The 56,000-nt window shown below is 64.3% G+C and carries 56 protein-coding genes (2 of these 56 only partly in view); 22 read left to right on the plus strand and 34 right to left on the minus strand.

Translation table 11 applies throughout. The features are described from left to right. The 9 genes from F1609_RS17045 to leuS all read right to left on the minus strand — a co-directional run. Positions 1-1,441 carry the 5' portion of a putative bifunctional diguanylate cyclase/phosphodiesterase gene (locus tag F1609_RS17045; protein ID WP_167077601.1) on the minus strand. Its footprint begins 794 nt before the window's first position, so 1,441 of the gene's 2,235 nt are visible here — the first part of the coding sequence; it begins with the start codon at positions 1,439-1,441; its stop codon lies off the left edge, out of view. 331 nt (positions 1,442-1,772) lie between these two features. After that, entirely contained in the window at positions 1,773-3,053 is a 1,281-nt protein-coding gene (locus tag F1609_RS17050; RefSeq protein ID WP_167077602.1) for a multidrug effflux MFS transporter, read from the minus strand. A gap of 2 nt (positions 3,054-3,055) precedes the next feature. Beyond that, positions 3,056-4,258 carry a THUMP domain-containing class I SAM-dependent RNA methyltransferase gene (locus F1609_RS17055; RefSeq protein ID WP_441294932.1) on the minus strand — a complete coding sequence of 401 codons (1,203 nt, stop codon included), beginning with the start codon at positions 4,256-4,258 and terminating at the stop codon, positions 3,056-3,058. Between the two features lie 159 nt (positions 4,259-4,417). Continuing rightward, positions 4,418-5,017, minus strand: a complete 600-nt coding sequence (locus F1609_RS17060; protein ID WP_167077603.1) for a 2-hydroxychromene-2-carboxylate isomerase — start codon at positions 5,015-5,017, stop codon at positions 4,418-4,420. A gap of 10 nt (positions 5,018-5,027) precedes the next feature. Further along, the gene (locus F1609_RS17065; protein ID WP_167077604.1) at positions 5,028-5,438 is read right to left on the minus strand and encodes a CopD family protein; all 411 of its coding nucleotides are present in this window, start codon (positions 5,436-5,438) and stop codon (positions 5,028-5,030) included. Between the two features lie 19 nt (positions 5,439-5,457). After that, positions 5,458-6,723, minus strand: coding sequence for a glutamate-5-semialdehyde dehydrogenase (locus F1609_RS17070; protein WP_167077605.1), 1,266 nt, complete (start codon positions 6,721-6,723; stop codon positions 5,458-5,460). 62 nt (positions 6,724-6,785) lie between these two features. Beyond that, the gene (gene holA, locus F1609_RS17075; protein WP_167077606.1) at positions 6,786-7,802 is read right to left on the minus strand and encodes a DNA polymerase III subunit delta; all 1,017 of its coding nucleotides are present in this window, start codon (positions 7,800-7,802) and stop codon (positions 6,786-6,788) included. Positions 7,803-7,809: 7 nt separating this feature from the next. Next, positions 7,810-8,328 (minus strand): LPS-assembly lipoprotein LptE, encoded by a 519-nt coding sequence (locus tag F1609_RS17080; RefSeq protein ID WP_167077607.1) that lies wholly within the window; start codon positions 8,326-8,328, stop codon positions 7,810-7,812. A 3-nt stretch (positions 8,329-8,331) separates the two neighbouring features. Beyond that, positions 8,332-10,974, minus strand: a complete 2,643-nt coding sequence (leuS, locus tag F1609_RS17085; RefSeq protein ID WP_167077608.1) for a leucine--tRNA ligase — start codon at positions 10,972-10,974, stop codon at positions 8,332-8,334. Positions 10,975-11,202: 228 nt separating this feature from the next. Between leuS and F1609_RS17090 the strand changes: the two genes are divergently transcribed. Next, a complete protein-coding gene (locus tag F1609_RS17090; protein WP_167077609.1) occupies positions 11,203-11,670 on the plus strand; it encodes a CCDC90 family protein in 468 nt (155 codons plus the stop codon). A gap of 64 nt (positions 11,671-11,734) precedes the next feature. Beyond that, positions 11,735-12,499: a DUF6597 domain-containing transcriptional factor gene (locus F1609_RS17095; RefSeq protein ID WP_167077610.1), complete on the plus strand. Its 765-nt coding sequence runs from the start codon at positions 11,735-11,737 to the stop codon at positions 12,497-12,499. Between the two features lie 53 nt (positions 12,500-12,552). On the opposite strand, the gene F1609_RS17100 is transcribed toward F1609_RS17095, so the two are convergent. Beyond that, positions 12,553-12,882: a hypothetical protein gene (locus F1609_RS17100; protein WP_167077611.1), complete on the minus strand. Its 330-nt coding sequence runs from the start codon at positions 12,880-12,882 to the stop codon at positions 12,553-12,555. 137 nt (positions 12,883-13,019) lie between these two features. On the opposite strand from F1609_RS17100, the gene F1609_RS17105 reads away from it, so the two are divergent. Beyond that, positions 13,020-13,382 carry a VOC family protein gene (locus F1609_RS17105; protein ID WP_167077612.1) on the plus strand — a complete coding sequence of 121 codons (363 nt, stop codon included), beginning with the start codon at positions 13,020-13,022 and terminating at the stop codon, positions 13,380-13,382. Positions 13,383-13,443: 61 nt separating this feature from the next. Here the strand turns inward: F1609_RS17105 and F1609_RS17110 are convergent, their stop codons facing one another. The 5 genes from F1609_RS17110 to F1609_RS17130 are packed head-to-tail and all read right to left on the minus strand — an operon-like array spanning position 13,444 to position 16,280. Continuing rightward, complete coding sequence (locus F1609_RS17110; protein ID WP_167077613.1) at positions 13,444-13,770, minus strand: barstar family protein; 327 nt, start codon at positions 13,768-13,770, stop codon at positions 13,444-13,446. Between the two features lie 16 nt (positions 13,771-13,786). Continuing rightward, positions 13,787-14,209 carry an ExbD/TolR family protein gene (locus F1609_RS17115; RefSeq protein ID WP_167077614.1) on the minus strand — a complete coding sequence of 141 codons (423 nt, stop codon included), beginning with the start codon at positions 14,207-14,209 and terminating at the stop codon, positions 13,787-13,789. An 11-nt stretch (positions 14,210-14,220) separates the two neighbouring features. Then, positions 14,221-14,877 (minus strand): MotA/TolQ/ExbB proton channel family protein, encoded by a 657-nt coding sequence (locus F1609_RS17120; protein ID WP_167077615.1) that lies wholly within the window; start codon positions 14,875-14,877, stop codon positions 14,221-14,223. 8 nt (positions 14,878-14,885) lie between these two features. Then, positions 14,886-15,683: a 4-hydroxy-tetrahydrodipicolinate reductase gene (gene dapB, locus F1609_RS17125; protein ID WP_167077616.1), complete on the minus strand. Its 798-nt coding sequence runs from the start codon at positions 15,681-15,683 to the stop codon at positions 14,886-14,888. A 36-nt stretch (positions 15,684-15,719) separates the two neighbouring features. Beyond that, positions 15,720-16,280 (minus strand): outer membrane protein assembly factor BamE, encoded by a 561-nt coding sequence (locus F1609_RS17130; RefSeq protein ID WP_167077617.1) that lies wholly within the window; start codon positions 16,278-16,280, stop codon positions 15,720-15,722. A gap of 90 nt (positions 16,281-16,370) precedes the next feature. Here F1609_RS17130 and fur point away from each other — a divergent pair, with 90 nt between their 5' ends. Continuing rightward, the gene (gene fur, locus F1609_RS17135) at positions 16,371-16,799 is read left to right on the plus strand and encodes a ferric iron uptake transcriptional regulator (RefSeq protein WP_126073843.1); all 429 of its coding nucleotides are present in this window, start codon (positions 16,371-16,373) and stop codon (positions 16,797-16,799) included. A 50-nt stretch (positions 16,800-16,849) separates the two neighbouring features. Here fur and hrcA read toward each other — a convergent pair whose 3' ends face one another. Together hrcA and F1609_RS17145 are read right to left on the minus strand one after the other, a co-directional pair. Then, positions 16,850-17,866 (minus strand): heat-inducible transcriptional repressor HrcA, encoded by a 1,017-nt coding sequence (hrcA, locus tag F1609_RS17140; RefSeq protein WP_167077618.1) that lies wholly within the window; start codon positions 17,864-17,866, stop codon positions 16,850-16,852. A gap of 129 nt (positions 17,867-17,995) precedes the next feature. Then, positions 17,996-18,712, minus strand: coding sequence for an HAD family hydrolase (locus tag F1609_RS17145; protein WP_167077619.1), 717 nt, complete (start codon positions 18,710-18,712; stop codon positions 17,996-17,998). 209 nt (positions 18,713-18,921) lie between these two features. Between F1609_RS17145 and F1609_RS17150 the strand changes: the two genes are divergently transcribed. Next, complete coding sequence (locus F1609_RS17150; protein WP_167077620.1) at positions 18,922-19,533, plus strand: hypothetical protein; 612 nt, start codon at positions 18,922-18,924, stop codon at positions 19,531-19,533. A 49-nt stretch (positions 19,534-19,582) separates the two neighbouring features. After that, on the plus strand, positions 19,583-20,197 hold the full coding sequence (locus F1609_RS17155) for a hypothetical protein (RefSeq protein WP_167077621.1): 615 nt from the start codon (positions 19,583-19,585) through the stop codon (positions 20,195-20,197). 181 nt (positions 20,198-20,378) lie between these two features. Here the strand turns inward: F1609_RS17155 and F1609_RS17160 are convergent, their stop codons facing one another. Beyond that, positions 20,379-21,494 (minus strand): serine hydrolase domain-containing protein, encoded by a 1,116-nt coding sequence (locus F1609_RS17160; protein ID WP_167077622.1) that lies wholly within the window; start codon positions 21,492-21,494, stop codon positions 20,379-20,381. Positions 21,495-21,714: 220 nt separating this feature from the next. On the opposite strand from F1609_RS17160, the gene F1609_RS17165 reads away from it, so the two are divergent. Further along, positions 21,715-23,973, plus strand: coding sequence for a PhoX family protein (locus tag F1609_RS17165; protein WP_167077623.1), 2,259 nt, complete (start codon positions 21,715-21,717; stop codon positions 23,971-23,973). A 220-nt stretch (positions 23,974-24,193) separates the two neighbouring features. Here the strand turns inward: F1609_RS17165 and F1609_RS17170 are convergent, their stop codons facing one another. The 5 genes from F1609_RS17170 to F1609_RS17190 all read right to left on the minus strand — a co-directional run bounded on the left by F1609_RS17170 (position 24,194) and on the right by F1609_RS17190 (position 30,092). Further along, the gene (locus F1609_RS17170) at positions 24,194-24,523 is read right to left on the minus strand and encodes a DUF5710 domain-containing protein (protein ID WP_167077624.1); all 330 of its coding nucleotides are present in this window, start codon (positions 24,521-24,523) and stop codon (positions 24,194-24,196) included. A 13-nt stretch (positions 24,524-24,536) separates the two neighbouring features. Continuing rightward, positions 24,537-25,322, minus strand: coding sequence for a 16S rRNA (adenine(1518)-N(6)/adenine(1519)-N(6))-dimethyltransferase RsmA (gene rsmA / locus F1609_RS17175; protein WP_167077625.1), 786 nt, complete (start codon positions 25,320-25,322; stop codon positions 24,537-24,539). 34 nt (positions 25,323-25,356) lie between these two features. Beyond that, entirely contained in the window at positions 25,357-26,418 is a 1,062-nt protein-coding gene (pdxA, locus tag F1609_RS17180; protein WP_167077626.1) for a 4-hydroxythreonine-4-phosphate dehydrogenase PdxA, read from the minus strand. 4 nt (positions 26,419-26,422) lie between these two features. Further along, positions 26,423-27,790, minus strand: a complete 1,368-nt coding sequence (locus tag F1609_RS17185) for a peptidylprolyl isomerase (protein ID WP_167077627.1) — start codon at positions 27,788-27,790, stop codon at positions 26,423-26,425. Positions 27,791-27,857: 67 nt separating this feature from the next. Beyond that, a complete protein-coding gene (locus tag F1609_RS17190) occupies positions 27,858-30,092 on the minus strand; it encodes an LPS-assembly protein LptD (protein ID WP_167077628.1) in 2,235 nt (744 codons plus the stop codon). Positions 30,093-30,189: 97 nt separating this feature from the next. On the opposite strand from F1609_RS17190, the gene F1609_RS17195 reads away from it, so the two are divergent. From F1609_RS17195 to F1609_RS17210, 4 genes are read left to right on the plus strand one after another with little or no spacing between them, the layout of a single operon-like run. Then, positions 30,190-31,245 carry an aminoglycoside phosphotransferase family protein gene (locus tag F1609_RS17195; RefSeq protein ID WP_167077629.1) on the plus strand — a complete coding sequence of 352 codons (1,056 nt, stop codon included), beginning with the start codon at positions 30,190-30,192 and terminating at the stop codon, positions 31,243-31,245. A 13-nt stretch (positions 31,246-31,258) separates the two neighbouring features. Further along, positions 31,259-31,981: an N-acetylmuramate alpha-1-phosphate uridylyltransferase MurU gene (gene murU / locus F1609_RS17200; protein WP_167077630.1), complete on the plus strand. Its 723-nt coding sequence runs from the start codon at positions 31,259-31,261 to the stop codon at positions 31,979-31,981. After that, complete coding sequence (gene pepP, locus F1609_RS17205) at positions 31,978-33,312, plus strand: Xaa-Pro aminopeptidase (RefSeq protein ID WP_167077631.1); 1,335 nt, start codon at positions 31,978-31,980, stop codon at positions 33,310-33,312. The genes murU and pepP overlap by 4 nt, the downstream gene beginning before the upstream one ends. Next, positions 33,312-34,472, plus strand: a complete 1,161-nt coding sequence (locus tag F1609_RS17210) for an FAD-dependent monooxygenase (RefSeq protein WP_167077632.1) — start codon at positions 33,312-33,314, stop codon at positions 34,470-34,472. Before pepP ends, F1609_RS17210 begins: the two co-directional genes overlap by 1 nt. Positions 34,473-34,530: 58 nt before the next feature. Here the strand turns inward: F1609_RS17210 and F1609_RS35065 are convergent, their stop codons facing one another. After that, complete coding sequence (locus F1609_RS35065; RefSeq protein WP_167077633.1) at positions 34,531-36,204, minus strand: methyl-accepting chemotaxis protein; 1,674 nt, start codon at positions 36,202-36,204, stop codon at positions 34,531-34,533. Positions 36,205-36,489: 285 nt separating this feature from the next. On the opposite strand from F1609_RS35065, the gene F1609_RS17220 reads away from it, so the two are divergent. From F1609_RS17220 to F1609_RS17230, 3 genes are all read left to right on the plus strand, one after another. Further along, complete coding sequence (locus tag F1609_RS17220; RefSeq protein ID WP_167077634.1) at positions 36,490-37,407, plus strand: sensor domain-containing diguanylate cyclase; 918 nt, start codon at positions 36,490-36,492, stop codon at positions 37,405-37,407. 219 nt (positions 37,408-37,626) lie between these two features. After that, the gene (locus tag F1609_RS17225; RefSeq protein ID WP_167077635.1) at positions 37,627-38,181 is read left to right on the plus strand and encodes a hypothetical protein; all 555 of its coding nucleotides are present in this window, start codon (positions 37,627-37,629) and stop codon (positions 38,179-38,181) included. 340 nt (positions 38,182-38,521) lie between these two features. Next, positions 38,522-38,977, plus strand: a complete 456-nt coding sequence (locus F1609_RS17230; RefSeq protein WP_167077636.1) for an Hsp20 family protein — start codon at positions 38,522-38,524, stop codon at positions 38,975-38,977. An 88-nt stretch (positions 38,978-39,065) separates the two neighbouring features. On the opposite strand, the gene F1609_RS17235 is transcribed toward F1609_RS17230, so the two are convergent. The 3 genes from F1609_RS17235 to F1609_RS17245 all read right to left on the minus strand — a co-directional run bounded on the left by F1609_RS17235 (position 39,066) and on the right by F1609_RS17245 (position 42,051). Continuing rightward, entirely contained in the window at positions 39,066-40,526 is a 1,461-nt protein-coding gene (locus F1609_RS17235; RefSeq protein WP_167077637.1) for an NAD(P)(+) transhydrogenase (Re/Si-specific) subunit beta, read from the minus strand. Beyond that, positions 40,523-40,858, minus strand: a complete 336-nt coding sequence (locus F1609_RS17240; RefSeq protein ID WP_167077638.1) for an NAD(P) transhydrogenase subunit alpha part 2 — start codon at positions 40,856-40,858, stop codon at positions 40,523-40,525. The genes F1609_RS17235 and F1609_RS17240 overlap by 4 nt, the downstream gene beginning before the upstream one ends. Positions 40,859-40,938: 80 nt before the next feature. Beyond that, positions 40,939-42,051, minus strand: coding sequence for a Re/Si-specific NAD(P)(+) transhydrogenase subunit alpha (locus tag F1609_RS17245; RefSeq protein WP_167077639.1), 1,113 nt, complete (start codon positions 42,049-42,051; stop codon positions 40,939-40,941). Between the two features lie 245 nt (positions 42,052-42,296). Between F1609_RS17245 and F1609_RS17250 the strand changes: the two genes are divergently transcribed. From F1609_RS17250 to F1609_RS17260, 3 genes are read left to right on the plus strand one after another with little or no spacing between them, the layout of a single operon-like run. After that, entirely contained in the window at positions 42,297-42,782 is a 486-nt protein-coding gene (locus F1609_RS17250) for an NUDIX hydrolase (RefSeq protein ID WP_167077640.1), read from the plus strand. A 28-nt stretch (positions 42,783-42,810) separates the two neighbouring features. After that, on the plus strand, positions 42,811-43,926 hold the full coding sequence (mnmA, locus tag F1609_RS17255) for a tRNA 2-thiouridine(34) synthase MnmA (RefSeq protein WP_167077641.1): 1,116 nt from the start codon (positions 42,811-42,813) through the stop codon (positions 43,924-43,926). Between the two features lie 32 nt (positions 43,927-43,958). Continuing rightward, on the plus strand, positions 43,959-44,387 hold the full coding sequence (locus tag F1609_RS17260; protein WP_167077642.1) for an SMI1/KNR4 family protein: 429 nt from the start codon (positions 43,959-43,961) through the stop codon (positions 44,385-44,387). Between the two features lie 58 nt (positions 44,388-44,445). Here the strand turns inward: F1609_RS17260 and F1609_RS17265 are convergent, their stop codons facing one another. From F1609_RS17265 to F1609_RS17275, 3 genes are read right to left on the minus strand one after another with little or no spacing between them, the layout of a single operon-like run. After that, on the minus strand, positions 44,446-44,838 hold the full coding sequence (locus tag F1609_RS17265; RefSeq protein WP_167077643.1) for an ANTAR domain-containing response regulator: 393 nt from the start codon (positions 44,836-44,838) through the stop codon (positions 44,446-44,448). A gap of 19 nt (positions 44,839-44,857) precedes the next feature. Then, on the minus strand, positions 44,858-45,634 hold the full coding sequence (locus F1609_RS17270; protein ID WP_167077699.1) for a 5'-3' exonuclease: 777 nt from the start codon (positions 45,632-45,634) through the stop codon (positions 44,858-44,860). Between the two features lie 4 nt (positions 45,635-45,638). Then, complete coding sequence (locus F1609_RS17275) at positions 45,639-46,310, minus strand: glutathione S-transferase family protein (protein ID WP_167077644.1); 672 nt, start codon at positions 46,308-46,310, stop codon at positions 45,639-45,641. A gap of 71 nt (positions 46,311-46,381) precedes the next feature. Between F1609_RS17275 and F1609_RS17280 the strand changes: the two genes are divergently transcribed. The 3 genes from F1609_RS17280 to F1609_RS17290 all read left to right on the plus strand — a co-directional run bounded on the left by F1609_RS17280 (position 46,382) and on the right by F1609_RS17290 (position 52,037). Next, positions 46,382-48,007, plus strand: a complete 1,626-nt coding sequence (locus F1609_RS17280) for an FMN-binding glutamate synthase family protein (protein ID WP_167077645.1) — start codon at positions 46,382-46,384, stop codon at positions 48,005-48,007. Between the two features lie 186 nt (positions 48,008-48,193). Then, on the plus strand, positions 48,194-50,131 hold the full coding sequence (locus tag F1609_RS17285; RefSeq protein WP_187363046.1) for a CocE/NonD family hydrolase: 1,938 nt from the start codon (positions 48,194-48,196) through the stop codon (positions 50,129-50,131). A gap of 79 nt (positions 50,132-50,210) precedes the next feature. Next, positions 50,211-52,037: an alpha/beta hydrolase gene (locus F1609_RS17290; protein WP_167077646.1), complete on the plus strand. Its 1,827-nt coding sequence runs from the start codon at positions 50,211-50,213 to the stop codon at positions 52,035-52,037. A 54-nt stretch (positions 52,038-52,091) separates the two neighbouring features. Here the strand turns inward: F1609_RS17290 and F1609_RS35550 are convergent, their stop codons facing one another. From F1609_RS35550 to F1609_RS17310, 4 genes are all read right to left on the minus strand, one after another. Next, positions 52,092-52,487: a hypothetical protein gene (locus F1609_RS35550; RefSeq protein ID WP_167077647.1), complete on the minus strand. Its 396-nt coding sequence runs from the start codon at positions 52,485-52,487 to the stop codon at positions 52,092-52,094. Between the two features lie 116 nt (positions 52,488-52,603). Beyond that, a complete protein-coding gene (locus F1609_RS35555; protein WP_502572661.1) occupies positions 52,604-52,894 on the minus strand; it encodes a hypothetical protein in 291 nt (96 codons plus the stop codon). Beyond that, positions 52,845-54,749, minus strand: coding sequence for a ferrous iron transporter B (feoB, locus tag F1609_RS17305; RefSeq protein WP_167077649.1), 1,905 nt, complete (start codon positions 54,747-54,749; stop codon positions 52,845-52,847). The genes F1609_RS35555 and feoB overlap by 50 nt, the downstream gene beginning before the upstream one ends. Positions 54,750-54,788: 39 nt before the next feature. Further along, positions 54,789-55,055 (minus strand): FeoA family protein, encoded by a 267-nt coding sequence (locus F1609_RS17310; protein ID WP_166877525.1) that lies wholly within the window; start codon positions 55,053-55,055, stop codon positions 54,789-54,791. 226 nt (positions 55,056-55,281) lie between these two features. On the opposite strand from F1609_RS17310, the gene F1609_RS17315 reads away from it, so the two are divergent. Next, complete coding sequence (locus F1609_RS17315; RefSeq protein ID WP_167077650.1) at positions 55,282-55,497, plus strand: (2Fe-2S)-binding protein; 216 nt, start codon at positions 55,282-55,284, stop codon at positions 55,495-55,497. An 8-nt stretch (positions 55,498-55,505) separates the two neighbouring features. Then, on the plus strand, positions 55,506-56,000 hold the 5' portion of the coding sequence (locus tag F1609_RS17320) for an energy transducer TonB (RefSeq protein ID WP_229421925.1). Its footprint extends 207 nt past the window's final position; the window shows 495 of its 702 coding nt (coding positions 1-495); the start codon lies at positions 55,506-55,508; its stop codon lies beyond the right edge, outside the window.

Consider the following 56,000-nt stretch of genomic DNA (forward strand, 5'->3'; position numbering starts at 1 on the left):
GGCTCTGTTCGAGCGCGATCTTCTGGTGCGACACGTCGAGCATCGAGTTGTGATAAAAACTCTGGCCGTTCTTGCCCAGCGCCTTGACCTGGTACATGGCGATGTCAGCGTGGCGCAGCAGCTCGTCGATCGACTCGCCGTCGCCCGGATAAATCGCAATGCCGATGCTGGCCGAAATATGCACCTGGTGCCCATCGAGGTCGAACGGCAGGTGCAGGCAGGCCAGGAATTTCTCGGCGATGGCTTTCGCTTCGGCGCGCCCGGCCAGTTCCGGCAGCACGATGGTGAATTCGTCGCCGCCCTGGCGCGCCAGGGTGTCGCCATCGCGCAGGCATTGCTTCAGGCGCAGCGCGACCTGCTGCAGCAGTTCGTCGCCCTTGACGTGGCCGAGCGTGTCGTTGACCAGCTTGAAGCGATCGAGGTCGATGAACATCACCGCCAGCTCGGTCAGCTTGCGCTTGGCCTGGATGATGGCCAGCCCGAGGCGGTCCTTGAACAGCATGCGGTTCGGCAGGTCGGTCAGGATGTCGTGGTAGGCCTGGTAGGAAATGACTTCTTCGGCGCGCTTGCGGTCGGTGATATCGCGCGCCACGCCGTAGGTGCCGTAGAACTCGAGCTTCTTGACGTCGTTGTCCGGCACATGCATGCCCATCGAATTGAGCGAGATGGTCATCAGGGTGGTGGTGAACTGGCGGTCCTGGCCGGCGCGCGCATGGCATTTGAGGCGCAGTTCGACATTGCGCGAGGCCCGTTCGTCGACGCGGCGCTCGTTGAAGGCGTAGCGCGCGCGCTCCAGGTCTTCGTCGTGCACCAGCATCGTGTAGTGCTGGCCGATCAGGTCTTCGCGCGCGAAGCCGAGCAACTGGAAGGCGCGGTCGTTGACGAAGGTGAAGCGGCCCTCGTGATTGAGGGTGTAGATGATGTCGGGCGAACTGTCGACCAGGTAGCGGTACAGCTTTTCGGAGTTTTCCAGCTGCGAGGCGATGCGCTCGTTGTCCAGGGCCAGGCTGCGCTGCTGCAGCGCGTTGCCGACCGTCTTGAGCATCTCTTCGCGGCTGTAGGGCTTGCGCAGGTAATCGTAGGCGCCGCGCTTCAAGGCGCCGATGGCGGCCTCGATGCCGACATCGCCGCTCATCACGATCACGTCGGCGTCGATCGCGCGCGCGTTGATGAAGTCCATGATCTCATGGCCGCTCATGTCGGGCAGGCGCAGGTCGAGCAGGACCAGGTCGAAGCGCCCGGCCGCCAGCTGCGCCAGCGCCTCGGCGCCGCTTTTGGCGGTGACCAGGTCGAAGCCGCGGTCGCGCAGCAGTTCGTGCAGGGCCGACAGCAGGCGCGGCTCGTCGTCGATCAGCAGGATGCGCGGCAGGGCATGCGCATCGGCCTGGCTGGAAGAGGCGTCATCGGTCTGCAACAGCGCGCTGGCGGGATTGTCGTTCATTGGAACCTTAAACGGAATCCATCGTCCGCATCCGCAACGCGCACTGGCCCGGCCGCTGCGGGAATCGGTGCTGCCAGGGCGCGCCTGGGCCGCTTGCGAAGATCGTTGTCCGAATGCTGCATGGTGTCGAAAACTGCCGCCAAATAGTCGATGGTTGGAGGTGGCGCGCAACACGGGCGACCACGACGAATAATCAGGATACGCCTGGCGCGCGCGGGGTTTGGGCAGCGTGTCAGGTTTAAAAAACGGCTATCTTAGCATATATGCACGAATGTTGACCCTAGGAACGTTACTCAAAGCAAAACTTTTTCTTGTCAAGTGGGGCTGCGCATCACGTTCGCAGGGCCGCCGGACGCCTGCGGTGGTACAGGCGCGAGGCCACCCACAGGCCCAGCGCGCACAGGGCGAAGCCAACCTGGCCCATGGCCAGCCACAGCATCGAATGCGACAGGAACGGCGCGATCACGCCCGCCACCAGTGCGCCCAGCAGGGTGACGGCGAACGACTGGCACGAGGCAACGGTGCCGCGGATGTGCGGGAACAGGTCGAGCGCGAGCAGGGTGGCGCCGGGGGCGATCAGCGACATGCCGAAGGTATAGAAAAACATCGGCGCCACGCTCCACGGCAGCGCCGGCGTAAAGACGCTGTGATACAACAGATTGGCGCTGGCCGCCGTGAGCAGGAAGCCGAAGCCGATGCCGATCTGGCGCGCGAAGCTCATTTTGCCGGCGATGCGGTTGGCCGTGAGCGCGCCCAGGAAAATGCCGGACACCGAGGGAATGAACAGCCAGCCGAATTGGTCGGGTCCGAGGCCCAGGTGCAGCGGCAGCGCCACCGGCGCGGCGGCGATGTACAAAAACAGGCCGGCGAAGTTGCAGGCGACGATGCCGGCCTTCATGTGGAACAGGGGCGAGCTGAAAATGGCGCTGTAGTTCTGCCACAGGTAACGCGGGTTGAAGGGCTGGCGCTTTTCAGGCGGCAGCGTTTCGGGCAGGCGCCGGTAGCAGTACACGAACAGGATCACGCTGTAGGCCAGCAGCACCAGGAAGATGGTGCGCCAGTCGGCATACTTGACGATCCAGCCGCCCAGGATGGGCGCAATGGCCGGCGCGATCGTGAAGATCATCGTCACCAGCGAAAGCAGGCGCGCCGCCGGCGCATCGTCGTACAGGTCGCGGATGATGGCCCGTCCCACCACCACCCCGGCCCCGGCCGAGACCCCCTGCATGATCCGGAAGATCCACAGGTAATGCACCGAGTGCGAGGCGGCGCAGCCAAAGGTGCCGATGGCGAACACCACCAGCGCGCACAGCACCACGTTGCGCCGTCCGAAGGCGTCGGCCAGCGCGCCATGCCACAGTACCATGCCGGCAAAGGCGAGCATGTAGGCGGTCAGGGTTTGCTGGACTTCGATCGGGGTGGCGTTCAGCGACGCCTGGATGTTGGGGAAGGCCGGCAGGTAGGCGTCGATCGAGAACGGTCCCAGCATCGACAGCCCGGCCAGCAGGGTCGCCAGGCCCACCATCCCGGGCACCGCGCGCCGCGTCACGGGCGGCAGGGGGACCGGTGTAACGGGGTCCGGCGGCAGGTCGGGCGGCGGGCTGGGGAACATGCTTACTCCGGTTTTGGCTTGGCTTCTTCGCGCCGGTTGTAGCCGGCCACCATGTCGAACCTGAACAGGCGGCATTCGAGGGCGCCGTTGAAGAAGGGCGTCTTGCGCGCTTCTTTCAGGCGCAGCAGTTTCGGCAAGGTCAGGTCGGCGGTGAACAGGAACACGGTCCAGCCGGCGAAGCGCTGCTTGAGCGTGGTGCCCAGCGCTGAATAAAACGCGACCGACATGTCGTCCGCCGGGATGGTGCTGTCGCCGCGCACGCCGATGCGCTCGCCGTACGGCGGGTTGGTCAAGAGGATGCCCGGCTGCTCGGTCGGCGCCTTGACCTCTTGCGCTTCGATCTGCTTGAGCGGCACGTCGAACAGGATGCCGGCGATTTTCAGGTTGTGGCGCGTCATGGCCACCATGTCGCCCGAAATGTCGCTGCCGAAGATGGTCGGTTCGCTTGGCAGCGGCAGCGGCTTGATCGCGTTCTTCATGTCCTGCCACGGGGCGGCCACGAAGTTGTGGAACTTCTCGAAGGCGAAACTGCGGCGCGCGCCGGGCGGAATGCCCTGCACCATCTGGGCCGCTTCGATCAGGATGGTGCCCGAGCCGCACATCGGGTCGAACAGCACCGTGCCCGGCTTCCAGCCCGAGACGCGCAGCATGCCGGCGGCGAGGTTTTCGCGCAGCGGCGCGTCGCCCGTTTCTTCGCGCCAGCCGCGCTTGAACAGGGCTTCGCCGGAGGTGTCCAGGTAGACCGTGAAGTTGCGGTTGTCGAGGAAGCCCACGATGCGCATGTCCGGCTCGCGCGTGTTGACCGACGGGCGCTTGTCGAACTGGTCGCGGAAGCGGTCGCAGATGGCGTCCTTGATCTTGAGCGTGGTGAATTCCAGGCTGCGCAAAGGCGACTTGACGGCGGTGACGTCGACCCGGATGGTGTGGTCGACGCTGAACCAGTCTTCCCATTGCTGGGCCAGGACCAGGTCGTAGATGTCGTTCTCGTTGGCGTAGCTGGCGTGCGCCATGCGCATCAGCACGCGCGAGGCGATGCGCGAGTGCAGGTTGATGCGGTACGAGTCAGTCTGGTCGCCGGAGCAGTGCACGCCGCCGGGAACCTGGTTGTGCACCTTCATGGTGGTGCTGGTCAGGGCGATTTCGCCCAGTTCTTCGGCAAGCGCCGCTTCCATGCCGCGTGGGCATGGGCAGAAAAATGATGGCATGTGGTGAACCCTTTGTCCGTTGTGAAAAATCGTTTAGTCCTCCGTCGTTCCCGCGCCAAGGTGGCCCTCGGCGGGAACCCATGGCACCTACGATAAGCGAAGGTGCTATGGATTCCCGCCTGCGCGGGAACGACGAGGTTAGTGGCCGGAACGGGCGTTTCAGCTCAGCGCCCGCTCCACAAAATCGAGCCGGTCCTGTCCCCAGAACCCTTCCCCATCGACTACATACCACGGCACCCCGAACACATTGGCGGCCATGGCTTCATCGGTGTTGCGCTCGTACTGCTCCTGCACGCCGGCCGTGGCCGACGACTTGACCAGCATTTTTCCATCGAGCCCGCAGGCGCTGGCGATCTGCGCCAGGGTGTCCTCGTCCGAGATATTCCGGTCCTCGGCCCACAGCGCGCGCATGATCGCGCCGGTCAGCCCCAGCGCCGCCTCGGCGCCCAGGCTGGTGCGCGCGGCGATGATCAGGCGCGCCGCCGCTTCCGGCGGCACCGGGAAGAACGTCGGGTGCGCAATCAGCGGCAAGCCCAGATGGGCCGACCAGCGCGCCAGCTCCTGCAGGCGGTAGGCCTGGCGCTGGGGGGCGCGCTTGGCCAGCGGCAACCCGCCCGACACGCTGAACACCTTGCCCAGGTCAAAAGGCTTGATGTCGATCAGCGCCCCGCGCGCATTTGCCATGGCGACGAAGCGCTCATGCCCCAGGTACGCCCAAGGCGACTGCGGCGCGAAAAAATACTGAACCGTTTTACTCATGAAGCCCCCGTCAGAAGGGTTTGACCACGACCAGGATCACGATGGCGGCCAGCAGCAGCACCGGCACCTCGTTGAAATAGCGGAACCAGACATGGCTGCGCTTATTCGCGCCATTTTCGAATTTCTTGAGCAGCGAGCCGCACGCGTGGTGGTAGCCGATCACCAGCAGCACCAGCGTGAGCTTGGCGTGCATCCAGCCGCCCCGGAAGCCATACCCCAGCCACAGCCACACGCCCAGCAGCACGGCCGGCACGGCCAGCATGGTGGTAAAGCGCAGCAGCTTGCGCGCCATCAGCAGCAAGCGCGCGGTGGCGACATCGTTGGTCTCCTGCGCCAGATTGACGAAGATGCGCGGCAGGTAAAACAGCCCGGCGAACCAGGAGGCGATGAAGATAATGTGAAACGCTTTAATCCAGAGCATGGCAGTCCAAAATAATAAGTTAAGTACGCACTTCGCCGTGGCCGAAGACCACGTACTTGAGCGAGGTCAGTCCTTCCAGCCCGACCGGACCGCGCGCGTGCAGCTTGTCGTTGGAGATGCCGATTTCGGCGCCCAGGCCATACTCGAAACCGTCCGCAAAGCGGGTCGAGGCGTTGACCATCACCGAGGCCGAATCGACTTCGCGCAAAAAGCGCAGGGCGTCGCTGTAGTCTTCGGTGACGATGGCTTCGGTGTGCTTCGACGAATAGGTATTAATATGATCGATCGCCGCGTCCAATCCGTCCACCAGCTTGACCGACAGGACCGGCGCCAGGTATTCGGTGGACCAGTCTTCTTCCACCGCCGCCACCAGGTGCGGGTAGCCCGCCAGCAGCGCGAACGATTCGGGATCGGCGCGCAGTTCGACTTCCTTGCTCGCGTACAGGGCGGCCAGGCGTGGCAGCACGGCCGGGGCGATGGCGCGCGCGATCAGCAGGGTTTCCATGGTGTTGCAGGTGCCGTAGCGGTGGCACTTGGCGTTAAAGGCAATCGCCAGCGCTTTTTCCAGGTCGGCCTTGGCGTCGATGTAGACGTGGCAGATGCCGTCCAGGTGCTTGATCATCGGAACCGTGGCTTCGGCCATCAGGCGCGCGATCAGGCCCTTGCCGCCACGCGGCACGATCACATCCACGTACTCGGGCATGGTGATCAGCGCGCCGACGGCGGCGCGGTCGGTGGTGTCGACGATCTGCACGCCGTCGGCCGGCAAGCCGGCGCCGGCCAGCCCTTCGGCCACGATTTTCGCCAGCGCGCGGTTGCAGTTGATCGCTTCCGAGCCGCCGCGCAAAATGGTGGCGTTGCCGCTCTTGATGCACAGGCCGGCCGCGTCGACCGTGACGTTCGGACGCGCTTCATAGATGATGCCGATCACGCCCAGCGGCACGCGCATCTGGCCCACCTGGATACCGCTCGGGCGGAATTTCATGTTGGAGATTTCGCCGATCGGGTCGGCCAGCGAGACGATCTGGCGCAAGCCTTCGACCATGGTGTCGATGGCCTTGTCCGACAGCTGCAGGCGGTCCAGCATGGCCGGTGCCAGCCCCGCAGCGGCGGCGGCGTCGAGGTCGAGCTGGTTGGCCTCGCGCAGCAGCGCGCTGTCGCGCACGATGGCGTCGGCGATCAGCAGCAAGGCGCGGTTGCGCGTGGCGCTGTCGGCCCTGGCCATGGCGCGCGAAGCGGCGCGGGCGCGCTGGCCGACCTGTTGCATGTATTCGGTGATGTTCATTATCTCGTCTACGTAGGTGAAGCGCATCCATCGCGCCGGCACCGTGCTAGTGCCGCTGCGATCTAACCGCGCGTTACTTTCAAGGCCAGCTGCAACATCGCATCCCAGGCGTCGCCGGCAAAGCCCTTGGCGCGCAGGCCCTTGATCATTTTGTCGACCTGCGCGGCGTCGCGCATCGCGCCTTCCAGGGTTGGCAACGAGATGCGGCGCAGCGCAGGCTCCATCATGCGTTCACGCGGACCCCAGATGCGGTGTTCCTTGAGCAGCACGCCGAGCGGCCGTCCCTGCGCCATCCCGGATTTCAATTTTAACAGCGTACGGATTTCTTCGGCGACCGCCCATAAAACCAGCGGCAACGCCTCGCCTTCGCCTTTCAGGCCTTCGAGCATGCGCACCAGGCGCGCCGGGTCGCCCGCCAGCATGGCCTCGGACAGCTTGAACACATCGTAGCGCGCCACGTTGAGCACCGCATCGTGCACCTGCTCGAAGGTCAGCTTGCCCGGATCATGCAGCAGGGCCAACTTCTGAATCTCCTGATGCGCCGCCAGCAGGTTGCCTTCGACCCGGTCGGCGATGAAGTCGAGCGACTGGCGGTCGGCGGAGAGGCCGTGCGCTGCCAGGCGCGTGCCGATCCAGCCGGGTAGCTGGGGGCGTTCGATTGAGGGAATTTCGATGTACACGGCGGCCTGCTGCAGCGCGCCCACCCAGGCCGCCTTGGCGGTCTGCCAATCGAGCTTGGGCAGGGTGATCAGGGTGAGGTTGTCGGGACTGAGATCCTTGGCGTAGCTTTGCAGCGCCGCCCCGCCATCCTTGCCCGGTTTGCCGGTCGGGATGCGCAATTCGATCAGCTTCTTGTCGCCAAACAGCGACAAGGCCTGGTTGGCGGCCAGCAGTTCGCCCCATTTGAAGGTGCGCTCCACCGTCAGCACGTCGCGTTCGGAGTAACCGTTGGCGCGCGCGGCGCGGCGGATTTTATCGGCCGCCTCCAGCGCCAGCAGATGCTCGTCGCTGGCGATCACGTACAGCGGCGCGATGGTCTTGGCCAGGTGCCCTTCGAGCGCGTCAATCCTTAGCTGCATCGCATGCTCATGTCGGCTTGACCGCCACCAGGCGGCGCAGGATCTGCTGCACCAGGTCGGTCTGCATGTCGCGGTACAGCAGCACTTCTTCCGATTCCTTGCCCAGTACCTGGCTCTCGTCGAACGTAATCGAGCGCTTGAGCGAGATTTCGGTAGCCGGTAGCAGTTCCGCGCCCTTGTTGTCGCGCAGGCGGAATACCAGCGTGTAAGTCAGCAGGTATTCGCGCACGCGGCCCTGGGCGTTGAGCGAGAGGATCTGCTTGCCGCGCGTCTCCGACAGCACGTCGAACAGGGTCTCGGCCTTGGCCGCGTCGGCCACCACCTGCACGTTGTCGCCGCCGCGCAGGTTGCGCCGCAACTCGGTACCGAGGGCCGAGGTTTCGGGGAACGACAGGTAGATGCTATTGAACGGCATCTTGAACTGGCCGTTCGAACCGCGCAGCTGGAAACCGCACGCGGACAGGGACGCGAGCAGAATCAAGGCAACGGCGGCGCGCGCCACAGTGGCGGAGCGGAGAATGGTCATCGCTTACACCACGATGCTGATCAATTTACCGGGCACCACGATCACCTTCTTCGGCGGCGTCTCGATGTACTTCTGCACCGCTTCGCAGGCCAGCGCCATCGCTTCGATGGAGGCCTTGTCGGCATCCTTGGCAACCTTGATCGAGCCGCGCAGCTTGCCGTTCACCTGGATCATCATCTCGATCTCGGCCTGTTCCAGCGCGGCCGGGTCGACCTGCGGCCACTGCGCGTTGAGGATGTCGCCATGGACCTTGGCGTAGCCCAGTTCTTCCCACAGCACGTGGGTGATGTGCGGCGCGACCGGGTTGAGCACGCGCAGGAAGATCGACAGGCCTTCGGCGATCACGGCGTCGGTGGCCGCGCCGTCTTCCAGCTTGGCCGATTCCATCGTGTTGAGCATCTTCATGCAGGCCGATACCACGGTGTTGTACTGGATGCGTTTCAGGTCGTAGTCGGCCTGCTGCAAAATCTTGTGCAGTTCGCGGCGCAAGGTCTTGTGCGCTTCGCCGCCGTCGACTTTATCGGTCGCGGCCAGGGCTTGAGCGATGCGCGGCGACTGTGCGACCGCATACGCCCACACGCGGCGCAGGAAGCGGCTGGCGCCTTCGACGCCGCTGTCGGACCATTCGAGCGTCTGCTCCGGCGGCGAGGCGAACATGGTGAACAGGCGCGCGGTGTCGGCGCCGTACTGGCCGATCTGGGCTTCGGGGTCGATGCCGTTCAGCTTCGACTTCGACATCTTTTCGGTGCCGCCAATGATCACCGGCAGGCCGTCGCTCTTGAGGGTGGCGGTTTGCGGGCGGCCCTTGTCGTCCAGCGTCAGGTCGACGTCGGTCGGATTGAAGTAGATTTTCTTGAGCGGCTCCGGCTCGCGGTAGTACACCTCGTTGAGCACCATGCCCTGGGTGAGCAGGTTGACGAACGGCTCGTCGAACTTGACCAGGCCCAGGTCGCGCATGATCTTGGTCCAGAAGCGCGCGTACAGCAGGTGCATGACGGCGTGTTCGATGCCGCCGATGTACTGGTCCATCGGCATCCAGTAATCGTTGCGCGCGTCGACCATGGCGTCGGTGCTGCCCGGCGAGGTATAGCGCATGTAGTACCACGACGAGTCGACGAAGGTGTCCATGGTGTCGGTCTCGCGGCGCGCCGGTTTGCCACACTGCGGGCAGTCGCACTTGAGGAACGCTTCATGTTTGTTGAGCGGGTTGCCGCTGCCGTCCGGGACGCAGTCTTCCGGCAGCACCACCGGCAGGTCTTTTTCGGGCACTGGTACCACGCCGCAATCGGCGCAGTGGATCATCGGGATCGGGGTGCCCCAGTAGCGCTGGCGCGAAATGCCCCAGTCGCGCAGGCGGAAGGTGATCTTCTTGTCGCCCAGGCCGGCCGTGGCCAGGTCGCCGGCAACGGCGTTGACCGCCGAGGTGTAATCGAGGCCGTCGTATTTGCCGGAGTTGATGGAAACGCCGCTCTCTTTGTCGCCGTACCATTCCTGCCAGGCGTCGAGCGAGTATTCCTTGCCTTCGACCGCGACCACCTGCTTGATCGGCAGATTGTATTTTTTGGCGAACGCGAAATCGCGCTCGTCGTGCGCGGGCACGCCCATGACGGCGCCGTCGCCGTAGGTGATCAGGACGTAGTTGCCGACCCAGACTTCGACCTGCTCATTGGTGACCGGATGGGTGACGAACAGGCCCGTTGGCATGCCCTTCTTCTCCATGGTCGCCATGTCGGCTTCGATCACGCTACCGAGTTTGCACTCGGCGATGAAGGCGGCCAGTTCCGGGTTGCTCTGCGCGGCGTGCTGCGCCAGCGCGTGTTCCGGCGCCACGGCGCAGAAGGTCACGCCCATGATGGTGTCGGCGCGGGTGGTGAAGACGTACATCTTGCCGTCGTCGATCAGTTCACCGGAAGCGTTGGCGATGGTGTGCGGGAAGGCGAAGCGCACGCCGACCGACTTGCCGATCCAGTTGGCCTGCATCACGCGCACTCTTTCCGGCCAGCCCGGCAGCTTGTTGTCGACGTAATCGAGCAGTTCGTCGGCGTAGTCGGTGATGCGCGCGTAGTACATCGGGATTTCGCGCTTTTCGATCGGCGCGCCGGAACGCCAGCCCTTGCCGTCGACCACCTGCTCGTTGGCCAGCACGGTCTGGTCGACCGGGTCCCAGTTCACGGTGCCGGTCTTTTTGTAGATGATGCCTTTTTCGAGCATCTTGAGGAACATCCACTGGTTCCACTTGTAGTACTCGGGTTTACAGGCGGTCATTTCGCGCGACCAGTCGATCGCCAGGCCCATCGACTCCATCTGCTCGCGCATGTGGGCGATGTTGGAATAAGTCCATTGCGCCGGCGGCACGTTGTTTTGCATGGCCGCGTTCTCGGCCGGCATGCCGAAGGCGTCCCAGCCCATCGGCATGAGCACGTTGTAGCCGCTCATGCGCAGGTAGCGGTACATCACATCATTGATCGTATAGTTGCGCACGTGGCCCATGTGCAGCTTGCCGGACGGGTAAGGCAGCATGGAACAGGCGTAGTACTTGCCTTTCGGAAAACGCGGGTCGTTCTCGACGGCCTTGTAGGCGTCGATGGCCTTCCAGTGGGCTTGGGCGGCTTGTTCTACGTCGGCGGGACTATATTTATCTTGCATGATGTGTGCGGCCAAGCGGGCGCGGCCAAAAGTAATATGAACCGATCATTATACTGGCACATCCCGTATCCGGGCACGGCCGGGGGCTGGTCGTCAAAATTCGCTGAACTATGGGGCGGGCTTGCTGTCAAAAGAACATGGCAAGCACATTCGACGCCTGTCACCGCACTCCAGGCGAAATACTTGGGTGTTCTGCTGAACCGAATATCACGTACCGGAGACTACGTCATGACAATCGAATTCGATCCGATAGCGTACGCGCAGCAACTGGAGTCGACTGGGGTTCCCAGGCAACAGGCGGACGTGCATGCCAAGGCACTGAACGAAGTGGCGAGCGAAGGAGTGTCGATATCCGACCGCCTGCAAATGAAGAACGACTGGCAATGCGATATTCGCCAGTCGGACCAACGTTTGACCGCGCAAATTAATCGGGCAAAGACTGAACTCAGCGCCGAGTTACAGACGTTCAGAGCCGAATTTAGCGCAAAAATCGGAGTGCTCGATGCCAAAATCGATGCTGTCCGAAACGATCTGAACGCAAAAATCGACAGTGTGCGGACAGAGCTGAACGCGAAGATCGAGATGGTGGCTGCAGAGCTGCGTTCGGTAAAACATGAATTGACCATACACCGCTGGCTATTCGGGCTCCTCATCGCCATGAACGGCGCGATGCTTGGCAGAATTTACTTTCCATAACGCCAGCTTTAAGAACGGTGTGCAGAGGGTAAAATGGGCTTTTTGCCACCCGCCCGGTACCACGATGGTCCTCTACCAGGAACACCCGCCCCACCCCGCGCTGGCGCCCTATCTGGCTTGCCTGTGGACCTGCCAGGTACTGCCCGGCGCCTCCGCCGTCACGCACCGGGTGCTGCCGGACAACTGCATGGATATCCTGTGGCAGGATGTGGCCGCGCTGAGCCGGGTATCGGGCATGATGAGCACAGTCATCCACGTGCCCGTGCACCAGCCCGTGCGCACCATCGCGGCGCGCTTCAAGGCGGGCGCCGCCGCGCACTTTTTCGCCATGCCGCTGCATGAACTGGCCGACCGGCATCCTTCCCTGGACGAGCTGTGGGACGGCGCCGCAGCGCGCCAGTTCACCGATGCACTATGGTCGCGCGCCTTATCGGACAGCGAGGCCGTCGCCACCGTCGAACGCCTGCTGCTGCAACGCCTGCGCGGCACGGCCGCCGACCTCAGGCCGGGCCTGGCAGATGCGGCCGTGAGCGCCATCGAGCGCTCGCACGGTTCCCTGCGCATCGAGACCCTGGCCGCGCAGCTGGGCGTGTCGCGCCAGCACCTGTCCAGCCAGTTCCGCGCCAGGGTTGGCCTGGGCGCCAAGCAGTTCGCGCGCGTGTGCCGCTTTCGCCAGGCCAGCGCACGCATCCGCGCCGCCAGCGACCTAAAGCAGCTCGACTGGTCCAGCCTCGCGCTCGAGCTGGGCTACTACGACCAGCCGCACCTGATCCACGAATTCCGCCAATTATCGGGCAGCACGCCGGAGTCGTTTGCCGCGCGCGCCTGACCGTGACCATCGTCCCGGCACGGTGCGCACGTCGCGTGTCGTCGCTGGCAACCTTAGATCGTCCAGCAGCAGAACCCTTCATTGTCGATCTCACGGAGCAAGGCGGATATTCTACCGATATCATCGGCGGAAATTTCCACGGCGCCTGTCAGCGGCTTGTGCAGCATGCAAACGTTTTTCCGAATGCGCTCATAGGTGTCTCCAGAAAGCCGGGCTTGCTCAGCGAACTGAAGCAATTGAGCCAGGCGAAGCGCGTTCTGCGCATGCCATCGGCTTCGCTGATCACCTGAAAAAGCCAGAACATGGCGTAGTTCATTCTGCATTTCCTCGATCAGCCAACAGGCATTGATGAGGCTCCTGCTCTCTGGAGAGTTATCCAACATGATTTTCTACATTCAATGATTCGGCAGGCGCATCGACCGTGTCAGCTGAAGCGGGCCTGTCCTGACCGCCTTACATTTTTACAATACAAGCGGCGCGCGCCATGGCAGGATGCTGCTTTGCCCTCAAGGAGACGAACATGATCAACGGAATGCGCACTGTCTGCTACCCGGTCCGGGACCTGGACGCGGCCAAACAATGGTTTACCGAGGTGTTCCGCACCGCCCCCTACTTCGACCAGCCGTTCTATGTCGGCTTCGAGATCGGCGGCTTCGAACTGGGCCTGCATCCGGGCGAACCCGGCATGCCCGGTTGCGTGGCCTACTGGGGCGTGGACGATATCGAAGCCGAAGTCGAACGCATCACCAGGCTGGGCGCGAGCATCCACTCGGCCATCCAGGATGTGGGCGAGGGAATCAAGGTGGTCGAGCTGAAGGATCCGTTCGGCAACACACTGGGGCTGATCTACAACCCCCGGTTCGACCTCAAGAAGGTGCGTTAAGCGCCGCCAGAAACGTCTGCGCTGAGCCGGCGCCTGTCATGCTCAAGCTTACTGCGCCGGCTCAGCGCAGTACCAGCGCCAGCGCCGGCTTTTCGCCGTAATCCTCGTAGCGCTCGTTGATGCCGGCGATACAGAAGGTCATCTCGTCGAGCAGGTCGGGCACGCGCTCGCGCATCGCTGCCGCATCCTTGACGACAATCTCCAGCACCTCGTTCGGTTTCAGGCGGAACTTGGTCATGCCGTCTTCGTCGCGCAGGTAGCTCAGGCAATCGACCCAGGCATCCATCGTGTTGGCGTAATACTCGGGAAACCCGAACGCCGCGCGGCTTTCGGAATGAAAGGTATCCCAGCCGAGGATCGAGGCACCATTGAGTTCGGCACTGGCCATGTTATTTCTCCTCATGTTACTTTTTTTTGTATGGGTCGGTCACGAAGCCCAGCCTGGCCAGTCCATGGGACTGGGCCGCCCCCATGACCTGGGCCACGGCTTCGTAACGGGTATTTTTGTCTGCGCGCAGCTGCAATTCGGGCTGCGGCGCCTGGCGCGCGGCGGCAGCGAGGCACGCGTCGAGTCCGGCCGCATCGACCTGCTGGTCGTCCCAGTACAGCACGCCTTGCGCGTCGATGGCGATGGTGACCGTGTGCGGCTGCTGCTGTACGGCACCAGCCTGTGCGCGCGGCAGGTCGAGTTTGACCGCGTGCGTGAACATCGGCGCGGTGATGATGAAAATGACGAGCAGCACCAGCATCACGTCGACCATCGGGGTCACGTTAATGTCGCTCATCATCGATTGCGGACGCGCTGGATTGAAGCTGCCGAATGCCATGCCGTTTCCCCCTATTTGCCGAAGTAGGCATGCAGATCGTGGGCAAAGCCGTCGAGCTCGGCCAACGTCAGCCGGTTCAGGCGGTTCAATCCGTTATACGCCAGTACGGCGGGAATCGCCACCACCAGCCCGAAGCCGGTCATGATCAAGGCTTCGCCGACCGGCCCGGCGATCTTGTCGATCTGCACGATGCCGGCCGTGGAGACGTTCGAGAGCGCATGATAAATTCCCCACACCGTGCCCAGCAGGCCGACAAAAGGGGCGGTGGCGCCGATCGAGGCCAGTACGGTCAGTCCGCTTTCGATGCGATGGGTGGAACGCGTGATTTCCTGGCGCAGCACGCGGATGATCTGTTCGTCGCGGCGCATTTCGCCGGCCAGGGTGGCGGCGCCGCCGGCGTGGGCCAGGCCCTGTTGCGGCAAAGGGACGTAGATGCGCTCGCGGTCGGCCAGGGCCAGCAGGGCGATGCCGTCGCGCAGGCTGGGGGCGCCCCAGAAGGCATCCAGCGCTGGCGCTGCGCGCCGCACGCGCCAGCTACTGAAGGCCTTGGACAGGATGAAAAACCAGCTCACCAGCGACATCAGCATCAGCACCCAGGCCACCGCGTGGCTGATTGCGTCGCCCTGTTCCCAGTAGCGCGCGACGCTGAAGTGATTGTCCGGTGGCATGGCGGACACTAGTCCTTGAGTGCCAGCACGTCCTGCATGTCGTACAAACCGGTGGCCTTGTCGGCCAGGAAGCGGCAGGCACGCAGCGCGCCGCTGGCGTAGCTGGCGCGGCTGCTGGACTTGTGGCTGATTTCGATGCGCTCGCCGGTACCGGCAAACAGCACCGTATGGTCGCCGATGATGTCGCCGCCGCGGATGGTGGCAAAGCCGATGGTCGACGGATCGCGTTCGCCGGTGACGCCTTCGCGCCCGTAGACGGCGCATTCGTTCAGGTCGCGCCCGAGCGCGTCGGCAATGACTTCGCCCATCTTGAGGGCGGTGCCGGACGGCGCATCGACCTTGTGGCGGTGGTGCGCTTCGATGATTTCGATGTCGTAGCCCTCGGACATGCTTTTGGCAGCCAGTTCGAGCAGCTTGAGGGTGACGTTCACGCCCACGCTCATGTTGGGCGCGAACATGATCGCGGTTTTTTCAGCGGCGGCGGCAATCGCGGCCTTGCCGGCATCGTCGAAACCGGTGGTGCCGATGATCAGCTTGATGCCGTGCTCGGCGCAATACGCCAGATGCTTGAGCGTGCCTTCGGGGCGGGTGAAATCGATCAGGTAATCGGCGCCAGCCAGGCCGGCAGCCAGGTCCGCCTCGATCGCCACGCCGGGAGCTTGGCCGACCCGTTGGCCGATGGCGGGCGAGCCGGCCAGGCCGAGGGCGCCGGCCAGTACCGCGTCCGGCGCCGCGTCGAGCGCGTCGACCAGCATCCGTCCCATGCGCCCGTCGGCGCCCGCTACTGCAATTTTCATCTGGTTCATCGTGTTACCCGCGCGCTGGCGCTGCAGTTGGAAAACTTATTTGTTGATCTTGATCGAGGCCGAACCGGCTTCTTCTTTCCTCGGCGCTTCCTTGGCGGCCACCTTGGACGGACCGGCGATGCGCGCGATGTATTCCTTCTCGGTCGGCAGGTTGCCGCCGTCGAATTTCTCGACCTTGTTGTCCTTGAAGTAGACCGTGACCCGGCTGCTGGTCAGCTCGCCATTGCCGCGCGCCAGATAGAACGGGAAGTCCCAGCGGTCGGCGTGGAAGATGTCGGTCAGCAGCGGTGTGCCCAGCAGAAACTTGACCTGCTCGCGGGTCTGGCCGACCTTGAGTTGGGTCAGCATTTCCTGGGAGATGAAGTTACCTTGCTGAATGTCCGGGCGATACGGCGAGAAGATCCACAGGACCTTTTGCAGCTTGCTGGCCTGCACGGTCTGGGCGCCGGCGTCGGGCGAGGCGCTGACCGGGACCACGGGATCCTTGGCGCCGCCGAACATGGAGCAGCCGGACAGGCAGAGGACGGCCCCGGCCAGGGTCGCCACCAGAGGGGCGCGCAGGCTAAAACGGTGCAAAACGGCAGTATCGACAGGCATAGATGACCTCAAATCGTTGTACGGAAGGCTAGGCACCTCCGTCTAAAACGCTATATGATAAAGCACTACGCCAATATACGAGTAACAAACATGAGTAACAATCCTAGCGACCTCAAAGCCAGCGGCCTGAAAGCCACCCTGCCCCGCCTGAAAATCCTCGAGATTTTCCAGAACAGCGAGGTGCGCCACCTGACTGCGGAAGACGTTTACAAGATTTTGTTGACCGATAATATGGATGTCGGCCTGGCCACCGTATATCGCGTACTGACCCAGTTCGAGCAGGCGGGCCTGCTCAACCGCAACCATTTCGAAACCGGCAAGGCGATTTTCGAGCTCAACGCCGGTTCGCACCACGATCACCTGGTGTGCCTCGACTGCGGCCGCGTGGAAGAGTTCTACGACGACGAGATCGAGTCGCGCCAGCACAAGGTGGCGGTCGAGCGCGGCTTCAAGATTGCCGAGCACGCGCTGGCGATCTACGGCAACTGCGTCAAGCCCGCCTGCCCGCACAAAACCTGAGCGGAACTCCGCGCGAGGCGCCAGGCGAGGCGCCAGGCGAGGCGCTACGCTCACGAGTGGCTCAGGGCGTTCGAGAGCAGCTTGGCGGTGATGTCGACGATCGGAATGACGCGCTCGTAGGCCATGCGGGTTGGCCCGATCACGCCCAGGGTGCCGACGATCTTGCCGTTGACCTCGTAGGGTGCGGTCACCACGCTCATTTCATCCATCGGCACCAGGTTCGACTCGCCGCCGATAAAGATCTGCACCCCGGTCGCCTTGCTCGACACATCGAGCAGCTGCATCAGTCCGGTCTTTTGCTCGAACATGTCGAACATCTGGCGCAGCGAGCTCATGTTGGACGACAGGTCCGACACGCTCAGCAAATTACGCTCGCCCGAAATGACCATGTCGTCCGACTGGTCGGTCATCGCCTCGCTGCCGGCCTCGACCGCTGCCTGCATCAGGCTGCCCATATCGTCGCGCAACTGGCGCAGTTCGCTGGTCAGGCGCGTACGCACGTCGTCGAACGACAGTCCGCCATAATTCTGGTTGATGTAATTGGCCGAGCGCACCAGTTGCGCCGGCGTGTAGTCGGCCTCGGTCAGCAGCAGGCGGTTCTGCACGTCGCCGCGCGGGTCGACGATGACCAGCAGGATGCGCTTTTCGGACAGGCGCAGGAACTCGATCTGCTGGAACACCGATTCGCGCCGGGGACTGAGCACCACGCCGGCAAACTGCGACAGCGACGACAGCATCTGCGCCGCATTGGCGATCATCTTTTGCGGCTGCTGGGCCGGCAGGCGCAGGCGCGCATCGACCGCGTGTTCGTCGATGTGTTGCACAGTCAACAAGGTATCGACAAAGATGCGGTAGCCGCGCGGGGTCGGAATGCGCCCGGCCGAGGTATGCGGACTGGCCACATAGCCGAGTTCTTCCAGGTCGGCCATGATGTTGCGGATGGTCGCGGGCGAGAGGTCGAGTCCGGAGATTTTCGACAGCGCGCGCGACCCCACCGGCTGGCCGTCGGCGATGTACCGTTCGACCAGGGCTTTGAGCAGCGTTTGCGCGCGGGTATCGAGTTGCATGATTCTAGGTGAGGGGCGGTAAGAACAAAAACAAGGGCAAGCACAAGTGCTGATGCGCTTATTATGCACGTTCGCAGGCGCGCCGGGGCTTTATGTGGCCGGCGCGGCCTGCCTGCCGCATCCGGCGCCTCAGTCGTGCTCGCGCTTGAGCCAGTCGAGCAGCTCGTCGAAACTGCGGCAGATGGCGTCCGGCACGACCCCGTGTTCAAGATGGCGCTCGCTGCCGGTACGGTTGAGCCAGACCGCGCGCAGGCCGGCGCGCTGGGCGCCCTGCACGTCGAGCAGCACATCGTCGCCCACGTACACCGCGTCGGCCGGGTCGACCCCGAGTTGCTGGCAGGCGGCCAGGAAAATGGCGGCGTCGGGCTTGGCGCGGCCGAACTGGCTGGCCGCCACCGACACCTTGAAATGGTGCGACAGCCCGATCGCTTTGAGGTCGGCATTGCCGTTGGTAACCGAGCCGAGCATGCTACGGCCTTTCAGGCGCAGCAGACCGGGCAGCACGTCGTCGTAGGGGATGACGGCGTTGCGCGCGGCATAGAAATGCACCATGGCCTGCTCGACCTTGGCCGCGTCTTCGCCGGCCGCTTCAAAGGCCGACAACAGGCCGGCGCGGCGCAGGGCGCCCAGGTCGAGTTCGAATTCGGGCTGCTGCGCCAGCATGGCCAGGCGCGCCTGGCGCAGGGCGTCGATGGTGAAGCGCTCGGCCACCCGTGGCGCGTTACTGTGCAGCCAGGCGTGCAGGGTCTGCTCGGCTTGCAGGATCACCGGGGCGATCGGCCACAGCGTATCGTCCAGGTCGAACAGAATGGCTTTGGGCCAGGTGCGGCGCGGCGGGGTCGTCATGTTGTTCTCGGTAGTGGGTCCGCATCCAGCATAGCGAGGCAGCGGCTGAAAATCAACCGGACTGGCGCGCCGCCTTGGCGGTGGCCATTACACACCGATACAAGGCAATGAGCCGCGGCGTTGACAAATGCTCTAAAATGACGTCCACCCCAGGCTGTCCATCGGCGGCCCAGCCTCCCCACCTTACCCGCATTCGTTTTGGAGAAAGTATGAAAAATCTGTACCTGCGTTCCGCCGTGGCACTTGCGTGCGCGCTCACCCTGGCCGCGTGCGGCGGCGACGACAATGGCACCATGCAACTGGGCGGCACCGTCGACGGCGTCACCATCGCCGGCCTGGTGCTGCAGAACAAGGGCGGGCCGGACCTGAAGGTCGAACCGTACGCGAGCAGCTTCGTGTTCCCGGACCTGATCGCCGGCAATACCGAGTACGACATCACCTTCAAGTCGACGCCATCGAACGCGACCTGCAAGATGATCAACGGCAAGGGCAAGTCGAGCGCCTACAACATCCCCTTGATCAGCGTGAACTGCATCCTGAAACCGCACGATATCAAAGGCAGGATCGTTGGCCTGACCAACGGTCCGCTGGTGATCATCAATGGCACCTATCGCCTCAACATTCTCGCCAACAAGACCGAATTCAACCTGAGGGTCGATCCGAAAGTTGAAAATACACCCGTGCCCGGCCAGGTCGGCGAAACCCAGGCGTATGGCTTGAGCGTGCTGCAACAGCCGCCGGGCCTGACCTGCCGCATCGACAACGCGATCGGCGTCATGGGCAATGCCGACGTCGACAACGTCCTCATCACCTGCAACTGATCCCGGCGCGCCGCCCGCGCGGGCGGCCCCCTATTTTCTGGAGAAATTTATGACCTGTTCCGTCCTGCGCCATTCGCTGCTGCTCACTCTCGCCCTGGGCCTGGCCGCGTGCGGCGGCAAAGCGACCTTTCCTGTCGAAGGCAGGGTCGTCAACCTGAAATACCCGGGCCTGGTCCTGAGCAACATCGGCATGAGCGACCTGCCGGTCGATGCCAAGGCCACCAGCTACCGCTTCCCTAACGCCATCGAATACGGCGTCCAGTACGACGTCCAGGTCAAGAGCACTGCACTGCACCAGGATTGCACTCCTGACAACAACAAGGACACCGCCGGACGCCAGGCATCGATCAGCGCCACCATTACCTGCCGCGACTTTACCTATCAGATCGGCGGCGCGGTCAAGATCGTCGGCGCCGATGGCCAGGCCAAGCCGTACGTCGGCGAGAACCTGGTGCTGATCAACGGCAGCAGCGATAGGATCAACGTGGCCAAGGATGCGCAGTCGTATAAATTCGGCAGCGCGATCGCCTTCGGCGTCAGCTACGGCGTGTCTGTCCTGCAACAGCCGGACGGTGGCAAGCTGGTCTGCTCGGTCGATCGCGGCATTGGCGAAATGGGCGATGCCGAAGTGACCAACGTGAATGTACTGTGCCGCGAAAAGTAATCCGGCCTGGGGCTTGCGAAGGTGATATTTGCAAAAGGCATAACTGATATTACAAAGATAAATTGGCCTGATATGCTGTAGCGCAGCATAATTGCACCTGTCTCCTCCAACTCTCCTCAAAAAGAATTGGATTTCAAGCCCGCTTCACAGCGGGCTTTTTTTTGTCCTGATTTTCGTTCGGCTAGCGGCGCTCCCGGCGCAGCGCCGGCAGGTAAAAGCCGGCCACGGTGTCGATCAGCTGGTCCGGCCGGCCCCCGGCCAGGTTGGTCAGGATGATGACCGCCAGGTCATCCTCGGGATACACATAAAACGCCGAACGCCCGCCGCCGTTGCCGGCCACCGCGCGCTGCACCCCGGCGCCGCGGCGGATGGCCGGCCAGCCCATGGCCCACGGCGCCGGGCGGCCGTCGGCAAAGCTTGACGGCGCCCACATCGCCGCCAGGCTGGCCGGCGTGAGCAGGCGCCCTTGCTGGAGGGCCACGATCCACTTGCCCAGCTCGGTCGCGGTGGTATTCATGCCCGCGCCAGTGCGCATGGCCGGCGGAAATTCTTCCACCACATTGCGCAGCACGCTACCTTGGAAGCGGTAGGAATTGGCCTTGTCCATGATGATGTCGCCGGTGTCGCCGAAGCTGCTGCCAGGCATGCCGACGACGTCGAATTGCTTGTGCCGGATAAAATCGAGAAAAGGCTCGCCGCTCAGGCGGTCGATGATTTTCCCCAGCAGCACGTAGTTGGTCTGGTTATAGCTGAAGCGCTGGCCCGGCGCGAACTGCACCGGCGCGGCCAGTGCGGCTTTCCAGGCGCCCTCCATGCCGCCCGGCAGCAGGTCGCCTTCGCCGTCGAGCAGATCGGGCAGGCCGGACGTATGGTTGAGCAGTTGGGCGAGCGTGACCGCTTGCCATGGCGCCGGCAAACCGTCCAGGTAGCGCGACACCGGCGCCTCCAGCGCCAGCTTGCCCTGGTCCACCAGCTGCATGATGGCCACGCCGGTGACCGCCTTGGTGGCGGAATTGATCGAAAACACGGTGTGCTCGCCCACCGCCACCCTGTGCTGGAGATTGGCCACGCCGAGCGCTGCCGAGAGCACCACTTTCTGCCGCCGGATCACCACGATCTGCAGGCCGGGAATGCGGCGCTCCTGCATTTGGGCGCGAATATAGTCGAGCACAGCCTGGTTGGCCGCGCTGTCGCTCGCCGACGCCGTCGCCGCTAGCGGTGCAGCCAGGGCCGGCGCAGCGGGCAGGCTGATAGCCAGGCTGGCGAGCAGAAAACACAATGTGCGTGGAAATCTCATCGGGTGACAATCCTTATGGTGGAGGCAAATCGGTCGGGGCAGCGCCGCTCCATCATGGCATGAAAATGGGCAATGTTGGCGAATTGGAAACCTTATTTCTGGATGGATCCAGCAAGTGATGGATAGCTTGTCATCTTCCTGTCATCTTGCCGTCACGGCACGGTCATCTTGGCTGGCTAGAATCCGGCTTGCTAAATCCAACCCCAGCCATAGGACCTTCATGAACAAGCCAAACGATCTGGTTAGCTCCATCGATCCAGATGACATCGACTGCAATGATTCGCCGAACGAACACTTCAACACGGTGCTCAACGCCCGCCTGAGCCGCCGCAGCCTGCTGCGCGGCGGCATGGCATCGGCCGCCACGGCGATCTTCGGCGCAGTCGGTCTGTCGGCCTGCAGCAGCGACGACCCGGCTCCGGTCGCCCCAACCCCGACGCCGACCCCGACCCCGCCGCCGGTCGCGGCTGAAAAACTGCTGGCCTTCACGGCCGTTCCGAAAAGCCTGGCCGACATGGTCACCGTCCCGGCCGGCTACACCGCCTCGGTCATCTATGCGCTGGGCGACCCGCTCAACGGCACCACCCCCGCCTACAAGAACGACGGCACCGACAACAACTTCGACACCCGCGCCGGCGACCATCACGACGGCATGGAGTTCTACGGTCTGTCGGCCAGCGGCACCGCCACCACCACCAGTTCGGACCGCGGCCTGCTGGCCGTGAACCACGAAGCGACCACCGACGCGAAACTGTCGTCCTTCTTCCTGCACGCCAATGGCGGCGTCACCACCCTGCCGCGCCCTGCTTCGGAAGTGGACAAGGAAGTGGCGATCCACGGCGTGAGCGTGGTCGAAGTCAAGAAGACCGGCGCCGCCTGGGCGTATGTGAAGGAGTCCTCCTTCAACCACCGCATTACCCCGCTGACCGACATCGAACTGTCGGGTCCCGCGCGCGGCAATGCCCTGCTCAAGACCAAATACTCGCCGACCGCCACCAAGACGCGCGGCACCCTGAACAACTGCGGCACCGGCAAATCGCCATGGGGCTCGTTCCTGACCGGTGAAGAAAACTGGTCCGGCTACTTCGTGCGCGGCGCCGCCGACGATGCCGCCCGTGCCGGCGACAAGAGCATCGCGTCGCTCAAGCGCTACGGCCGCACCCAGGGCTCGACGTCGCGCCACGGCTGGGAAAGCGCCGGCACCGACGACAAATACGCACGCTGGGACATCAGCAAAAAAGGCGCGTCGGCCGATGGCAGCGACGACTACCGCAATGAAATGAACGGCATGGGCTACATCGTCGAAATGGACCCGTACGACAAGTCCAGGTCGGCCAAGAAGCGCACGGCTCTCGGCCGCTACGCCCACGAAAGCGCCGCCTTCGGCAACCCGGTGGTGGGCCAGCAGCTGGCCGTCTACATGGGCGACGATTCGCGCAACGAATACATCTACAAATTCGTCTCGAGCGCCGTCTGGGCCGCCGCCGACGCCAGCGCCGCCGACCGCATGGCCACGGGCGACAAATACCTCGACAGCGGCAAGCTGTATGTCGCCAAGATCAACGCCGACGGCACCGGCCAGTGGATCGAGCTGGCCATGTCGAACGCCGCCATCGCTGCCTACAGCGCCTACAAGTTCGCCGACCAGGCCGACATTACGGTCAACGCCCGCCTGGCCGCCGATGCGGTTGGCGCGACCAAAATGGACCGTCCGGAATGGTGCTCGGTCAATCCGGCCAACGGCGAGATCTACTACTCGCTGACCAACAACTCGAACCGCGCGGTCGACCCGACCTCGTCGCAACTGGCACCGGACAGCTCCAACCCGCGCGCCTACACCGACATGAAAGGCACGTCGGCCCAGACCGGCAACCCGAACGGCCATATCCTGCGCATGAAAGAAGGCGCCGGCGCCTCGGCGGCGACCAGCTTTACCTGGGATGTGTACCTGTTCGGCGCCGAAGCGGGCGCCAATGGCGGCTTCGTGAACCTGTCGAACCTGACCGCGGACCAGGATTTCTCGAGCCCGGACGGCCTGGCATTCAGCCCGTACACCGGCATCTGCTGGATCCAGACCGATGATGGCGCCTACACCGACGTCACCAACTGCATGATGCTGGCCGCCGTGCCAGGCACGGTCGGCGACGGCGCCAAGGTCACCCTGAACCATCCGAAAACGGCTGGCGGCACCCTGGCAGTCGATACGTATGTGGGCAAGAAGCCGACGGCGGAGACGCTCAAGCGCTTCCTGGTCGGCCCTGCGGGTTCGGAAATCACGGGTATCTGCGAAACGCCGGATGGCAAGTCGATGTTCATCAACATCCAGCACCCGGGCGAGAACACGGCGCAGGCGAATCTGGCCGATCCGTCGAAGTACACCAGCCAGTGGCCAAGCAACGCCGGCTACGGCGCGGGCAAGCGCCCACGTTCGGCGACCATTGTCATTACCAAGAATGATGGCGGCCGGATCGGGACGTAAGCAGCAGTGAAGGTGGGCCGGCCTGACAGACGGGCGGGCCCGAAGAGCCGTCGTCCCCGCGAAGGCGGGGACGACCTTTTTATTTCACAATATTGTGGGGGGCGTTTGGGGTAGTTACCCCGCTGTTTTGGGGGGCGGGCCTGACTGCGGGGGGGCCCCTATTCGCGGCGGCCCCCGCTTTGGGGGGGACGACGGCTTTAACCGTTAGCGAAGAAATTAATCAGGTGGTCAAGCCACCCACAATGCGCAGCACCTCGGCGCGCGCATCTTCCCATCCGGATGCCGCCAGCTTCGGCCCGCACTCCACGCACGCCTCAAACGGATTGCATCCGTGTTCCAGCGCCACGTAGCGCGCTCCCACGACCTGCTTGCCCACATACGAATCGACCCTGCCCGCCGGCGACGGCGCCACGCCCTTGAGCACCCAGCGCTGGAACGGGGCCACGTCGACCCCGTCCGGCACGTACCACAGCTTGCTATCCTTGTTCCAGCGCGCGCCCAGGGCCTTGGCCTCGTCTTTTTCGGCGTACGGGACTTTGAGCATGATCATGAGGGCACTCCTGTCAGGCCGGCTGCTTGAGCAAATTCGACAGCGCCACATACTGCGCCAGGCCGACCGTCTCCGGACGCATCGACGGGTCGATTCCGGCTTCGACCAGCTGCGCTTCGGTGCACATCCCCGCCATGCAGTTGCGGATCACCTTGCGGCGCTGCGAGAACGCCTTCATGACCACCGCTTCCAGGGTCGGACCGTCGCACGCCAGTTTGCGCTGCGCCGGCACCGGCACCATGCGCACGATGGCCGATTCCACCTGCGGCGGCGGATCGAACGCGGTCGGCGGCACGATGAACATGAGCGACATGTCGTAACGCCATTGCAGCATCACCGACAGCCGGCCGTAGGTCTTGCTGCCGGGCGCTGCCACCATGCGCTCGACGACTTCTTTCTGGAGCATGAAATGCTGGTCTTCGATCAGGTGCGCGAAGTCGGCCAGGTGGAACAGCAGCGGGCTCGAAATGTTGTACGGCAGGTTGCCGACCACGCGCAGCTTCTGCCCTTCCGGTACCGGAATCTGGCCGTAGTCGAACTTGAGCGCGTCGCCCGAGTGAATGGTCAGCTTCTCGCGCGGGAAGTTGTTTTCCAGGCGCGCGACCAGGTCGCGGTCCAGCTCCACCACGTGCATGTGGTCCAGGTGCTTGAGCAGCAGCGCCGTCATGGCGGCCAGGCCCGGCCCGATTTCGACCAGCGCCTGGCCCTTCTCGGGTCCAATGGCGTCGATGATGTTATCGAGGACGAGTTTGTCGGTCAAAAAATTCTGGCCGAAGCGCTTGCGGGCGACGTGTTTCATATTCTTCTTTTCGATTCTGTTCTAAGGGTGCGGTCTAACACTGCGATGCGCGCTGTGCGCTCACCATCTGCAATGCGGTGCGGATGGCCTGTTCCATGCTGCCGCAGTCGGCTTGTCCCAGCCCGGCGCCAGCCAGGTCGAGCGCGGTGCCATGGTCGACCGAGGTGCGGATCAGCGGCAGGCCGAGGGTAATGTTCACGCCGCGCCCGAAGGTGGCGTACTTGAGCACCGGCAGGCCCTGGTCGTGGTACATGGCCAGCACGCAGTCGGCGCCCGCCAGGTACTTGGGCTGGAACAGCGTATCGGCCGGATACGGCCCGCGCGCGTCGATGCCGCGTGCGCGCGCCTGTTCCAGCGCCGGCGCGATGGTGTCGATTTCCTCGCGTCCCAGGTAGCCGTTCTCGCCCGCGTGCGGATTGAGGCCGGTGACCAGGATGCGCGGTTCGGCGATGCCGAATTTGGTTTTCAGGTCGTGGTGAATGATGTCGATCACGCGCGCCAGGCCTTCGCGCGTGATCGCCGCCGGCACATCCTTGAGCGGCAGATGGGTGGTGGCCAGCGCCACCCGCAACGCGTAGTTGTCAGGCGCGGAATCGGGACTAGTCTCGCCGGCCAGCATCATCACCACCTGGGCGGTGGCGGTCTGCTCGGCCAGGTATTCGGTGTGCCCCGAAAAAGCCACGCCGGCGTCGTTGATGGTGCTCTTTTGCAGCGGCGCGGTGACCATGGCGTCGAACCAGCCGGCGCGCGCGCCTTCGACCGCCAGGTCGAGCGTGGCCAGCACCGCACGGCCGTTGGCCGGGTCCAGCACGCCCGGCACCACGTGGGCGCCCAGCGGCACGTCGATGACGCAGATGCGCGAAGGCCCGAACTGCGGCAGGCCGCCGTTGCGCAGCGCCTGCACCGACAGGGCGGCCAGTTCGATAGCGGGGTCGATCAGGCTGGCGGTGAGCGCCAGGAAGGCGGCGTCGCCGAGCAGCACGCAGTTGACCTGCGCGCGCATGGCCCAGGCAGCGCGGATCGAGATTTCCGGCCCGATCCCGGCCGGTTCGCCCGTGGTGATGGCGATCGCCGGCCGTGTGCTTGCCTGCCGCATAAGCTTACCTGTTCTCGTCGCGGAATTCGACGTAGGCGCGGTCGCGCACCTGGCGCGCCCAGTCTTCGGTCGCTTCTTCGAGCTTGCGGTCGCGGATCACCTGGCGCGCAGCCAGGCGCACCCGTTCCTTGTTCTGGTCGTCGCTCTTGCGTTCCATGACTTCGATCAGGTGGAAGCCGTACGGCGTTTCGACGACGTCGCTCACTTCGCCCGGTTTCAGGGTCGCCATCACGGTTTCGAATTCGGGCACGGTGTCGCCCGGGTACAGCCAACCGAGGTCGCCGCCCTTGCTGGCCGAACCGTCGTTGGAGAACAGGCGCGCCAGTTCTTCGAACTTGGCGGCCTTGTTGTCGAGGCGTTCCTTCAGTTCGGTCAGCTTGCGCTTGGCGTCGGCCGCGGTCATGGTCGGGCTGACCTTGAGCAGGATGTGGCGCGCGCGCGTCTGCTGCACCGGCGCCGGGGCGGCGCTGTCGGCCAGGTTGCGCTTGTCGACCATTTTCAGGATGTGGAAACCGGTGGTGCTTTTCAGGACCGGCGTGACCTGGCCCGGCTTGAGTTTGCCGAGCGCGTCGGAAAACAGCGGCGGCAGGCGATCGAGCGCGCGCCAGCCGATTTCGCCGCCCTTGAGCGCATCGCTCGAATCGGAGTAGGTGGCGGCGATCTTGGCGAAGTCACCGCCGGTGCGCAGCTGGCGCATGACGTCGTCGGCCCGTGCGCGGCGCGCGGCGATTTGTTCGGGCGAAGCGTTTTCAGGGATGCGCACCATGATCTGCGACAGGTTCATCTCGACCTTGTCGGCGGCGGCGGCTTTTTCGGCGGCCAGGTAGGTGTCGACTTCGGCGTCGGAAATCTGGATCTTGTTGTCGACTTCATGCTCGCGCAGGCGCTGCATCATGATTTCGCTGCGGATCTCTTCGCGGAAAGCGGCAAAGGTGGTGCCGCTCTTTTCCATCTGGTTGCGCATCTCCTGCACCGACAGCTTCTGCTGCTCGGCGATGCGGCCGATGGCGCGGTCGAGCATGGTGTCGTCGACGCGCACGCCCATCTCCTTGGCCAGCTGCATCTGGGCACGTTCGACGATCATGCGCTCGATCACCTGGCGCTGCAGGTCGGCCGCTTCCGGCACGGGCGCGTTCTGCGACTTCATGGCGCCTTCGACGGCGCGCACGCGGGCGGTGATTTCGTTGCGGGTGATGACTTCATCGTTGACCACCACGGCGATCGAGTCGATGACGTTGGCCGAGGCCGAGGCCGGCGGCAAAAAGCCGCTGGACGGCTTGGCGGCGGCCGGCTTGGCCGGCGTGGCCTGGGCAGCCGCCTGGCCGGCGGTCAGGGCGCACAGCAGGGCGGCGGCGATCTTGAGTTGGTGCATACTGAAATTACGCATAATCTGGGAAGCACTTCTATATTCAGGTGAATAAAACAATCCGACGTCCCGCTTAGCGGCCCGAGCCCTGGTTCAGTCTCGTGTAGCCTGGAACGCTCTTGTAAAACGATTCGAGCGGGCTGCCGAAACCGAGCTTGGACAAGCCGTTCAGTTCCAGCTGGAAGAACATCGAGTTCGAGGTATTGCGCGTGGTGGTCACGAAACGCTGGCCACCCGCGCGGAACACCCAGCAGTCGGCCTGGTATTCGAGTCCGACCAGGCCCTCGACGACTTTATGTTCCAGTACCGAATACGTCACACGGCCCACGCCGTACCAGCGCTTCGACAGCGGCCACTGGGAAGATACCACCGCATTCTTGACGACGTCGCGCAAATAGCGGTATTCGGCGTTGATGACCTTCTTCGCGTCCGGCTGCCATTGCACGCCATAGTTCTGCGTCACCACGCTGCTGGCGCTGGCATTGTATTGCACGGCGCTGTCGAAGCTCCATTTGTCGGAAATGCGGCCCGAAGCGGCCAGCAGCACGTCGGAACGGCTTTCGGTACGCGGCGTGTTGGCCAGCTGGACGCGCTGCTCGTTCAGATAGAAGCGCTGCCCCAGCACCAGGCGCAGGCGCTCGGCGCCGTTGGTCTCCAAAAAGCGCGAGACCAAGGCCGCCGTCACCTGGTTGGCGTCCGACACGCGGTCGTTGCCGATGAAGCGGTTTTCGTTGAAGATCTGGGCCAGGTTAAAGGTGGCCTCGAAGGTGTCGAAGTTGGGGAACTGGCTCTGGTCCTTGTACGGCGTGTAGACGTAGAACAGGCGCGGCTCCAGGGTCTGGGTCATCTTGCGCCCGGTCAGCTTGGCGTCGCGCTCGAACACCAGCCCGCTGTCGAGCGAGAAGGTGGGCAGCGAGCGGGTCAGCGTGCGCGGGCCGTCGGCCCTGGTTTTTTCGAGCTCGTAGGCGCTGGCGTGCAACATCAGCTTGGGCGTGATGAAATACCCGGGGCGCACGATCGGATAACTGACTTGCGACACCACCACCGCCCGGTTGCCGGTCGGTAGGTCGGGATGCGAGAAGCGCGTCATTTCCGAGTCGACCGCCCAGTCGAAGCCCTTGACGTCGTAGCGGCCGGCGTGGAACAGCAGTTCCGGCAAGCGGTCGTAGGGGCGCGGCACGGTGCGGCTCGGATCGGTCGCCGAGACCGGGTCCTGCAGCACCTGGTAGCTCTGCACGCGCGCCGAGGCGCTCCAGAACTGGGTACGGTAGTCGGTGCGGATTTCGCGCACCAGCTGGCGTTCGGCGCTGGTCGAGATCGACTGCGAGAAGTCGCTCGGATAATTATCGTCCGAGGCCGCCTTCAGGTTCCAGCCGTACGACCAGCCGGGCGCGACGGCCTGGGTGTGCTGCGAATCGAGGCGCCAGCGGTCGGTCTTGGTGATCTTGTCGTTGAGCAGGAATTCAGCGTGGGTCTTGCCCTCGTAGCCGCCGTAGTCGTTCTCGCCGAGGTAGCGGCCGGTCGCGCCCAGTTGCAGGCCGCGGTCGAGCATCCAGCGCGGATACAGGGTCAGGTCGCGGTTCGGCGCGATGTTGACATAATAAGGTTGCAGGATCTCGGCCCGGCCCTTGGAACGGATACCAACGGTCGGCGGCAGCCAGCCCGAGCGGCGCGCGCCCGACAGCGAGAACGACAGCGCCGGCGCGCCGATGATCGGCACGCCCTTGAAATAGATCACCGTCTTGCCGGCCACGCCCACATCGCGCCCGGCGTCCAGGCGCAGGGTGTTCGATTTCAGGTACCAGTCGGGCAGCAAGCCTTCGCAGGTGGTGTAGGTGCCGTCGGTGACGATGGCCTCGTCTTCGCTGATGAAGTCGACCCGCTTGGCCGAGCCCTGCGCGTTGTTGAGCTCCATGCGGTACTGGGGCTCCAGCACCCAGCCCTTGCCCGAAGACAGGTTCAGTTGCAGCGCATCGCCCGTGTAGGTATCGCCGAAGCGTTCCATCCAGACATTGCCGTTCGCGGTGACCTCATTCTCGACGTTCTTGAAGCAGGCGCGGTCGGCTTTCATCCGGGTTTGTCCCCGGCTCAGTTCAACTTTGCGCTCAAGAATGAGTTCGCGTTCGGGGCGGCCGGAAATTTCTTCTGCGCGCACAGTGACGGGCAGGTTGGGATCTTCGGTACGTTCGCGCTTTTGGACGTTCTGGACGGTTTGGGCGTGCAGCGGCACCGCGGTGGCGGTGACGAGCGCCGTCAGGGCATAGGCCCAACGCTGCGAGGGGAGAGCTGCCGGTTTTTTCAAGCTCATGAAATGACGTGTGCAAACACCATGGCAGGCGATTTTTTGAGTTTAATCCCTTATTATATGGGAATCTCTACAATCAATCGGATTCTCAGGCTGCAACATGTCCTCATCGCTTACCACCACCCCCGCAACATCGTCGGACACCCGCCTGACGCAGCTCACCACCTGGCTTGAACCGCTCGGCCTGGTCCAGGTCGAATCGCGCCGTCCGGCCTCGGCCGACGCGAGCTTTCGCCGCTACTTCCGGCTCGACGTGGTCCCCGAACTGCGCGCCAAGCTGGGCGAGACCCTGATCGCCATGGATGCCCCGCCCGAGCGCGAAAACGTGCCGGCCTATATCCACGTGCAGGGTTTGCTGCTGGACGCCGGCGTGTCCGTGCCCGCCATCGTGGCGCAGGACGCGGCCAACGGCTTCCTGCTGCTGTCCGACCTCGGCACGACCACCTATCTGCAGCGGCTCGACGTCGACAACGCCCCCTTCATGTATTCGGACGCGGTCGATGCGCTGGTCAAGTTCCAGCTCGCCAGCGCGCCGGGCGTGCTGCCCGACTACGACCGCGCCTTCATCGAGCGCGAACTGAACCTGTTCCCGGAATGGTTCGTCGGCAAGCACCTGGGCGTGACCATGACCGACGTCCAGAGCGCCACCTTGAAAAAAGTGTTCGACGCGATCATCGCCAACAACCTGGCCCAGCAGCAAGTCTTCATGCACCGTGATTTCCATTCGCGCAACCTGATGTTCATGGACCAGGGCAACCCGGGCGTGCTCGACTTCCAGGATGCCGTGTTCGGCCCGGTCACCTACGACCTGGCCTCGCTGCTGCGCGACGCCTACGTCCAGTGGGACGAAGAAATCGTGCTCGACTGGGTGGTACGCTACTGGCAGCGCGCCAAGGCGGTCGGGCTGCCGGTCAATCCGGACATCGACGCCTTTTACCAGGACTTCGAATTCATGGCCCTGCAGCGCCACCTGAAAATCCTCGGCATCTTCTGCCGCCTGAACTACCGAGACGGCAAGAGCGCCTACCTGGGCGACCTGCCGACCGTGATCGACTACGTGCGCAAGACCTGCAACCGCTACATCGTGCTCAAACCGCTGGCGCGCCTGCTCGACGCCTTCGAAGACAAGGTGCCGCAAGTGGGCTACACCTTCTGATGCGGAGGTCTTCATGAAAGCCATGATCCTGGCCGCCGGGCGCGGCGAACGCATGCGCCCCTTGACCGACGAGTGCCCGAAGCCGCTGCTCAAGGTGCGCGGCCGCCCGCTGATCGTCTGGCACCTCCTGAACCTGGTACGCGCCGGGATCACCGAGATCGTCATCAACCACGCCTACATGGGCGAGGCGATCGAGCGTGAACTGGGCGACGGCGCCAGGTACGGCGCGCGCATCGTCTACTCGCCCGAAACGGTGGCGCTGGAAACGGCCGGCGGCATCGCCAACGCGCTGCACCTGCTGGGCGATGAACCGTTCCTGGTGCTCTCGGCCGACATCTACTGCCCCTACTTCGACTTTGCGCAAGTGACCGACGTGCTGGTCGACGAAGACATGTGGGGCAACCCCTACCCGCCCGAGAAACGCGACGCCTGCTGGATCTACCTCACGCCCAACCCCTTCCACAACCCGGAGGGCGACTTCGGCCTGACCATGTACCAGGTGGCCAACGCTGGTGAGCCGAAGTGGAATTTTTCGAACATCGGCGTGTACCGGCCGGAGATGTTCAAGGCCATCGCGCCGGGCACGCATGCGCGCCTGGGCAGCCTGATCCGCCAGTACGCGGACCTGGGCCAGGTGGGCGGCGAAATCTACGAAGGCGACTGGGTCAACGTCGGCACGGTGGCGCAGCTGGAAGAACTGAACGCGCCGCCGGGCACGCGCAAGGCACAATCATGAACAATACGCAGTTTGCAGCCCGGCGCGCGCGCCTGTGCGCGGCCATGCAGCCGGGCGCCGTGGCCATTTTGCCGACCGCGCCCGAAGTGCAGCGCAACAGCGACAGCGACTACCCGTACCGCCACGACAGCTATTTTTACTACCTGACCGGCTTCACGGAGCCGGACAGCGTGCTGGTACTGGTGGCCGGCATTGGCGAGACGGCGGCGCAGTCGATCCTGTTCTGCCGCCAGAAGAACGTCGAGCGCGAAATCTGGGATGGCTTCCGCCACGGGCCCGAGGGCGCGCGCAGCGCCTTCGCTTTTGACACCGCCTTCCCGATCGACGAGCTCGATGGCGAAATGGCCCGGCTGCTGGCCAACGCCCCGGCCGCGTACTACGCGCTCGGGCACAGCGCCGCGCTCGACATGCAGATGAAGAACTGGCTGCTGGCGGTGCGGCGCCAGGCGCGCGGCGGCGTGACCGCGCCGGCGGTGGCGCACGACCTGCTGGTGCTGCTCGACGAGATGCGCCTGTTCAAGGACGACAGCGAGCAAGCGACCATGCTGCGCGCGGCGACCATCTCGGGCCTGGCGCATGCGCGCGCGATGCGCGCGTCCAAGCCGGGCATGTTCGAATACGAAATCGAGGCCGAACTGCTGCACGAGTTCCGCCGCAGCGGCGCCCAGTATCCGGCCTACACGCCGATCGTGGCGGCCGGCGCGAACGCCTGCGTATTGCACTACAACGCCAACAGCGCGCAAACACGCGACGGCGACCTGGTGCTGATCGACGCCGGCTGTGAACTGGACAGCTACGCCGCCGACATCACCCGCACCTACCCGGTCAACGGCCGCTTCAGCGATCCGCAGCGCACCCTCTACGAGCTGGTACTGGCGTCGCAGAACGCCGCGCTGGCGGTGCTGCGGCCCGGCCGGAAATACAGCGACATCCACGATTGCGCCACGCGCGTGCTGGCGCAGGGCATGCTCGACCTGGGCTTGCTGGACAAGGGCAAATGGGGCAGCGTGGACGACGTGATCGCCGAACGCGCGCACCAGCAGTTCTACATGCACGGCACCGGCCACTGGCTCGGGCTCGACGTACACGACGCCGGCGCCTACCGCGACGTGCATGCCGATGGCAAGCCATCGCGCCCGCTGCAGCCGGGCATGGTGCTGACGGTCGAACCGGGCATCTACGTGCGGCCCGCCGAGGGCGTGCCGGAACAGTTCTGGCACATCGGCATCCGCATCGAGGACGACGTGCTGGTCACGCCAGACGGCCACACCATCCTGAGCGCCTCGGCGCCCAAGCTGGCCGACGATATCGAACAACTGATGCGAGCCTGATGGACACTACACCTACACAGTTTGACGTCGCCATCTGCGGCGCCGGGCCGGTCGGCATGGCGCTGGCCGCCCTGCTGGCGCGGCGCGGCATGGACAGCACGCGCATTGGCCTGGTCGACGCGAAGGCGCTCGGCGTGGCGCTTACCGACCCGCGCTCGATCGCGCTGTCGTACGGCAGCCGCATGCTGCTCGAAGAAATCGGCGCCTGGCCCCTGCCTTCAACTGCCATCCACCAGGTGCATGTATCGCGGCGCGGGCACTTCGGGCGCAGCATGATCGACCGCGCCGAGCATGGGGTCGAGGCGCTCGGCTACGTGGCGCGCTATGGCGACCTGGTGGCGGCGCTGGCGGCGGCATGCGAGCGCGCCGGGGTGGCGACGCTGCGGCCGATGCGCGTGGCAGGGCATACGGAGCAGGCGGACAGTGTCGCCCTCACGCTCGACGATGGACGCGCGCTGGAGGCGGCGGTGGTGGTGCAGGCCGAAGGCGGCGTGTTCGGCGAGCAGGATGCGCGCTCGCGCACGCACGACTACCGGCAGACGGCGGTCATTGCACGCGTGAGCACCAGCGCCCCGGTTGCGCACCGTGCGTACGAGCGGTTTACCGAAGAAGGGCCGCTGGCCATGCTGCCGCAGGACGGCGCCGACGGCCATCAGTATGCGCTGGTGTGGTGCGTGCGGCCGGAGCGCGCGCAGGCGCTGCTGGCGCTGGACGACGCGCACTTCCTGGCGCAGCTGGGCGAGGCGTTCGGGGAGCGTTTGGGACGGATGATTGGGACCAGCGCGCGGATTGCGTATCCGCTCGGACTGAATGCCGATCCGGGTGCGAGCGCGCGCACGGTGGCGATCGGGAATGCCGCGCAGACCTTGCACCCGGTGGCCGGGCAGGGTTTGAACCTGGGCCTGCGCGACGCGGCGGTGCTGGCGCGCTTGCTGGCGCGCGATGCGACGCGCGATGCGGGGCCGGCGGCCCTGGAGGCGTTTGCGAAGGAACGCCGGACCGACCGCAAGCTGGTGGTGGAACTGACCGACAGCATGGCGCGCGCGTTCGCGCACCAGGGGCCGGGGCAGGCGTTGCTGGGCTTGTCGCTGGGTTTGCTCGATACCTTCAACCCGGCCAGGAATTTGCTGGGGGAGTGGATGATGTACGGGCGGCGCTGAGCGTCAGCCGGTAGACCGTCGTTCCCGGCCTCGGCGGCCCCCTTGGCGGGAACGACGGTCAGAACTCTTCCCAATCCTCCGTTGGCGCGGTACTGGCCAACTGCTTCTTCACCGGCGCGCGCACCGCCGCTTTCGGCGCCGGCCTGGCCGCCACCCTCCTCGGCGCCACCGCCACCGCCGCCCCCGCACTCAACTTGAACACGCTGACCACCTCGGCCAGCTGGCGCGCCTGGTCCTGCATCGCTTCCGACGCCGCCGCCGCTTCTTCCACCAGGGCCGCGTTCTGCTGCGTCACCTGGTCCATCTGCGTCACCGCCTGGTTGATCTGGTCGATCCCCAGTGTCTGCTCCTGGCTGGCCGCCGCGATGTCGCCCATGATATCGGTGACCCGCTGGATGCTCTGGACGATATCGTTCATCGTGCTGCCCGCCTCATTGACCAGTTTACTGCCCGCTTCAACCTGCTCGACCGAGCTGCCGATCAGGCCCTTGATTTCCTTGGCCGCCTGCGCCGAGCGCTGCGCCAGGTTGCGCACTTCGCTCGCCACCACCGCGAACCCGCGTCCCTGCTCGCCCGCGCGCGCCGCTTCCACCGCCGCGTTCAGCGCCAGGATATTGGTCTGGAACGCGATCCCGTCAATCACGCCGATGATGTCGACAATCTTGTTGCTGGCCTCATTGATGCGCCCCATCGTGTCGACCACATTGCCGATCACGTTGCCGCCCTTGGTGGCCACGTCCGAGGCGGTGGCGGCCAGGGTGCTGGCCTGGCGCGCGTTGTCGGCGCTGGCGCGGACGGTGGAGGTCAGTTCTTCCATCGACGACGCGGTTTCTTCCAGCGAGCTGGCCTGCTCTTCGGTGCGGCTCGACAGGTCCTGGTTGCCGGCCGCGATTTCGGACGAGGCGACCGAAATCGTCTCGGTGCCGCTGCGCACCCGGCGCACCACTTCCACCAGGCTGTCGTTCATCTTTTGCAGGGCAACGAGCAACTGGCCGATTTCATCGTTCGATTCGATCTTGATGGTGTCGGTCAGGTTACCGCCGGCGATGCTGTTGGCGAAGCGCAGCGCCTCGGCGATCGAACGCGAAATGCCGCGAATGAGCGCGGTGCCCATCAGCAGGCCCACGGCGATGCTGAGCACAATCAGGCCGATGGCCAGCGCGCGCGCCGTTTCGAAGCGCGCCATGGCCTGCTGGTACTCGGACTTGCCGACGGTGAGCTGGTAGTTGATCAGGGTGCGCATATTGTCGCGCACCGGAACGAAGCTCTGATGCAGCGCGCCATGCACCAGCGCGACGGCGGCCGGCACATCTTTGGCCTTGAACGCGGCCAGGGTCGGCTTGATGCCCTGCGCGACGAAGGTTTCCCTGCTGGCCGCGAATTTGGCGGCGAGGGCCTTCTCTTCGAGCGTCAGATAGGTTTCCATGTACTTGCCCCAGAGCGCGGTGATGGACTGCACGCGCTGCTCGACATCGGTGCTGGCCTCGGACAGCCTGGCCGGGTCGGCGCTGACCGCCATCGCCAGCGTGTTCTGGTTTTGCTGGATCTGCGTGAGCACTTCGGCCAGCATGCCGGCCGCCACCAGGCGGTCCTCGTACACCGTTTTGAGCGACGCATTGGTCACGCTCAGGTTGCGCAAACCGATTATTCCGATCACCAGCGAAATGGCGCTGATCACCCCGATGACAAAAATGAGCCGTGCCTTGATCGTCACGTTCTTAAACATGGTCATTGACCTTTCAGTTGTCTTTGCCGGGCAGGCAGGATGCGACACGAAATTACTGTCCTCAAAGAAATATACCGAACTTGCATAGGGAGTTAAATAGCGCAATATCAACATAGGACAAATTAAGCGCGTCTTGTGTTTGTGATGCGACAAGCGGAACGGCAATGTTGTGTGCTTGTATTCATTGATGTCGCTACGCGTCAAGCTGTGCGAAATGCAGGCAATTTTTCATGGCATTCAGAAACTTATATGCTAAGGTCGTTGCAGTCCCCGTCCCTGCGGCCAACGACCATGCTCGACACCCTGCCCTGCACTCTCTCCCTGCGCCTGCTCGAGAACGCGCTCGATGCGATCGTCGTCATTGATGAAGACGGCGCCATTCGCTACCAGAACGGCGCGATGCAGTCGCTGTCGGGCTATGCGCAGGGCGAGGCTCTGGGGCAGCCGCTGACCGGCCTGCTGCCAGCCAACCTGGCGGGCCAGCACGAGCGCTACGTGCGCGCTTACCTGGACAGCTGCAAGGAGTCCACCGTGCTCGGGCAGGTGCGCGAATTCGCGATCCGGCACCGCACCGGCGAGATGGTCCCGATCGCCATGAAGGCGATCGACCTTGGCATCCATGAGGGCAAGCGCTACTTTGGCGCTTTTCTCGAAGACCTGCGCGCGCGCCGGCGCATGGAGGCCGAACGCGAAGCGCTGCTGGCGCAGCTGGAAAAGCAGGCGCTCAGCGATGCATTGACGGGCTTGCCGAACCGGCGCGCCTTCGACGCGGAAGCGCTGCTCACCTGCGCGCGCGCGGCCCGCAGCGGCGCGCTGACCTGCGTGGGCATCGCCGATATCGATTTTTTCAAGAAGATCAACGACCAGCACGGCCACGCCGCCGGCGACACGGTGCTGGTGGCGGTGGCGGGCCTGATCGGCATGGCCTCGCGCGCCACCGACTTTGTGGCGCGCACCGGCGGCGAGGAATTCTGCCTGCTGTTCCCCGGGCTCGATAGCGATACCGCCTGCGTGGTGGCGGAACGGATTCGCGGGGCGGTGGAAAACGGCACCATCGTCACGCCGCAGGGCGAGCAGGTGCGGGTGACGATCAGTATCGGCCTGGCGCATCTGGCGCCAGGGGCGCCGTTCAACGAAGCGCTCATGCGCGCGGACGCCGCGCTGTACGAGGCGAAACACGCCGGCCGCAACCGGGTACGCACCGGCTGAGCGCAGCGCGTCGTTCGCCGCACGGCCGGAACTCTCGCAATGCCCACCTGTTGGGCTACCTGTTGGGCGTATATGCAACAAAAATCATGTTGCGCAAGAACATAAATTAATAGAAAATTAACACCCCGCCGCAGAGCGCCGGCCATGCCGGCCATCGCCAGAGGTCCCCGATCACATGTGCCAGCCACAGCGCGCTGCGCCCTTTCACTCCAGAGAAAAATGAATCATCTCGCTTCCTTCGTCACCAAAGCGCTTGCGCCTTTGCTTGTTTCAATTTTCGTATTGCAGGGATGTTCCAAGTCGAATGCCGACCTGCTCAAATTCAAGACGCATAATTACGCGATGACGTGCTACGGCGGGGCCAGCCGTTGCTCCTTGATCTACGACGGCACCAGCAGCGACCAATTCCCGAGCGAGCCCGCTCCGGACAAACTGCCGTCCGACCTTAACAAGGTGCCCGGCGTTACCTCGTTCGCCGGAAGCGCCTTCGGAAAACCGATGATCATGAAGTGGATGGCGCGTGACGGCACGCAGTTGAGCCACACCGTCGATCTCAACAAGGAAATTCCCGACCACCGCGTTGCCTACGACCATCCGGAGCGCCTGTACGCAGAGCAGCCTTTCCATGGTGATCCGACTATCGTGGTCGAGTACGACGACCGGACGGTCAATGTGTACCTGGCCGCAACCTTGCAAGTCATTCCCCTTGATCCGGCCAACCGGAGTGTCGAGGATGTGGAGACGTTCAAGCGCGTCTACACGCGCACCTTGTAAACAAAATACGGCCTCGCATCCCGAGGCGGCATGAGGCGCAGATATGCGAGCTGCGAGTTGCAGATCATTAAGCGCCAGGCGGAGCTCGGTGAGGATTGCGCCTTCTAGTGAACTTTCATGCCGTGCAATGCCAGCCTTCGCGCCATCCGGGCGTTGGAGCAGTTGCCGCTTGATTATTTTCGCCCTGACCAAATTTTTTCAAACTATTTTTCAGCGCATTGGGCAAAAAACCGCATTTTTCAAGGCCTTGAAAACCCCTGGTATCGCCTTTAGATTGGATTCAACGGATGCTCCACGGAGGTCCGTCAACTTATCGCTTAACTTCTAAAGGATACTTATCATGCGCACATTCGACCTTGCTCCACTCTATCGTTCCGCTATCGGCTTCGACCGCCTGGCCCACCTGCTGGAATCGCAGCGCGCCGACGCGCAGCCCAGCTATCCACCGTATAACATCGAACTGGTCAGCGAAGACAAGTACCGCATCGTGATGGCCGTCGCCGGCTTCGACCGCTCGGAAGTCGAGATCGTCACCGAGCGCGACAGCCTGCACATCACCGGCCGCAAGCAGAAAGACGATACCGAGCGCACTTTCCTGCACCGTGGCATCGCGGCGCGTGATTTCGAGCAGCGCTTCCAGCTGGCCAACCACGTCAAGGTCACCACGGCCGCGTTCGACAACGGCATGCTGACCATCGAACTGGTGCGTGAAGTGCCCGAGGCCCTCAAGCCGCGCCGCATCGTCATCGACGGCGGCGACAACGTGCAGGCGCTGGAACAGCGCCAGGCCGCCTGATCGCCTGATCCGGCCCTGCCGGCCCCATGAAAAACGCCGCCCTGTACCACCGGGCGGCGTTTTTTGCTGTTAATGTCGCTGCTAACTTCTAGTCGACCGCCTTGACCATCGCCTCGATCACCTTCTTGGCGTCGCCGAACACCATCATCGTGTTGGCCTGGTAGAACAGATCGTTATCGAGCCCCGCATAGCCCGACGCCATCGAACGCTTGTTGACGATGATGCTCTTGGCCTTGTACGCCTCCAGGATCGGCATGCCGGCGATCGGCGACTTGGGATCCTTGGCAGCCGGGTTGACCACGTCGTTCGCGCCCAGCACCAGCACCACGTCGGTCTGGCCGAATTCGCCGTTGATGTCTTCCATCTCGAACACCTGGTCGTACGGCACCTCGGCTTCGGCCAGCAGCACGTTCATGTGGCCCGGCATGCGCCCCGCCACCGGGTGGATCGCGTACTTGACGATCACGCCCTTGTGGGTGAGTTTCTCGACCAGCTCCTTGAGCGAGTGCTGGGCGCGCGCCACCGCCAGGCCGTAGCCCGGCACGATGATCACGGTTTCGGCATTGCTCATGATGAAAGCGGCATCGTCGGCGGAACCCGACTTGACCGGACGCTGTTCCTGCGCGCCGCCGGCCGCTGCCGCCGCCGGGTCGCCGCCGAAGCCGCCCAGGATCACGTTGAAGAACGAGCGGTTCATCGCCTTGCACATGATGTACGACAGGATCGCGCCGGACGAACCGACCAGGGAACCGGCGATGATCAGCATCGAGTTATTCAGCGAAAAACCGATGCCCGCTGCCGCCCAGCCGGAGTAGCTGTTCAACATCGACACCACCACCGGCATGTCGGCCCCGCCGATCGGAATGATGATCAGCACGCCCAGGATGAAGGCCAGCACCGCCATGATGATGAACGGGGTCCAGGCCGGCTCCACGCCGGGCGCGAAGCAGAACACCAGCCCGAGCGCGATCAGCGCGATGGCGATGCCCAGGTTGAGCATGTGCTGGCCCGGAAAGCTGACCGGCGCGCCCTGGAACAGGCGGAACTTGTATTTGCCCGACAGCTTCCCAAAAGCGATCACCGAACCCGAGAACGTCACCGCGCCCACAAAAGTACCGATGAACAGTTCAAGGCGGTTCCCGAAAGGCAGCGCCACGCCCTGCGTGGTGATCTGGAATACCCACGGTTCGGCCACCACGGCGATTGCGATGCAGACTGCGGCCAGGCCGATCAGCGAGTGCATCGCCGCCACCAGTTCCGGCATCTTGGTCATCTCGACCTTTTTGGCGGCAAAGGCGCCGATGCCGCCGCCGACCACTACCCCGATCAGCACCAGCGTAAAGCCCAGGCCTCCGGTGGTAGCGGCCTGCGCCTGCAGCTTGTAGATCAGCGCCACGGTGGTGATGGTGGCAATGGCCATGCCGCTCATGCCGAAGGCGTTCCCGGTACGCGCGGTGGCCGGCGACGACAAGCCCTTGAGCGCCTGGATGAAGCACACCGACGCGATCAGGTAGAACATCGTCACCAGGTTCATGCTGATGTAATTCATGCGTGGTCCCCCGCCTTGGCTGCCACTGCCGCTGCCGGCGCCTTGGGTTCCTTTTTACGGAACATTTCGAGCATGCGCTGGGTGACCATGAAGCCGCCGAACACATTGACCGCCGCCAGCGCCACCGCCAGCGTGCCGGAGACCTGGCCGACGATGCCGGTGGTCAGACCCGCGGCCAGCATGGCGCCGACGATGATGATCGCCGAGATGGCGTTGGTGACCGCCATCAGGGGCGTGTGCAGTGCGGGTGTGACGGTCCAGACGACGTGGTAGCCGACGTAAATCGCCAGCACGAAGATGATGAGATTAATGATGGTGTGACTGACTTCCATGCTGCCTCCCTCTTGACGTTGATGTGACGGCGGGCCGCGGCCCGTCCTCCCTTGCTTTGATTCTTGTGGCAGCCTGCGTTCTATTTGCGCAGCACCGCGCCGTCGGCGCACACCAGGGTGGCCTTGAGGATCTCGTCTTCGCGGTCGATCACCAGTTGTTCATCCTTGTCGATGATCAGCTTGAGGAAATCGAGCACATTGCGCGCATACAGGGCCGAGGCATCGGCCGCCACCAGGGTCGCCAGGTCCGGCTCGCCGATAATGTGCACGCCGTGCTTGGTCACCGTTTTATTCAGTTCCGACAGCGGGCAGTTGCCGCCCTGCGACACCGCCAGGTCGACGATCACCGAGCCGGGCTTCATGGCCTTGACCGTCTCTTCGGAGATCAGCACCGGCGCCGCGCGGCCCGGAATGAGGGCGGTGGTGATGATGATGTCGGCCAGCTTGGCGCGTTCGTGGACCAGTTCGCCCTGGCGCCGCATCCAGTCGGCCGGCATCGAGCGCGCATAGCCGCCCGAACCCTTGGCGATTTCCTTCTCTTCGTCGGTGAGATACGGCACGTCGATGAACTTGGCGCCGAGCGACTCGACCTGCTCCTTGACCGGCGGGCGCACGTCGGACGCTTCGATCACGGCGCCCAGGCGCTTGGCGGTGGCAATCGCCTGCAGGCCGGCCACGCCCACGCCCATGATCAGCACGCGCGCCGCTTTCACGGTGCCGGCGGCGGTCATCAGCATCGGCATGAAGCGCTGGTAGGTGTTCGCCGCCATCATCACAGCCTTGTAGCCGGCGATGTTGGCCTGCGAGGACAGCACGTCCATGGATTGGGCGCGCGTAATGCGCGGCACCGCTTCGAGCGCAAAGGCGCGCAGGCGGGCGGCGGCCATGGCGGCGATATTGTCGGTGTCAAACGGATTGAGCATGCCGATCAGGACGGCATCGGGCTTCATGAGAGGGCGTTCCTCGGCGTTCGGTGCGCGTACCTTGAGCACCACGTCGCACCCAAAAGCCTCAGGCGCGCTGCCGATGGTCGCGCCGGCCGCGGCATACGCTTCATCGGTGACGGAAGCCATCAAACCGGCGCCCGCCTGGACCACCACCTGGTGCCTGGCGGCGAGCTTCTTGACCGTCTCGGGAGTTGCAGCAACACGGGTTTCACCCGACCGCGTTTCGGCCGGTATGCCTATTCTCATGACGCCTCCATAGAATTAATAAACTGCTCACGATAGTACACGCAAACCCAAAAATAGCACGACCATCCGTTTTTTCTAGATGAAGTCCTCCAGATCCAAACCGGTTGCACTGCACACTGCGCAAAATCCACCGTTTTCTTGTATCAGATCAATACGGTGTTCCCTGTTTTACGCTTGTGTTCGATGCCGGATCGGCAACCGATGCTGCATGAAGGTAAAATGACGGCTCATTTTGAAGGACACGCATGCCGCATATCTGGAAACCCTCCGTTACCGTTGCCGCCATCATCGAGCGTGATGGCAAGTTCCTCCTGATTGAAGAAGAGACCAGCGAAGGCATCCGCCTGAACCAGCCGGCGGGCCACCTCGACCCGCTCGAAACGCTGGCCCAGGCGGTGGTGCGCGAAGTGCTGGAAGAGACGGCATACGACTTCACGCCCGAGGCGCTGGTGGGCATTTACATGTCGCGCTACACCTCCAAGCGGCGCGGCACCGACGTCACTTACCTGCGCTTCACCTTTTGCGGCGAAGCCGGCGAGGAGCACGACCAGCCGCTCGACGACGGCATCATCCGCACCTTGTGGATGACGCGCGACGAAATGGCCGCCTGCCAGGAGCGCCACCGCAGCCCGCTGATGCTGCAGTGCGTGGACGACTACCTCGGTGGCCGCCGCATGCCCCTGGAAATGCTGCACACCCACGCCTCGGTGTTCGAGGGTGGATTAACTTAGACGGCTGTATTTAGACGGATTGAATGTAATGGCAAACGCAGGGAAAAAGCAGAAAGTCGTGATCGGCATGTCGGGCGGCGTCGATTCGTCGGTGGCGGCGTGGATGCTCAAGGAGCAGGGCTACGACGTGGTCGGCCTGTTCATGAAAAACTGGGAAGACGACGACGATTCCGAATACTGCTCGACGCGCCAGGACTGGATCGACGCGGCCAGCGTGGCCGACGTGGTGGGCGTGGACATCGAGGCGGTCAATTTCGCCGCCGAATACAAGGACCGCGTGTTCGCCGACTTCCTGCGCGAATACCAGGCCGGGCGCACCCCGAATCCCGATGTGCTGTGCAACGCCGAAATCAAGTTCAAGGCCTTCCTCGACCATGCGATGCACCTCGGCGCCGACCTGATCGCCACCGGCCACTATGCGCGCGTGCGCGAGAACGCCGGCAGCTTCGAGCTGCTCAAGGCGTTTGACCATACCAAGGACCAGAGCTACTTCCTGCACCGCCTGAACCAGGCGCAGTTGTCGCGCACCCTGTTCCCGCTCGGCGAAATCCCGAAAACGGAAGTGCGCAAGATCGCCGAAAAGCTGGCGCTGCCGAACGCCGCCAAGAAGGATTCGACCGGCATCTGCTTCATCGGCGAGCGCCCGTTCCGCGACTTCTTGAACCGCTACCTGTCGTACAAGCCGGGGCCGATGAAGACCGACGACGGCACCGTGGTGGGCGAACATGTGGGACTGTCGTTCTACACCCTGGGCCAGCGCAAGGGCATCGGCGTGGGCGGCATGAAGAAGTACAAGAACGACGATGGCTCGAGCGACGCCTGGTACGTGGCGCGCAAGGATATCGAGAACAACACCCTGTACATCGTGCAGGGGCATCACCATCCGTGGCTGTTGTCCGGCAGCCTGCACGCCGACCAGGCCAGCTGGGTGGCGGGTAGTGCGCCCGAGGCGCGCGCCATGTCGGCCAAGACGCGCTACCGCCAGGCCGACGTGCCGTGCGTGCTCACGCCCGACGGCATGGGCAATTTCGGATTGAACTTTACCGATCCGCAGTGGGCGGTCACGCCGGGGCAGTCGGCCGTGCTGTATGACGGCGACGTGTGCCTGGGCGGCGGGATTATCGCGGGATCGGCCGCGATCTGACGCAGCGGGCGCCCTGCCCCGGGAGACATGCCATGTCCAGGACCCGCGTGATCGGCACTTCATCGACCGGGATCGCCGCTGCGGAGGCGGCGCTCAAGCGGCGCCTGCCCGCCTCCTTTGCCAACTGGCTGCTGGTCAACAACGGCAGGTCGCTCGGCGCGCTCACCGTGTTCCCGGTCTTCGATGCGCGCGACCCGAGAAAAACCTGGGACTCGATCGTGCGCAATGTGGAAGGCCGCTGGGCCGAATGGCTGGATATTTTTTCCGACTCCGGGCTGGACCTGTCGGCGCTGCTGCCGTTCGCCGACTGCGGAACGGGCGACTTGTATTGCTTCGACTATGCGGCAGTGGGCGCCGCCGGCGAGCCGGTGGTGGTGCTCTGGTCGCATGAAACCGGCGAAGCGCCGGCCGTGGCGGACAGCTTCGCCGATTTCATCGTGTCGGCTGATCGCATCGGTTAAACGCCGGCGGTGATTCGTCGACGCACTGACGCGCAGGATCGCCCCGCCCCGCCAGAACTCATTGCGACTGCGGCGCCTTCTGTTTCTTGATCACCGCCAGCACCGTGTTCCTGATCGTGTTGAGCACCGCATCGGCCTTGAACGGCTTGACGATGAACCCCTGCACCCCGCGCCCCACGGCCGCCTGCACGGTGGGGGCGTCGAGCGTGCCCGAGACCATCAAGATCAGGGTCTTGGGATGGTGCGCGCGGATCTGTTCGACGATCTCGCCGCCGTCTTCCACCTGCTCGAGCGCCACGCACACAATCTGCGGATGGTGCTTCTGCACCAGCAGGTAGCCCTTCAGGCCCGTATGGGTGTCGCCGACCACGTTGTAGCCGCCCTCCGTCAACACGCTGTTCAACAAGCCGCGCGAAATCGCATTTCCATCGACGATCACTGCTTTTAACATCGCGTCTTTTCCTTTTTGTTCAGAAGGTTTCGAATGCCAGCATGTTCCAGGTCACGCCCAGGCGCACGTCGGTCTTCAGTTGCACCAGTTGGCGCGACAAATACAACACTTCGCGTTCGGCGCGCAGGCGCTCGCCGACCGGGGTCTTGAGAATGCCGGCGCCGGCCATCACCGCATCGAGGTTGCCGTAGGCGTTAAGCAGCTTGGCCGCCGTCTTCATGCCGACCTTGGACACGCCCGGCACGCCGTCGGTCACGTCGCCCATCAGCGCCAGCAGGTCGACCAGCAGCTCGGGCGCCACCCCGAACTTCTTGCGCACCCAGGCGTCATCGTGCCACTCGCCCTTGAAATGGTCCCACACCAGCGCCCCTTGCGCAATCAGGCCGTGCAAGTCCTTGTCGGTGGAAGCCACGATCGCCTCGCCGCGCCCTTCGGCCAGCCAGCGCAGCACTCCGGTGCCGATCACGTCGTCCGCTTCCACGTCCGGCAGCACCAGCACGTGCAGCCCCTCGCCCGCCAGCTTCGCATGAAACCCGGGAAGCGCGTCGCGCAGGAAGGAGGGCATCGGCGCGCGCTGCTCGCGGTAACGCGGATACAGGGCGTGGCGCCAGGTCGGGCCGCCATGGTCGAACGCGGCCAGCACGTGGGTCGGCGCATGCGTCCCAAGGAGTTTACGGAATGACGAGAGCGCGTGGCGCAGGGCGATATCGGCCTTCTCGGCCGAATCGGGTTCGGGACTGGCCTCGTACACGCGCCGTACGATATTGAGCCCGTCGATGGCCAGCAGCTTGCCCACGGCCTTACTTGAGCAGTTCGTACAGGCCGCCGCGTTCCAGCGCGCGCTGGTAAGCTGGACGGGCATGGATGCGGTTCAAAAAATCCATCAGTTTCGGATACTTGTCGCCCAGGCCGCCGCGTGAGGCGGCCGCCTCCAGCACGAAGCTGATCTGGATGTCGGCGCCGCTGAACTCGGCGCCGGCGAACCACGGGGACTTGGCCAGTTCCGCCTCAAGGTAAGCGAGATGCTGCGCGATCTGCGGCAGGATGTAGGTGCCCTTGACCTTGTGCGCGATGGCGCGCGCGATCGGCTTGGCGAAGAATGGCATCGGGCTCTTTTCCACGCGATCGAACACGAGCTTCATCAGCAGCGGCGTCATGGCCGAGCCTTCCGCGTAGTGCATGAAGTAGGTGTAGCGCAGCTTGTCGGGCGTGCCTGCGGCGGGCACGAATTTGCCGTTTCCATAACGTTCGAGCAGGTACTCGATGATGGCGCCCGATTCGGCCACCGTGTTGGCGTCGTCGGTGATCACCGGCGACTTGCCCAGCGGGTGCACCGCGCGCAGTTCGGGGGGCGCGAGCATGGTCTTGGTGTCGCGCTGGTACTTTTTGATCTCGTACGCCAGTCCCAATTCCTCCAGCAGCCACAAAATACGCTGGGAGCGTGAATTATTCAAATGGTGGACAATGATCATCGCGTTCTTTCGCCGGGGGTTAATCGGCGTTAGCTTAGCATTGTTACCGTTTATTGACTATGGAGTCCCCCATGAGCTTTGTCTCGCCGCGCTACCTGCCCTTCCTGATTTCGCTGCTCGTCTTCGGATGGTCGGCCATCCTCGCGTTCCGCGGCGAAGGGCCCGGATGGTGGCTGGCGGTCGTCAGCGGCGCCCTCACCGCGCTCGGCATCGCCGACCTGGCCCAGACCCGGCGCGCCCTGCGCCGCAATTATCCGATCCTGGCGCACTTCCGCTTTTTCTTCGAATCGATCCGCCCCGAGATCCGCCAGTACTTCCTGGAAGACGATACCGAGGCCAAGCCGTTCTCGCGCAACCAGCGCAGCATCGTCTACCAGCGCGCCAAGATGGAAACCGACAAGCGCCCCTTCGGCACCCAGCTCGATGTCTACGAAGCCGGCTACGAGTGGATCAACCACTCGATGGCGCCGGCGCCCATGGGCGACTGCAACTTCCGCATCGAGATCGGCAACCACCCCTCGTGCCCGCGCGCGCAGCCCTACAGCGCCAGCGTGTTTAACATTTCGGCCATGAGTTTCGGCTCGCTCTCGGCCAACGCCATCCTAGCCCTGAACGGCGGCGCGCGCCTGGGCGGCTTCATGCACGACACCGGCGAAGGCAGCATCAGCCGCTATCACCGCCAGCACGGCGGCGACCTGGTATGGGAAATCGGCTCGGGCTACTTCGGTTGCCGCGACGCCGACGGCGGCTTCTCGGAAGCCAATTTCGTCGCCAACGCCACGCAGCCGCAGGTCAAGATGATCGAGCTCAAACTGTCGCAGGGCGCGAAACCCGGCCAGGGCGGCATCCTGCCGGGCGCCAAGGTGACCATCGAAATCGCCGCCGCGCGCGGGGTCACGGTGGGAGTCGACTGCCTGTCGCCGGCCAGCCATTCGGCCTTCTCGACTCCGATCGAGATGCTGCACTTTATCGAGCGCCTGCGCACCCTCTCGGGCGGCAAGCCGACCGGCTTCAAGCTGGCCATCGGCCATCCGTGGGAGTTCTTCGGCATCGTCAAGGCCATGCTGGCGACCGGCATCGTGCCCGACTTTATCGTGGTCGACGGCGGCGAAGGCGGCACCGGCGCGGCACCCGTCGAATTCTCGGACCACGTCGGCACGCCCTTGCAGGAAGCGCTGGTGCTGGTGCATAACACCCTGGTCGGCTCGCGCCTGCGCGAGAAAATCAAGATCGGCGCCTCGGGCAAGATCATCACCGCCTTCGACATCGCGCGCACCATCGCGCTCGGCGCCGACTGGTGCAATTCGGCGCGCGGCTTCATGTTCGCGCTGGGCTGCGTGCAGTCGCAGAGCTGCCACACCGACCGCTGCCCGACCGGCGTGGCGACCCAGGACGAGCAGCGCCAGAAGGCGCTCGACGTGCCCGACAAGACCGCGCGCGTGGCCAATTTTCACCAGAGTACGATGAAGGCGCTGGCCCATCTGATCGCCGCCGCCGGCCTGACCCACCCGAACCAGCTCAATCCCCATCACCTGGTGCGGCGCGTCTCGCCCAACCAGGTCAAGCAGGTCTCGACCCTGATTCCCTACCTCTCCGAAGGCGAACTGCTCGACCCGGACCAGATCGAGCGCCTGCCGCCCGTGTTCGGGCTGTACTGGCCGATTGCCCAGGCCGAATCGTTCCAGCCGCTGAGCTGAGCGGGGCAGCGAGGATACACGGATTATCCGGCCCAAAAAGCGCTGTTTGTCACAGTGGCAATTAAATGTCACATTCGCCGGAAATCCGGCCTGATGCGGATTGCATACCCGTGTTTCGTTAGGTACTATCGAGCAATATTGCAAGAATGCTTAACATCGACGACAAGACCATCCTGGAGATCATGAATGCCGCGCCACCGCACCATCCGCCTGTCCGCCCTGTCCCTGCCCCTGTCCCTGTCCCTCCTGGCCGCGCCGCTGGCCTGCGCGCAGACCGCGCCGATGGCGCCCGACATCGCCGCCACCCCGTTCCAAGCGCCTGACAACGGCGCCGACTACGTCAAGCGCATCGTGATGATCCCGATGCGCGACGGCGTCAAGCTGCACACCGTCATCACCATTCCCAAGGGTGCGGCGCGCGCGCCGATGATCCTCAGCCGCACGCCCTACAACGCGGCCAAGCGCAGCGAGCGTAACGTCAGTCCGCACATGGCCTCGATGCTGGCCGAAGGCGACGACGGCTATGTGGCCAACGGCTACATCCGCGTCTACCAGGATGTGCGCGGAAAATACGGTTCGGAAGGCGACTACGTCATGACGCGCCCCCTGCGCGGCCCGCTCAACGACACCGCCGTCGACCATGCCACCGACGCCTGGGACACGATCGACTGGCTGGTCAAGAATATCGCGCAAAGCAATGGCAAGGTCGGCATGGTGGGCTCGTCCTACGAAGGCTTCACGGTGCTCATGGCCCTGGCCGATCCGCACCCGGCGCTCAAGGCCGCGGTGCCGATGAGCGCCATGGTGGACGGCTGGCGCGGCGACGACTGGTTCCACAACGGCGCCTTCCGCGTCAACAACCTGTCGTACATCGCCGGCCAGACCGCCACGCGCGGCAGCGGGCCGAACATCGCCACCGGCGTCTACGACGATTACGAATTCGCCCTGCGCGCCGGTTCCGCCTCGGACTACGCCAAGCGCTTCGGCATCGACCAGCTGACGTTTACCAAGAAGATCTTCGAGCATCCGGCCTACGACAGCTTCTGGCAGAACCAGGCGCTCGACCGCGTGCTGGGCGCGCGTCCGCTCAAGGTGCCCACCATGCACGTGGTCGGGCGCTGGGACCAGGAAGACATCTACGGTCCCTACGCCGCCTACGCCGCCACCGAAAAGCTCGACACCACCAACACCATGAACCACCTGGTGGTCGGCCCGTGGCGCCACAGCGGCGTCAATTACGACGGTTCCAGCCTGGGCGCGATCCGCTTCACCGGCGACACTGCTGCCGAATTCCGGCGCGACGTGATGCTGCCCTTCTTTAACCAGTACCTGAAGGATGGCGCGCCGAAGGCCGACACGCCGCCGGTGCTGTCGTACCGCACCGGCGCCAACAAGTGGCAGCGTCTCGACAAGTGGCCGCTCACCGACGTGATGCAGCCGCTGTACCTGAAAGCCGGCGCGCGCCTCGACTTTGACAAGCCGGCCGCCGCCGCTGCCAACACGTCCGCCCAGGCCGACGACTACGTCTCCGACCCGGCCAAGCCGGTGCCCTTCATCCCGCGTCCGGTGCGCATGTTCGATGGCGCGGTCTGGAAGCCATGGCTGGTCACCGACCAGCGCTCGTTCTCGGACCGCCCGGACGTGCTGACCTACGTCTCCGACAAGCTCGAGGCCCCCTTGCAGATCTCGGGCCAGGCCATGGTCAACCTGTTCGCCTCGACCACCGGCAGCGATGCCGACTGGGTGGTCAAGCTGATCGACGTGTATCCGGACGAAGTGGCCTCGCAGCCGGAACTGGGCGGCTACCAGCTGGGCATCGCCATGGATATCTTCCGCGGGCGCTATCGCACGGGCCTGGACAAGCCGGCCGCCATCACCCCGAACAAGGTGGAGCGCTACCGCTTCGCCCTGCCGAATGCCGACCACGTGTTCCTCAAGGGCCACCGGATCATGGTGCAGGTGCAGTCAAGCTGGTTCCCGCTGTACGACCGCAACCCGCAGACTTTTGTCCCGAATATCTTCTTCGCCAAGCCGGGCGACTACCGCAAGGCCACGCACAAGGTGTTCCACGCGCCGGGCATGGAAAGCGCGCTCGAGCTGCCGGTGGTCCCGGCCGGGAAGTAAGCCATTGAACAGGCGCCTCTTGCGCATGCGATCGGGCACGGTAGCGCTACTGCTCTGTGTTGGCCTGAGCGCGTGTTCAATGCTCAAGCTCAAGGAAGAATCGGCCACCTTCTATTCATCGACCGTGCTGGCGGGGTACGTGACAGGCGTGCCGGCGTGGGACGGGCCGCTGGTGGTGGCCGCCGGCACGCTGCGCGAGGGCCGGATCGACATCGCGCACTACACCGTCCTGCACGAGGCCGGCGGCTATGAACTGATCGTGCCCAAGGGCGAGTACACGCTGTTCGCCTTCGGCGACGCCAATGGCAACCTGACGCTCGACCCGGGCGAACCGGTCGGCGTGTGCGCCATGGCGCCGGTGCGGGCCAGCGGCAGCGGCTCGCAGGTCAGCCTGGACGTGGTGATATCAAACGCACCGCAAAGCACCATCGCGCCCGGCACCGCGGTGGCCGCGCGCGTGCCGGCCACGCCGCACAGCACCCAGGTCGGCGCGATCATGGCGCTCGACGACCCGCTGTTTTCGGCTCAGGCCGGGCAGCGCGGGTACTGGGCGCCGGTCGATTTTTTCAGGGAGGTGGGTGGCAATATCTACTTCCTCGAGGAGTACGATGCGCGCAAGACGCCGGTGCTGTTCGTGCATGGCGCGGCGGGCTCGCCCCAGGACTGGCGCTATTTTCTGGCGCACCTGGACCGCAGCCGCTACCAGCCGTGGATCTTCCACTACCCGTCCGGGGCCTCGCTCGATTCGATGTCTTACCTGCTGTACTGGAAGCTGAGCAATCTGCAGCGGCGCTACCACTACGACAAGCTGTACCTGACCGCGCACAGCATGGGCGGGCTGGTGGTGCGCTCGTTTTTGTCCGACTATGGCGACCAGTTCCCGGCCGCCACCCTGTTCGTCAGCCTGTCCACGCCATGGGGCGGCGACGCGCTGGCCGACCAGGGAATCGCCTATTCGCCGGCGGTGGTGCCGTCCTGGCGCGATGTGCGCGCCAACGGACGCTTCGTGCAAACGCTGTTCCGCAAGCCGCTGCCGCGCGAGCTCGATTACTACCTGATGTTCGGTCACGGCGGGCGCTACAGCCTGCTGCGCCCGGCCAGCAACGACGGCGTCATCACCCTTGCCAGCCAGCTGCGCGCCGATGCCCAGGCCGAGGCCAGGCGCGTGTTCGGCTACGACGCGGGCCACGTCGGCATCCTGTCCTCGCCCGAGGTGTTCGCGCAGTACGCGGCGCTGCTCAGGGCGGCCGACCAGCGCGGCGGCGATGCCCCGGCGGCGGGCAAGGGCAAGCTGCGCGTGACCATCGCCGCGCAGCCCGGCGCCACGCCGGCGTCGGCGTCGGCGCCGGTGCTGGTGCTGCAGCCGCGCGACGCCGCGCGCGAGCGCATCGTGGTGCCGGTCGGCGCGCGCGACAGCGGGCGCGAACTCGGTCCCTTCCCGCCCGGCGCCTACCAGGTCAGCCTGCTGGCGCGCGGATTCAGGAGCACGCCGGCCGCCGTACCGGTGCACATCGGTCCCGGCGCCATACCCGAGCTGGCCTTCACACTCGCGCCGCAAGGCACGCTGTCGGGCTACATCGGGGCCGAGGCCACCTCCGCCGACAACCCGGCCGGCAGCCTGCGCGCCGAGCGGCGCGGCATCGTGATCGAGTCGATCGTGCTGGCCAGCGCCAGCGAGCGGCGCGAAATCCGGCCCACCGGCGACACCGGCGACCGCACCCTGGAAGCCTACCAGGCCGGCCAGGACCATCTGTTCAAGACATTTTTTTCCTTCGTCGGCCTGGCTGAAGGAAACTACGAATTGACCGTCAACGTAGCCGGCTATGCGCCGTACCGGCACACCTACCGCGTGCTGCCCGGCCAGCCCGGCTTCCTGACAGCAATCGACCTGGGCCCCCCCAGGTAGCAGGCATGCGCGCAGGAAAATAAGTTTCTGCCAGTATTTATTGCCTTGTTACAATTAATAAATACAGACAGAAAAGGTCATCGCATGCCCACAGCTTCCGGCGAGCCGCTGGCGCAGGCCGGACGCCTGCAAGTGATCGAGCATGGCGTGGCCATGATCGACGGCCTGGCGGTCGATGCCCGCGGCCGGCTGTTCATCAGCGATCAACGCGAAAACAGCGTGCATGCCATCGACAGCGCCGGAAAACGTACTCAGTTCGCCGGCCAAAGAATGGTGGGAGGGTACCCGGATCCGTACAGCGCAACGAGCATCCTGTCTCCGTCCAGGCTGGGCACCGGCGACGATGGCAGCTTGTACATCGCCGACAGGGGGCAGGTGAGCGGCGGCTGCATCAACTTCTCGCGCATCCGGCAGATTGCGCCCGATGGCAAGGTGAGCGCCATCGCCCACGCCGACGCCGCCATGGACCGCGCCAGCTTCCCGCCGGAGGTGACGACGCTGGCCGTCGGCCGCAACGGTGATCTGTACGTGCAGGAGCCGCCTGCGCCCGCAGTAAAACCGGCAACTTACTTCAGGTGCAGCTCGATCACGCGCCGCTTGTTGTGGCCGGGCGGCGTATCGGCGCCGGTACGCGGCGCCGCCGGTCCATCCTCGCAGGTGCCGCAGCTGCTGCATCCGCTGCCGCAGCCGCCGGACGCCTTGTTCTGGCCGAACAGCTTGTTGCGCAAGCTTTTCGGCAGATACTTCGAGGCCGCATACCACGCGGCCACGGCCACGATCAGTCCCACGATCACATAGTCAAGCATCTCAGGCTCCCAGCGCGATGGCGACGCGGTAAGTGATGAACGAGGCGGCATACGCCAGCGCAAACATGTAGCCGGCCATGATGAAGGCGTAACGCGCACTGCCCGTTTCGCGCCGCACCACCGACAGGGTGGCGATGCACTGCGGAGCAAACACGTACCAGGCCAGCAAGGACAGCGCGGTCGGCATCGACCACGATTGCGAAATGAGCGGAGCGAGCGTGGTGGCCAGTTCGTCGCCTGTCTGCGACAGCGCATACACGGTGCCGAGCGCGCCCACCGCCACTTCGCGCGCGGCCATGCCCGGCACCAGCGCGATGCAGATCTGCCAGCCGAAGCCGATCGGCTCGAACACCACGGCCAGCGCGCGGCCCAGCATGCCGGCGATGCTGTAATAGATCGGCGGATGCGTCGCGCCTTCGGGCGCGCCCGGGAAACTCGACAGGAACCACAGCAGCACCATCAGCGCCAGGATCACGGTACCGACCCGCACCAGGAAGATCTTGGCGCGCTCCCACAGGCCCATGGCCAGGTTGCGCAGGTGCGGCCAGTGGTAGCTCGGCAGTTCCAGCATCAGCGGCTGGTGGCTGTTGGCGCCCATGAAGCGCTTGATCACCCAGGCCACCGCCATGGCGCTGAAAATACCGGCGAAGTACAGGATGAACAGCACCAGGCCCTGCAGGTTGATCCAGCCGTCGGCCACGTCGCGGTTCGGGATAAAGGCGGCGATGATCAGCGCGTACACCGGCAGGCGCGCCGAGCACGTCATCAAAGGCGCGATCATGATCGTCACCAGGCGGTCGCGCGGATTCTGGATGGTGCGCGCGGCCATCACGCCGGGAATGGCGCAGGCAAAGCTCGACAGCAGCGGAATGAAGGCGCGCCCCGACAGGCCGACCCCGCCCATGATGCGATCTAACAGGAAGGCGGCGCGCGGCAGGTAGCCGCAGTCTTCCAGCACCAGGATGAAGAAGAACAGAATCAAAATCTGCGGCAGGAACACCAGCACGCTGCCGACGCCGCCGAGGATGCCTTCGACCAAGAGGCTGCGCAGCACGCCCTCGCCCATCATGCCGCCGACCCAGGCGCCGATGGCTTCGACCCCGCCGCTGATCATTTCCATCGGCAGCGCAGCCCAGCTGAACACGGCCTGGAACACCAGGAACATGAGAGCGGCCAGGATGACCGGGCCGGCGACCGGGTGCAGCACCACATCGTCGATTTTTTCGGACAGGTTGCCGGTGTCGTTGGCGAAGCTGACGGCCGCGTCGAGGATGCGGCGTACTTCGCGCTGGGTTTCTTCGACCGGCACGGCGTCGATGGCCGCCAGCGGCGCGGCCTTGACGGCGCCGCTGCCGCGCACAGGATCGGGCATCAGGTCGAGCGCCTTGAGCAGGGCGACTTCGCCGCCGCTCTGCACGGCCACCGTTTCGACCACGGGCATGCCCAGTTCCCGCGCCAGTCTGGCGCTGTCGATCTTGATGCCGCGCTTGTTGGCCACGTCGACCATGTTCAGCGCCAGCACCATCGGCAGGCCGAGGCGCTTGACTTCGAGGACCAGGCGCAGGTTCAGGCGCAGGTTGGTGGCGTTGACCACGCAGACGATGGCGTCGGGCGCCTGTTCGCCGGAGCGCAGGCCGCCGACGACGTCGCGCGTGATCGCTTCGTCGGGCGTGGTGGCCGACAGGCTGTACGCGCCCGGCAGGTCCAGCACTTTATAGGCGCGCCCCATGGGCGAGGTAAAACTGCCTTCCTTGCGCTCGATGGTCACGCCGGCGTAGTTGGCGACCTTCTGGCGCGCCCCGGTGAGCCGGTTGAACAGGGCCGTCTTGCCGCAGTTCGGATTGCCCAACAGCGCGATCAGCGGCGTGCGCGTCACTGCCTGGACTTGTGGTTCTACAGCACCCATTTGTTCGTTTCCGTTGATTCCGTTGATTCTGTTGTTCGTTTATTCGGGCTTGACCGACACCAGCGAGGCTTCGAAGCGGCGCAGCGCAAAGGTGGAGTCGCCCACCTTGACCGCAACCGGATCGCCGCCCGGCAGGCGCTTGAGCATGCGGATGCGCTCGCCCGGCACGAAGCCGAGCTCCATCAGGCGGCGCGCGACATCGACGCCGGCGCCCGCCTCGGCCGCGCAGGGCGCGATATGGATCACGGTGCCGCTCTGGCCGGGGACGAGGGCGTCGAGCGTGATCAGGGTAGGGGCAAGAGTCATATTGTCAGTTCACTAAGATAAGTGGAGTTCGCACACCATTGGTGTTGGATACTAGCATCATAATCGTAAATGCGAACGATTTCTATTTGGAGTTAGCCCTTTTTTGGGTAAACCGCTTGCATTCGATCCGGAGTTACGACAGAATACAAATCTTAATGATAATGATTCTCATTATGGTGAAAGCGTCAAGTTTGACCGCTGACCCTGATTAAAGGAAGGTGCTTCGATGATCGTCTGTGTTTGCAATAACATTTCCGACCGCGAAATTCGTCAGGCGGTCGATCTCGGCTTGTCGTCGATGGCCGAGCTGCGCCGCGACCTCGGCGTGGGCACCTGCTGCGGCAAATGCGCCAGCTGCGCCAGGCAAGTCCTGAACGATCACCTTGAGAGCAAAACCATCCACGCCACCGAGTTGTCCTTCCGCTCGGCGCAAACCGCCTGAGTGCCACTATGAGTGCAATGACCTTTTCCACCGAACCCGGCATGGGCGATCCCACTGCCGTGGTGGCGAAGCTGCGCGCCAAGTTCGGCCCTGTCGCGGTGGTGATCGCCATCCACGCCGCCCTGTTCTACCTGATTTCGAGCGGCCTGCTGCACCGCATGGCCGAAGTGGCGCTGCCGCAGGCGGTCATGGTCAGCTTCGTGGCCCCGCCGCCGCCGCCCAAACCGGCCGCCCCGGCTGCGCCGAAAGTCGTTTCCGTGGCCACCGTGCGCCCGCCGCCGCGGGTGGTGGTGCCGGTCACCCCGATCGTGCAAGCGCCGGTCGAAAACACCATTACCGCCTCGCCGCCGGCGGCGCAGGTCGCCAGCGAAGCGCCGCCCGCCCCGGTGGTGGTGGCCGCGCCGCCGGCGCCGCCGTCGCCCGGACCGAAAACCATTAGCTCGGGCGTGGAATACATCCAGGCGCCGCAGCCGGTGTACCCGACCATGTCCAAGCGCATGGGC

Source organism: Massilia aquatica, from assembly GCF_011682045.1.
Taxonomy (GTDB): domain Bacteria; phylum Pseudomonadota; class Gammaproteobacteria; order Burkholderiales; family Burkholderiaceae_D; genus Telluria_A; species Telluria_A aquatica.

Coding starts and splice junctions, on each gene's coding strand:
- leuS (WP_167077608.1), bottom strand. CDS start 10,974: ATGCAAGATAAATATAGTCCCGCCGACGTAGAACAAGCCGCCCAAGCC.
- F1609_RS17210 (WP_167077632.1), top strand. CDS start 33,312: ATGGACACTACACCTACACAGTTTGACGTCGCCATCTGCGGCGCCGGG.
- F1609_RS17235 (WP_167077637.1), bottom strand. CDS start 40,526: ATGAATTACATCAGCATGAACCTGGTGACGATGTTCTACCTGATCGCG.
- F1609_RS17310 (WP_166877525.1), bottom strand. CDS start 55,055: ATGACTCTTGCCCCTACCCTGATCACGCTCGACGCCCTCGTCCCCGGC.
- F1609_RS17105 (WP_167077612.1), top strand. CDS start 13,020: ATGATCAACGGAATGCGCACTGTCTGCTACCCGGTCCGGGACCTGGAC.
- F1609_RS17315 (WP_167077650.1), top strand. CDS start 55,282: ATGATCGTCTGTGTTTGCAATAACATTTCCGACCGCGAAATTCGTCAG.
- F1609_RS17190 (WP_167077628.1), bottom strand. CDS start 30,092: ATGAGCTTGAAAAAACCGGCAGCTCTCCCCTCGCAGCGTTGGGCCTAT.
- F1609_RS17185 (WP_167077627.1), bottom strand. CDS start 27,790: ATGCACCAACTCAAGATCGCCGCCGCCCTGCTGTGCGCCCTGACCGCC.
- murU (WP_167077630.1), top strand. CDS start 31,259: ATGAAAGCCATGATCCTGGCCGCCGGGCGCGGCGAACGCATGCGCCCC.
- F1609_RS17225 (WP_167077635.1), top strand. CDS start 37,627: ATGAATCATCTCGCTTCCTTCGTCACCAAAGCGCTTGCGCCTTTGCTT.
- F1609_RS17080 (WP_167077607.1), bottom strand. CDS start 8,328: ATGACCATTCTCCGCTCCGCCACTGTGGCGCGCGCCGCCGTTGCCTTG.
- F1609_RS17095 (WP_167077610.1), top strand. CDS start 11,735: ATGGTCCTCTACCAGGAACACCCGCCCCACCCCGCGCTGGCGCCCTAT.
- fur (WP_126073843.1), top strand. CDS start 16,371: ATGAGTAACAATCCTAGCGACCTCAAAGCCAGCGGCCTGAAAGCCACC.
- F1609_RS17220 (WP_167077634.1), top strand. CDS start 36,490: ATGCTCGACACCCTGCCCTGCACTCTCTCCCTGCGCCTGCTCGAGAAC.
- F1609_RS17060 (WP_167077603.1), bottom strand. CDS start 5,017: ATGAGTAAAACGGTTCAGTATTTTTTCGCGCCGCAGTCGCCTTGGGCG.
- pdxA (WP_167077626.1), bottom strand. CDS start 26,418: ATGCGGCAGGCAAGCACACGGCCGGCGATCGCCATCACCACGGGCGAA.
- F1609_RS17290 (WP_167077646.1), top strand. CDS start 50,211: ATGCTCAAGCTCAAGGAAGAATCGGCCACCTTCTATTCATCGACCGTG.
- F1609_RS17195 (WP_167077629.1), top strand. CDS start 30,190: ATGTCCTCATCGCTTACCACCACCCCCGCAACATCGTCGGACACCCGC.
- F1609_RS35555 (WP_502572661.1), bottom strand. CDS start 52,894: ATGCCGCCTCGTTCATCACTTACCGCGTCGCCATCGCGCTGGGAGCCT.
- pepP (WP_167077631.1), top strand. CDS start 31,978: ATGAACAATACGCAGTTTGCAGCCCGGCGCGCGCGCCTGTGCGCGGCC.
- F1609_RS17050 (WP_167077602.1), bottom strand. CDS start 3,053: ATGTTCCCCAGCCCGCCGCCCGACCTGCCGCCGGACCCCGTTACACCG.
- F1609_RS17230 (WP_167077636.1), top strand. CDS start 38,522: ATGCGCACATTCGACCTTGCTCCACTCTATCGTTCCGCTATCGGCTTC.
- F1609_RS17130 (WP_167077617.1), bottom strand. CDS start 16,280: ATGCCTGTCGATACTGCCGTTTTGCACCGTTTTAGCCTGCGCGCCCCT.
- F1609_RS17145 (WP_167077619.1), bottom strand. CDS start 18,712: ATGACGACCCCGCCGCGCCGCACCTGGCCCAAAGCCATTCTGTTCGAC.
- F1609_RS17165 (WP_167077623.1), top strand. CDS start 21,715: ATGAACAAGCCAAACGATCTGGTTAGCTCCATCGATCCAGATGACATC.
- feoB (WP_167077649.1), bottom strand. CDS start 54,749: ATGGGTGCTGTAGAACCACAAGTCCAGGCAGTGACGCGCACGCCGCTG.
- F1609_RS17120 (WP_167077615.1), bottom strand. CDS start 14,877: ATGCCACCGGACAATCACTTCAGCGTCGCGCGCTACTGGGAACAGGGC.
- F1609_RS17100 (WP_167077611.1), bottom strand. CDS start 12,882: ATGTTGGATAACTCTCCAGAGAGCAGGAGCCTCATCAATGCCTGTTGG.
- F1609_RS17280 (WP_167077645.1), top strand. CDS start 46,382: ATGAGCTTTGTCTCGCCGCGCTACCTGCCCTTCCTGATTTCGCTGCTC.
- F1609_RS17275 (WP_167077644.1), bottom strand. CDS start 46,310: ATGATCATTGTCCACCATTTGAATAATTCACGCTCCCAGCGTATTTTG.
- F1609_RS17160 (WP_167077622.1), bottom strand. CDS start 21,494: ATGAGATTTCCACGCACATTGTGTTTTCTGCTCGCCAGCCTGGCTATC.
- F1609_RS17260 (WP_167077642.1), top strand. CDS start 43,959: ATGTCCAGGACCCGCGTGATCGGCACTTCATCGACCGGGATCGCCGCT.
- F1609_RS17090 (WP_167077609.1), top strand. CDS start 11,203: ATGACAATCGAATTCGATCCGATAGCGTACGCGCAGCAACTGGAGTCG.
- holA (WP_167077606.1), bottom strand. CDS start 7,802: ATGCAGCTAAGGATTGACGCGCTCGAAGGGCACCTGGCCAAGACCATC.
- F1609_RS17155 (WP_167077621.1), top strand. CDS start 19,583: ATGACCTGTTCCGTCCTGCGCCATTCGCTGCTGCTCACTCTCGCCCTG.
- mnmA (WP_167077641.1), top strand. CDS start 42,811: ATGGCAAACGCAGGGAAAAAGCAGAAAGTCGTGATCGGCATGTCGGGC.
- F1609_RS17285 (WP_187363046.1), top strand. CDS start 48,194: ATGCCGCGCCACCGCACCATCCGCCTGTCCGCCCTGTCCCTGCCCCTG.
- F1609_RS17150 (WP_167077620.1), top strand. CDS start 18,922: ATGAAAAATCTGTACCTGCGTTCCGCCGTGGCACTTGCGTGCGCGCTC.
- F1609_RS17170 (WP_167077624.1), bottom strand. CDS start 24,523: ATGATCATGCTCAAAGTCCCGTACGCCGAAAAAGACGAGGCCAAGGCC.
- F1609_RS17250 (WP_167077640.1), top strand. CDS start 42,297: ATGCCGCATATCTGGAAACCCTCCGTTACCGTTGCCGCCATCATCGAG.
- F1609_RS17070 (WP_167077605.1), bottom strand. CDS start 6,723: ATGAACATCACCGAATACATGCAACAGGTCGGCCAGCGCGCCCGCGCC.
- hrcA (WP_167077618.1), bottom strand. CDS start 17,866: ATGCAACTCGATACCCGCGCGCAAACGCTGCTCAAAGCCCTGGTCGAA.
- F1609_RS17065 (WP_167077604.1), bottom strand. CDS start 5,438: ATGCTCTGGATTAAAGCGTTTCACATTATCTTCATCGCCTCCTGGTTC.
- F1609_RS17265 (WP_167077643.1), bottom strand. CDS start 44,838: ATGTTAAAAGCAGTGATCGTCGATGGAAATGCGATTTCGCGCGGCTTG.
- rsmA (WP_167077625.1), bottom strand. CDS start 25,322: ATGAAACACGTCGCCCGCAAGCGCTTCGGCCAGAATTTTTTGACCGAC.
- dapB (WP_167077616.1), bottom strand. CDS start 15,683: ATGAACCAGATGAAAATTGCAGTAGCGGGCGCCGACGGGCGCATGGGA.
- F1609_RS17055 (WP_441294932.1), bottom strand. CDS start 4,258: ATGCCATCATTTTTCTGCCCATGCCCACGCGGCATGGAAGCGGCGCTT.
- F1609_RS35065 (WP_167077633.1), bottom strand. CDS start 36,204: ATGACCATGTTTAAGAACGTGACGATCAAGGCACGGCTCATTTTTGTC.
- F1609_RS17245 (WP_167077639.1), bottom strand. CDS start 42,051: ATGAGAATAGGCATACCGGCCGAAACGCGGTCGGGTGAAACCCGTGTT.
- F1609_RS17115 (WP_167077614.1), bottom strand. CDS start 14,209: ATGGCATTCGGCAGCTTCAATCCAGCGCGTCCGCAATCGATGATGAGC.
- F1609_RS17110 (WP_167077613.1), bottom strand. CDS start 13,770: ATGGCCAGTGCCGAACTCAATGGTGCCTCGATCCTCGGCTGGGATACC.
- F1609_RS17240 (WP_167077638.1), bottom strand. CDS start 40,858: ATGGAAGTCAGTCACACCATCATTAATCTCATCATCTTCGTGCTGGCG.